Source organism: Saccharibacillus sp. CPCC 101409 (assembly GCF_030518235.1).
In the GTDB taxonomy this organism is placed as follows: Bacteria; Bacillota; Bacilli; order Paenibacillales; family Paenibacillaceae; genus Saccharibacillus.
Genome location: NZ_JAULSA010000012.1, coordinates 1 through 57671, shown reverse-complemented (window position 1 = coordinate 57671; position 57671 = coordinate 1). Strand labels below are relative to the sequence as shown.

Below are 57671 nucleotides of genomic sequence, written 5' to 3'. Positions count from 1 at the left end.
CAGCGCGCTGGCGCAGCCCGAGCCGTACGAGATCCAGGATTACGGCGGAACGCGTTACTTCACGGCGGGCAGCCGTTCGGCGTATGTGGGCTGGACGTATCTGAGCGTCATTCCGTTCGACGGCATCTTCGAGCGGATTTCCTGGATTCGCCGGGCGAGCACATTCAGTTTCCTCGCGATCCTGATCGTCGGGATCGGGCTCGGCGCCCGTCTGTCGCGCAGCATCACCGATCCGGTGCAGCGGCTGATCAGCCGGATGAAGCGGATCGAGTACGGCGACCTGGACCGGCTGGAAGAAGAAGCGCTCGGCAGCGTCTCGCCTTCCGACCAGAGCGAGGTGCGGCTGCTTCAGCGCACGTTCCGCCGCATGATCCGCCGCATTCGCGAGCTGATCGACGAGAACTATGCCAAGCAGCTGGTGATTCGCGAAACGGAGCTTAAAGCCCTGCAGGCGCAGATCAATCCGCACTTTCTCTACAATACGCTGGAATCGATCAACTGGAGCGCCAAGCTTGCGGGACAAACCCGCATCTCGGAGATGGTCGAAGCGCTCGGCCATCTGCTGCGCAGCTCGATCGGCGGCGCGCAGCCGCTGATTGCGCTGCGCGAAGAACTGGATATCGTGGGCAGTTATATCACGATCCAGCGGATGCGTTTCGAAGAACGGCTGGACTACCGGCAGGATGTGCCGGAGCAGTGGCTGGATACCCCGATTCCCAAGCTGACGCTCCAGCCGCTGATCGAGAATGCGATCCATTACGCGCTCGAACCGAAGCTCGAACCGTGCCGCATCTCGATTAGCGCCTCCTGTTCGGGCGGAGTGCTGGAGATTTCGGTCGAAGACGACGGTCCCGGCATGTCGCCCGGCTTTGTGGACCGGCTGCGCCGGGGAGAGATCGCCACGAGAGGCACCGGCATCGGACTGGGCAATATCGAAGAACGGCTGCGCCTGACGTTCGGCGAAGCGTTCGGGCTGGAGATCGGCGGCCCGCCCGGCGGAGGGACCCGCATTACGCTGCGGATTCCGCCCGCGCAGAAGATCGAAGCCGAGCCGGAAGTTTTGCAAAAGGAGGAATAAGACATGCGAAAAGTACTGCTTGTGGACGACGAGCGCATGATCGTCGAAGGCATCTCCAAGATCGTGGATTGGCAAAAAGCCGGCACGACGCTTATCGGCACCGCCCGCAGCGGTCTGGAGGCGTTCGAGCGGATCGTCCTGGATCCGCCCGATATCGTCATCAGCGATATCGCCATGCCGGTGATGGACGGATTGAAGCTGGTGGAGAAAACACACGAAGCTTACCCGTCCGTGCGCTTTATCCTGCTCTCGGGCTACAAAGATTTCGATTACGCCCGCAGGGCGATGCAGTACGGCGTGCGCCATTATCTCGTCAAGCCATGCAGCGAGCAGCAGATCGAAGCCGCGCTCGGCGAAGTGGCGCAGGAATGCGACGAAGAAGAAGCGCGGATTCGCAGCGCGGAGGAAACGGAGTCCGAACTGATCAAGGTGCTGCCGCAGGTCAAAGAGCAATTTTTCAAAGAACTCGTCACCAACCGTACATACGGCGGCAGCGAGCTTGCTTACTACGAGCGGTTGTTCGCCATCCCCCTGCTCGGCCGGACCGTCCGCCTGATCTGCTTCAAAGCGGAAGGCGAGCACCGGCACGAGCATTTGTTCGCGCTGCAAAATATCGCCCGGGACCTGCTCAAGCGGCTGCTGCTCGGCACCGTGATCGACGGCCGCCTGCTGCTGCTGACGGACGAAGACGATACGCAGCCCGCAAGCGATGCCGATCTGGAGCTTATCCGGCAGGTGCGGGAAACGTTCGCCCGCTTCTACAAGCTGCCGGTCACGACCGTGCTCAGCGATGCGGCGCCCATCCTGGAGATCCGCCGCCTGTACGAGCAGACGCGCGAAGCGCTGGAGCACCGGTTCTATCTGGGCGAAGGCAGCCTGATCGTGGCCGGGGCCGCCGGCGAATCCCGCGCGGCGGCCGATGCCGGACCGGACCTGCACGCGCCGCCTTGTCCGCCCGAAGGCTCCGAAGCGTTTGCCGCGCGGGTCGAAAGCGGCGAACGACAGCGCGTCGAAGAAGAGATCGCCGCGCTGCTGGATCATATTCTGCGCGAGCGGTTGTCCGTTTCCGAAGCGCGCACGCTGCTTGTCCTCCGCTACGAAGCGGTCTGCCGGCTGATTCCTTCCGAAGAACGCGCGCATTATCTCGACCTCCTGGGACGGTTTGCCGAGCCTCATACGCTGCCGGAACTGCGCCGGGTATTCGAAGAGCCCGTGCTGGAATTGACCGAACGCTTTGCCCGGCTCCAGCTCGAACGGCATTCGTCGGCGGTCAACCGCCTGCTCGAGATCGTGGCCGAGCGCTACCGCGATCCGGGGCTCAGCCTGAGCACGGCCGCGCGCGACCTGCTGTATATGAATCCGGATTATCTCGGCAAGACGTTCAAGAAAGTGACCGGAGAAAAATTCTCCGCCTACCTTAACCGCTATCGCATCGAACGCGCGGCCGAACATATCCGTCTGACCGGCAGCGTACGGATCTTCGAACTGGCGGCGGAAAACGGATTTGGCGACAACCCGCAGTATTTCAGCCAGGTCTTCAAAAAAACGCTGGGCGTCACTCCGACGGAATACCGTAAAAATTTGGGATGAATTCCGTTCTTTTCTCTGTTTTTTAAACAAAAAGCTCTGTTTTTTGTATTCATTCTCCTCCGATCTTCTGTAAAAATAGAGTTATGAAAGCGTTCACAAATCATTCGAAGGGGAGAATGAACATGAAGAAAGCGGCAGGTTTAATTACGTCGGCGGCCCTGGTGCTGTCGCTGCTGTCCGGCTGCGGCGGCAAGAACGACACGGCTTCGACCAATGCGGGCGGCGATAACAAGGCTTCGGGGGGCGATACGCCGGTCACGCTGCGCATGAGCTGGTGGGGCTCGGACGCCCGGAACGAATATACGCAGCAGGTTATCGATCTGTATGAAAAAGAACACACGAACGTCAAGATCGAAGTGGAATACGCCGCGTTCGACGACTACTGGAAAAAGCTCGCGCCGCAGGCCGCGGCCAACCAGCTCCCGGATATTATGCAGATGGATATCTCCTACATCAGCCAGTACGCCAACAACGGACAGCTGGAAGACCTGACTTCTTACGCGGGCAGCCAGATCAATACCGCCGATGTCGCCGAAAACGTGCTGAGCACCGGCAATGTAAACGACAAACTGTACGGCGTTCCGGTCGGCGTCAACGTACTCGGCTTCCAGTACGATCCGTCGATGATGGAGAAAGCCGGCATTTCCGAGATTCCGAAAGATTGGGACTGGGATACGTATCAGGAACTCGCGAAAAAAGCGGGCGCGGCGGGCATTTACTTCGACAGCTCGATGGCGCCGGATATCTTTTTCCACTACTATCTGCGCACCAAAGGCTTCTCGCTCTATAACGCGGAAGGCAATGCGCTCGGCTACGACGACGACAAGCTGTTCGAGGACTTCTTCGGCATGCTGGTCGAGATGATTAAAGCCAAAGCCGTGCCAACCCAGGATATCCTGACCCAGACCAAAGGCATCGTCGAAGAAAACGACATCGTCAAAGGAAAAGGCATCGGCATGTGGCAGTGGTCCAACCAGTACGTGGCGCTCCAGCAGGCCGTCAACCGTCCGATGGAACTCGCGCCGATGCCGGGTCCGGATATGGAAAAAGGCCTGTATATGCAGCCGAGCATGTATTTCAGCATCGCGTCGAGCTCCAAACAAAAAGAAGAAGCGGCCAAGTTTATCGACTTCTGGGTCAACGATGTGGAAGCCAACAAACTGATCATGGGCGAACGCGGCGTGCCGATCTCGTCCAAAGTCAAAGAAGCGCTGACGCCGGAGCTGTCCGAAACGGCCAAGCAGGTCTTCGACTTCGTCACCGAAATGGAACCGCTCAGCTCTCCGATGAGTCCGCCGGCCCCGGCCGGATCGTCCGAAGTGCGCGAAATGCTCGGCGATTACGCGGAACAGATGAACTTCGAGCAGATCACGCCGGCCGAAGCGGCCGCCAAGTTCAGAGGTGAAGCGAATGCGATACTCGCCAACAACCAGTAAGACCAAGAACGCGCCGCTTGCGCTGAACGCTTCCTATTCCCGCAAAAAGCGTCTGCGCGCCAACCTGACCGGCTACGCTTTTATCAGCCCGTTCGTGATCGGCTTCCTGGCTTTTACGTTTATCCCGATGCTCGTGTCGCTCTACCTGTCTTTTACCAAGTACAATCTGTTCGCCGACCCGGTCTGGATCGGAACGGACAATTACGTCAAGATGTTCACCGGCGACGCCAATTATCTCAACTCGGTCAAAGTCACGTTTATCTACGTCTTTGTCGGCGTTCCGCTGCGGCTCGCGTTCGCGCTGGCTGTGGCGATGATCCTCAATTCCAAGTCGCGCATGGTCGGCTTCTACCGGACGATCTACTACCTGCCCTCGATTATCGGGGGCAGCGTAGCCGTCTCGATCATGTGGCGCAACATTTTCAGCAACGAAGGGATCGTCAACAGCGCGCTCAACCTGCTCGGCATTCCCAACGTTTCCTGGTTCGGCAATCCGAACGCGTCGGTCTTCATGCTGGTTACGCTGTCCGTCTGGCAGTTCGGCTCGTCGATGCTGATCTTCCTGGCCGGCCTCAAAAACATCTCGCAGGAGATGTACGAAGCGGCGAGCGTGGACGGTGCGGGCGCCGTGCCGAAATTTTTCAAAATCACGCTGCCTCTGCTCAGTTCGGTCGTGCTGTTCAATATGATCATGCAGACGATCGGGGCGTTTATGACGTTCGTGCCGGCTTACATTATCTCCAAAGGCGAAGGCGGTCCGCTCGGCGGCACCATGCTGTACTCGCTGTACCTGTTCCGGCAGGCGTTCATGTTCTCGAATATGGGCTACGCGTCCGCGATGGCGTGGATCATGCTGCTGTTCGTAGGCGTGCTGACCGGCATCTTGTTCAAAACTTCGAAAGCCTGGGTATTCTACGAATCGGAAGGGGGACGCTGAGATGGCTTCGCACCGCGCAAAATGGACGCTCTACCACATCCTGGTCGGCGCGCTCGCCCTGGTCATGCTGTACCCGATTATCTGGATGCTGATGAGCTCATTCAAAGAAAGCCGGACGATCTTCGCGACGGCGAACCAGCTGTTTCCGCAGTCCTGGCATTTCGAGAACTATACGACCGGCTGGGCGGGCGTCGGCGGCTATTCGTTCGGCATGTATATCTTCAACTCGCTCAAGATCGTCGTGCTGTCCACGGTCGGCGTCGCCCTCTCGTCTTCGCTGATCGCGTTCGGCTTCGCAAGATTGAACTTTTTCGGCAAACCGTTCTGGTTCGCGGTCATGATGCTGACGCTGATGCTGCCGGCCGACGTCGTGCTGGTGCCTCAGTACATCATCTACGCCAAGCTCGAATGGCTGAACAGCATCAAGCCGATCGTCGTTCCGCAGTTTTTCGGCAGCGCGTTCTTTATCTTCCTGCTGATTCAGTTCATTCGCACGATTCCGGCCGAGCTGGACGACGCGGCGACGATCGACGGCTGCGGCAAGTTCCGGCTGTACTCGCATATTATTCTGCCGCTGATCAAGCCGGCTCTGGCTACGGTCGCGATCTTCTCGTTCTACTGGCGCTGGGAAGACCTGCTGGGGCCGGTGCTGTACCTGAACTCGCCGGATAAATACACCGTTTCGATGGGCCTCAAAATGTTCCTCGACAGCGAATCCGCTTCCAACTGGGGCGCCATGTTCGCCATGTCGATCGTCAGCCTCCTGCCCGTCATGGCCGTGTTCTTTATCTTCCAGAAGCAGATTGTGGAAGGGATCAGCACGACCGGGCTCAAAGGTTGAATATTGCGAGACGCACTGCGCGCGAGATATGAAAAGAACAGTAAAAAGGGATTCCCGCGGTATGCGGAAATCCCTTTTTGCCGTTAGTCCGACCTCTTCTCAGCGCGCTTCTTCCTGCTCCGCACCTTCGCCCGCTTCCCGGCAGCGGCGCGTTCTCCGTTCCGCCGCAGCATCCTGGACCGCGTGCTGGGCGCCGCTCCGGCCGAAGATCAGCTCCAGTTCCAGCAGGCGGTCCGCCATGCGCAGCGGAATCGCTTCTTTCAGTGCGGGCCAGGGCAGAAACTGTTCCGGGCGCAGCCGGTATTCGGTATATTCCAGAGTCGGCTTGAACGCGAACGAACGCAGGTAGCGTTTGACCCGGTCGCTTACTTCCCCGCTGTTGTCGCCGTAAGGCAGCAGTCCTCCGATAGCGGTCCCCGCATACAGGCCGTCTTCCCCGGCCCGCGGGCCCGAGGCCAGATGCAGATCGGGCAGCAGCTCGAACAGGTCGGGCAGCGGCGACAGCGCGTGCTTGCCCGGCTGGGAAAACAGCCTGACATGCGTCGCATCCGTCAGGTTGCTCCGGTTCTTGAGCAGTCCTTTGAGCACGCGGCCGTGGAAAGTCGCTTCGCAGTCGAGCACTTCCCCGTTCGGCCCTACGTAAATCCAGATTTGTTCCAGCTGGTGCAGGTGCCCGATCTCGTAATCCCACCAGACCGCATATTCCAAAATACAATCGGTGCGCGGGTCGGCGTCTTCGAACGATCTTGGAAACGAAGGCGATTCTTCGCCCCTCTCCAACCGCGTAAATCCCACGAGATCGGGCAAAAACGGCTCGCGCAGATCGAACATGAGGTAGGGCGCATAACATTCGCGGAGAACCCGCTCCGCATCTTCCGTTCGATCGGCCCATCCTTTTTGATCTTCCCGTTCGTACCGCGCTGCGTCGCTCATCTTTCCCACTCCTCTTTTTCCCTGTTTCCTTAGGGCATGTCTTCAAACCTACTGAAGTGCATCTTTAGCTGCCTTTTCGCCCGCTAATGAACCGTACCTAAAGCGTGTACGCTTCATTCAACGGCGTCGTCACGTTCCCTTGACGTGCCCCGGCACGCCTTCGGAAAAGTTCCTTGCATCGAACGAAAATTCAGCCAAATCTGCTTCCTTCGAGGTTTGAATACACGCCCTATTGTGACGGAAAAGTGTTCGAAGAGTATTAAGGCGGAGTGAAGAAAGCGTTAACTTTAACGGGAATACAGCAGCGCCCCGCCCGAGCCGAGGATCGCCAGATGCCGGCCGGAAGGCGAAAAGCCGCACAGCAGCGGACCGTCGAGCCGCCGGGTATCGAGCAGCGCCGCCCGTTCCAGATAGACGTAACCGGCTTCGAATACATTCTCCAGAATCACCGACGCGCGCGGCCACCACGGATAGAGGGTCTCCGCGCGCCAGCCGTCCTGCGTCAGGCGGCAGCCGCCGCCCGCTTCGAATCCGTACACGGCAATCGGACGGCCGCCGTGCGGCGGCGTAAACGCAAGCGAATCCGGCGAGAACGCCGCCATCGCCCGGACGGCGTCGCGGTCGCGCAGCAGACGCGCGCCGGTATCCGGACGATTCAGGCTGTAGCCCGATCCGCTGATCAGCAGAAAATTCTCTTCTTCGTCCCAGCCGCAGGCGATCGCTCCGGCCGCGGGGATATCGGCCGCCGAAGCGCGCCACGGAGCGGGCGGACGCGCGGGGCGCAGTTCCCGCGCCACGCGCAGCAGCCGAAGCTCGTACTCGCTGCGCGCGTCCGGCGAAGTGAACATGGCGCCGATCTCGGCGGAATGATCGGATTCGAACGATTTGAATGTCATCGGATTTGCTCCTTTTCGTAAGCTTGCATGCCGAAGCCCAGCGAGTCTTCGTCTCCGCCGTCCAGCCCGTACAGCGCTTCGCGCAGCGGAAAAACGCGGGCGTGGAAGCGAGCGCGTTCTTCCAGCGCGTCTCCGCCCGGATAGCGCTCAAGGCAGTTGAGGAAGAACGCTTCGCCGTACCCGGCCAGAATGCCCGCCAGATCTTCGGCCGGATCGCCGAAGCGGGCCGAACCGAAGCCGACGATACCGGAAATCCCCGGTTCCCCGCCGCTGTGCAGAATATGTACCGGCCCCATAGCGCCGTGAATCAGCGCCCGGGGCGGAAGCTGCTCGGCCGACCGGCGCAGAAAGCCGCCGAAGTCGCGCTCGGCCCGGTCGCGGATCGCTGCGCTCATCAGCGGAAACAATTCGGTTTGAATCCGCGCGTAAAGCCGCGGCACCGACAGCCTTACCGCTTCCCGGCCGTCCCCTCCGGCCGAGCTTGCCAAGCGTGCGCTTTGTCCTTCCGCGGCGAACCCGCTATCGCCATCGGCGAATTCCGGCGGCAGCGTCCGCGGCTCGATCGCGTGCAGCCCGTGCAGGAACTCCGCCAGATCCTCGGCGGCGCGGTCCGTATAGGCCGCCAAGTCCCCGGCGGACAGTTCTTCCGGCCACAGCGGCTCTCCCGCTATCCGCGGGTACCCCATAAAAGCGGCTCCCGCCTCCATGCGTTCGAACGCCGCGTACGCCGGCTGCGGAACCGGCAGCGCGACCGCCCGGCCGACCGCCGGCAGCAGAAATTCCGTTTCCCGCTTCAACGCGGCGGCGCCCGCATCGTCCCTCGCCACGCGGAACACCAGCGACTGATTGATCGTCAGGACAAAGTAATGCTGCGCCAGGCGTTCGGACTGCACATCCGCGATCGGCATCTCGGGATAGACTTCCTGGATGCGCCGGGCAAAAGGATGGCTCATGAACCGAACTCTTCCTTGAGCAGTTCGTTCAGATGATCGATCGTCGCCCGGTACTGCGCCAGCCCGATCTGAATGCTCATCTTCTGATAGCGCGTCAGCGCTTTGCCTTCTTCCAGCCGCTCCAGCTTGCGCTGAAGATCTTCGTACAATCCGCGTTTGGCTTCGATCTCGCCGAGCAGCAGATCCTTTACCGCTTCTTCGCCCGCCGTCTGTCCGAAGTAAAGGTGCATCAGAAAGTCGGAGCGCAGCACTTCTTTGGCGGCCGGAGCATGCAGATATCGTTCGAACCGCTGCCGCCCCGCCGGCGTGATCGTATAGACGTTTTTGTCCGGCTTGCCTTCCTGCCGCACCGCTTCTTTGGTAATCAGCTCCGCTTTCTCCATCTTGATCAGCGTCGGATAAATCGTTCCGTAGCTGGCGTCGAAAAAGAAAGAAAAAAATTGTTCGAAATGCCGTTTGATCTCGTATCCGGTCCGGGGCTGCTCGCTGAGCAGTCCCAGAATAACGTCCTGCGCGTTCATATCGACAGACGCTCCTTTCTGTCTTATTAACTTAACACAACAAAGAGCGGGCCTCAATGAAAGAGGCCCGCCGGAAAAGCGGGAATTACACCGCCGCGGAAGTCGGTTCGACGCGACGACCGGGCGCGCGGCGCAGCGCGGTGGCAAACAGGCTGAGCGCGATGCCGGCCGCTCCGATCAGCGCAAGCATTCCCGCGCTGCGCGCCAGACCGCTGCCGCCGATCACCAGGTCCATAATGCCGTTAACCGCGTGGTAAGCCGGGAAGAACCGGCCCACCGCATGATAGAACGGCGGCAGCACATCGCGCGGAATCGTGGCGCCGGAAGACAGCATCTGCAGCGACAGCAGCGCGATATTCAGCCAGGCGCCCATTTCGCCGAGCAGCAGCAGACCGAGCTGCGCGACGATCATGCAGGCAAGCAGGATCAGGAATTCGAACATCCAGAACGGCAGGAAAGAAGCCATGGGCAGCGCGCCCAGCGCCGTATTCATCGCGGTCCCGATCAGCGAAGCGATCAAAGCCGTGAAAGCCATCAGAACATAGCGCGCGCCGAGCAGCTTCCATTTTCCGGTCGAGAAAGCCAGGCCGGCAGCCGCTTTGTTCAGATTCATGGCCAGCAGCATGGCCCCGGTATAAGAAGCCGTTACGACCATCAGCGGAATCATCGTCTGCACGAAATTATCCACCGGATGGACGGTTTGCATCTCCGCGGTCACGCGGGTCTGCGCGCTTGTTTGCACCGCTTCGGCCTGGGCCTGCGGCAGCCGCAGCGCGCGGAGCGTTTGCGACACCGCTGTTCCCCGCGCCTGCTCGTTCAGCGCGGCCGTGATACGCTGCGCCGCCGTCTGCATCGCGCCGGTCGCCATCTGCGGATTCGACTGGTTGATCTCGTAGCGGACCGAAGCCGGCTGTCCGCCGCCGGCAAGCGCCGACGCGAAGCCTGCGGGCAGCGTCACGATCATCCGGACGTCGCGCTTCTCCAGCGCGTCTTCCGCTTGTTCGCGCGTCAAAGACGTCTCGGTTCGAAAGCTCAATGCGCTCGCGATCTTCGCGGCGATCTCCGCCGAAGCCGTCCCGTCTTCATTGACAATTGCAATCTTGAGCCGGTCTACCCGGTCGGACACATGATCGTAACCCGTAATCCAGATCAGACTAAAAAAAACCTGAAACAGCACGGCGGTAATCATCCCGATGATGACGAGCGGATTTCTGAAAAGTTTAAGCAGGATCGAATCGGACATTTCCTCACTCCTATATATCGTTTGTTTATATTAACAATTGAAATATATCATCCGATAATATAAAAAGCAATATAAATGCTGTCCGTTCGTTCTCGACCCTGCGATTTGCAAATTCGCGGACGCGCCAAAAAGCCGGCTCTTAAAACGGGCCGGCTTGCTTACTGCATATCCTTTTTTGAGAATCAATCTTCGTCCTCGTCCTCGTAATCCGGCGAGATCCAGTTCATTTCTTCGATGCCGACGATTTCTTTGAATTGTTCGACGATCTTCAAAACTTCTTTTTCCCATACCTGCGTCAAATGATCCGCATTCAACAGCCTGCCGATACGTTCGACCTGTTCCTCGGACAAATCGAACTCGCGAAAAGCATCGGCCGAAAACGGCGCCAGCCACTTTTCGATACGCTGCCGCAGAGGATAAACGGCTCGAAGTTTTCCCAGCATTTCCGCATAAATCTTCGAGCTGTTCTCGCTCATATACAGCAGCTCGGAAGGTTCTTCGCCGGGATAATCGCGTTCCGTCAGCTCAACCAAATCCTGATCTTCCGCCATATACGAAAGCTCGAATCGGGAAAGCACTTTGCCGCCGCGCGTAATCGCGAATCCCCAACCGTAATCTCCCGCATTTTCGAAACTCAGTATCGGAATATCCGACTCCGCTTTCAGCACTTCGGCCGTACGGTCGTCGCCGATGCGGGATTCCGGGGTAAAAAACACACTCCATTTATCATTCAACGTTTTTACTTTTACCGGCCGGAACGCTTCGACTTTATCAAGATCCCGGTTCAAAATCAGATGACCCCATGTAAATTCGCTCACGGAAACCGCCTCCTTTTGATCAGCTGCAATCGATTGTCCTCAATTCCCGGATAAGAAGCCGCCGCTCTCCAGTCTACTCAGCGCACCGAACAGCAGCTCGTAATAATCGGCGGTATTCGCAGTGAAATCGTCCAGCGAAACCAGGCGCTCCTCGCGTATCGGCCGCAGCCGATCGTCGTAAACGACGCCTTCGGCCCGCGCGCGGTCGCGTTCGCCGCGAACCAGCTCCCGAAAGTCCCGCGAGTCCAGCCAAAACAATCCGCTGACTTCGCTGCGCTGCACGCTGTACCGCTCAAGCGGCAGGTCGCAAACGGCCAGATGGACGTGGGTAAACTCCCGGTCCATATAATGCTCGGAGATCCGGTATTCCTCGCGGTGCAGACCGCAGTAAATCAGCTTTTCGTACGGAATAACCAGGCCCAGTTCTTCTTCCAGCTCGCGCACGCCGTCCTCCGGCGCTTCGCCCGCCAGCAGATGACCGGCGCTCGACGTATCCAGCTTGTCCGGAAACGTTTCTTTGTCCGGATGACGCAGCTGGAACAGAATATGCCGGCCCGACTCCGCCGAACCCGACACGATCCAGCAGTGAAACACCTGATGCCACAGCCCGCGTTCGTGGACTTCGCCGCGCGGCGCGGTACCGATCCGTTCGTGACGCTCGTTAAATATATCCAACACTTCGCTTACAGACATAAAACGTGTATCGCTCCTTTCTCCGCGCCGGAATACAGCGCACCCGCCCGTTTTTTTCACAGCAGGCCGCCCGTTCTACAGCGCGCAGCGGTCCTCGCTCCGCATCACAAGCCTGCGTCCCCGCTCGTTGTCCAGCAGATCCAGCGTAACCGACTCGACGAAACTCACCGCGTGCGGTTCGTAAGCGACTTCCAGCCCGTTCACGGTGCAAAGCCGGTCGTTCGTTTCGGCGGGACCGAGCTTGACGATGAATCCCGGACCGCAGCAGGAGCAGCTTCGTCCGCTGGAAAGCACTCTCAGCGTCGAGATGCCCGTCTTGTCCATTTCCGCCCGGATAAACGCGCCGGCTTCGTCCGTAATCACCATATCCGCTCACCCTCCTTTTATTCTTCGTCGTCTTTCGGATTCAGGATCGCCAGCAGCACATGATCGCGCCATCTGCCGTTGATCTTGACGTTTTTGCGCGAAATGCCTTCACGCTCGAACCCGGCTTTGGCCAGCACGCGCAGCGAAGGCTCGTTATGCGGCATCACGCCGGCTTCGATCCGGTGCAGCGCCAGCACTTCGAACGCATAGCGCACCGTATAACGGACCGCTTCGGTCATATAGCCTTTGCCGTTGCAGGACCGGTCCATAAAGTAGCCGATCCAGGCGCCTTGCAGCGATCCGCGCTGAATGCCGGTCAGATCGGTGACGCCGACCAGCCGGCCGGACTCCCGTTCGCGCACCGTGAACTGATAGCGTTCGTCGTGCCTGGCCGCTTCCGCCATCGTACGAATTCTTTTCTCCTGGGCTTCGCGCGTATAGAAAGAATCGTCGCGCACCGGAGAGAACCGGCTGAAAAACTCTTTGTTCCGCAGTTCCAGCTCCAGCATCTCGTCGATATCCGCTTCTTCGATCGGAACGATCTTGAGCCTTTCGGTGCCGTCGGGCAAAAAGATCAGCTCCGGCAGTTTGGGAGCGGCGTTTGCGGAAAGTGGATTTGCCGCTGCTCCGGTTGAGCCGCTTACGTCGTTTACGCTGTTTGCAGACCGGACTTCGCTTTGCGCGCTTCCGCTGTGCTCCCGCCATTCGAGCTTGCTTTCCTTCATGTCGTCCTCCTTGTCGTTCCGCCGCCCGCCGGTTCGCGAATGCTCCAGGAACCAGCGGTACAACCCTTCGTTCGCATATACGTTTTTCCAGCAGTCGTGACCGACGCCGGGATACAGCGTCAGCTCCACTTCCGCGCCGGCTTCCCGCATCGCTTCCGCCATTTTCAGCGATTCCGACGAACGGATGACCTCGTCCGCTTCGCCGTGGAAGATCCAGGCCGGCATATCGCTCAGCCGCTTGGAATGCGCGGGATCGCCGCCGCCTGACACGGGCGCAACCGCCGCGAAGCGCTGCGGATGACGGTCGGCCAGATTCCAGACGCCGTAAGCGCCCATGCTGAAGCCCGTAAGATACAGGCGGCTGTCGTCGATCCGCCACGCCCGCGAGAGATCGTCCAGCATCGCCAGCAGTTCGTCTTCCATCGTATTCCAGAACGAACCGAGCGGGCAGTGCGGAGCCGCAACGAAGAAAGGCAGGCCGGAACCCGATTCCACGCGCTGCGGCAGCCCTTCTTTTCTCAGCTGATCGCGATCGGGCCCGCTGCCTCCCGCTCCGTGCAGATACAAAATAAGCGGCCAGGAAGCCGATTCGTCCTGTTCGTACCCGGCCGGCACGTATAACTGATAGTCCAGCCGGACCGTCTTGACGATCTGTTTATCCATATGCACAGCCTGCCGTTTCATGCCCCGTCCTCCTTATAACCGGCAAAACGCGCGGCTTCGCCCGGAACGTATCGAATATCGGCGGACAGCCGCGCGGTCAAGCTTCCGTTAATCATTACTCGATTTGCGGCGCGTTCAATCAGACGGCGAATTCGATGCTTCAAGCGGTATTGCGCTTCTACTTAATCGCGCCCAGCACGTCCAGCAGCATCGACCTGAACAGCGGCCGGTCGATTCCTTCGCATACCCGCGCGTTCGGCCGCCGGCCGAGGCGTCCGTTCACGTCCACCACGCTGTAGCCGCGCGTCCATTGCCCTTTCGTTTCCACATCCACAAAATAATCGCTCGAGCGCGTCATGACCGCTTCGTTCGCCGCGACCGCCATCAGCAGCGTGTCGGGATGCGTCGTGCCGCCGAGGCGGTGCACCGTTTTGTTGAACTGCATCACGACCTTGTTCACGGCGGAGAAAAAGCGGGCGCCCGATGTGCCGAGACTTGCGATCTCCGCATGATCGTCGTCGTCCATCAGCGAGAAGCCGGTGCACATTTCCCAGCCCACCATCGTGGTCGGAATACCGGAATTCAGCACCAGGCTGGCCGCTTCCGGATCGGTATAGAAGTTGTATTCCGCCGCCGGCGTGATATTGCCGAGCGCGTTGTTGGTGCCGCCCATTACGTACAGATGCGCGATTTCCGGCACAATCGTCGGGTCTTTCTGGATCGCCATCGCGATATTGGTCAACGGCGCGATCGCGAGCAGCGTTACTTCGCCGGGATGGTTATGCACCGTTTCGATCAGGAAGTCGACGGCGTGGCCTTCGGCCGGACGCTGGATCGCCGGCGGGAAATTCGCTCCGCCCATCCCGTCGCTGCCGTGCACGTCTTCGACGGTGAGATGCTGCGGCGAATTCCACGGCGACAGCAGCGGACGCTCGCAGCCTTTGTACACGGGGATCCGCCCGTCCGGTCCGCCTTTGCCGGCGACCTGGATCGTGTACAGCGCATTTTCGACCTCCTGGTCGAACTGCACGTTGCCGCCCGTCATCATAATGCCCAGCACGTCGAAATGATGCAGCGCGGTCAGGATCGCGATCGTATCGTCTCCCGCCGTATCCGTATCGATAATGACTTTGCGCCGCGCGTTTGCGGAAGAATTCTCTTGATTGTTCATCATGCGTTTCTCAGCCCTTCTTTGTCCATAATCCGTTCAGCCCTGCGGCAACGGTGCGGCGGACGTCTGCCTGCCGTCTATGCTTTAAGCATACGTCCCAAGAAGCCAAGGTTCAATCCTTTCCTCCCGCACGGCCGCTTTTGACCCACAACCGGGACAGGTTCGGAAAGCCCAGCGCGTCCATGCGCAGCCCGTACAGATTCCGGTTGAAATAACCGCGATGATTGATGTGAGTTCCGTACAGCAGCCAATTTTCTTTTTCCAGCAAAGACTGGGCCCGTTCGAATACTTCGGCGCGCCCTTCTTTTTCTTTGCCCATGAATCCGTCGAACATTTCATGCAGCCGATTCAAGCGCGCATCGTCGAGCTTGCGGTTCAGATAAGTGCCTGTGTTCAAAAAGAAGTTCAGCAGTTCGAGCTCCCAATCGTCCTCCAGCATTTCCGTCGCCAGCGCCAGTTCACCGGAATCGTCTTCCGTTCTGGCCAGCGAAACCTCCTGCGGGCAGAGCTCCAGTTCAAGACCGATCAGACTCGCGCGATCCTTCAGCCACTGCGCTTCGAGTCTTTCCTGCTTGCGGTCCATAAACACGATTTGCAGCGTTTGTCCTTCGTAGCCGCTGCGTCCAAGCCGCTCCGCCGCTTCTTCGAGGGAGCAGGGCGGAATCGAGGAGCGTTTGCTGCGCGAAGGCAAAAATCCCGCGGCCGGTTCGATCAGGCTGCCGCCCAGCTCATTGACGATCGCCTGCCGGTCGTACAGAATACGAATCGCTTTTCGAAACTCGGATTGGTGCTGGATGCCCGGCTTGCGAAAATTGAAAATCAGGTATCGGCAGCCCATTCCGGGTTTGTTCAGCTCTTTGCTGTCTTCCACGTCGTCTTGATCCGACAGGTGGTAGGTCCTGCTTTCCTGCGCGATCCCGGGCAAAAACCAGACGTCCACACGATCGATCAGCGGACGATACCCGAAATAACCGTCGAAAGCGTTCAATGTCAGTTTGCTGGTCTCAAGCTTGCCGATGCGAAACGGCCCGCTGCCGATCGGCAGGCCTTCTTTCTCGTCGGCCGGAAGCACAGCCAGATACAAACAGCCGGCCAAGTGCAGAAAAAAAGCGTTGGGACGCGACAACCGGAACACGACGACGTAATCGCCGAAGGTCTCCGCGTCTTCCACGTCCTCGAACAGCTTGATCGCGGGCGAGTTTTTGCGGCGCAGGCGATGCAGCGTCGATCGAACGTCGCGCGACGTCAGCAGCCGACCGTCATGGAACCGAATCCCTTTTCGCAAATAAAAGGTCCAGCGCGTTCGGTCGGCGCTGCTTTCCCAGCGGTGGGCCAGTTTGGGCAAAAAACGTTCGGACGCCGTATCGTAATCGACAAGCGTATCGAACAGCTGGCCCAAGATATACACTTCGAAAACGGTGTGAGCGAAAGCCGGGTCCACGTTTTCCAACCGCTGGCCACGGATCATTTGCAGCACATCGCGGGTGGACGACTCTTCCGGTTCGCTGCGAAGTCCCAGATGCACATTTACCCGCATCCACAGCTTCCGTTTAAGCGTCTCGCCGACCTGGGCGTCCGCGATCAGATCGAGCGCTTCGCTCATACGGCCGTTTTCGAGCAGCTCGTCCACTTTCATCTCCAGCACTTCGCCGATTGGACGGAGAAAAGCGAGCACCGACCCGTTGCCCCTCCCGCGTCCCGGCGTCCAGCGTATCCAGCCTTTCTCTTCGAGACGCCGCAGCACAAATTTGACATTCCGCGGCGTGCAAAAAAGCAGTTCCGACAGCTTCGCGATCGTGACCGAAACGGTACCTTCTGCGTTTGTCTCTTCCCTCAGCCCCTTATAAATCTGCAGATAATGCAGCATTCCGCTGTCCATGGGCCTCACTCCTTTCGCGCAGCAACGACTTTATGCTCTTATTCGAACATATAAAAGGTGAAAAAAGCAAATCTTTTCTTACCCTTTTTCTTCTCCTTTTCTCCCGGTACAATGACGACAGTTGACGACAAGGAGTGTAAGGCCCGTGATTCCAAAAGCGTTCAAAAGTATTCACCCCATGGCCTGGACGATTATCGTCGGGACGATGTTCGGCCGGCTCGTGACTTCGATGAGCATTCCGTTTCTCGCGATCTATTTGACGGGCACGCTCGGCGTCTCGTCTGTGCAAACCGGCTTGATCGTGGCCGCAAGCTCGCTCGCGGGCGTCTCGATCAGCTTCTACGGCGGGTATATCTCCGACCGGATCGGGCGTAAAAAGGTGATGCTCGTCTCCGTTTTCTGCTGGGCGGCCGTGTTCTTCGGCTTCGCGGCGGCAAGCGAGATCTGGATGTTCTTCGTCGTCAATGTGCTGAACGGACTGTGCCGCTCGGTGTTCGAACCGGCTTCGCGCGCGCTGCTGTCGGATACGACGCCGCCGGAGCGCAAGCTGCTGGTGTTCAACCTGCGCTATGCGGCGATCAATATCGGCGTCGTATTCGGGCCGATTCTCGGGCTGCGGCTCGGTTCCGCGCAGTCGACGGCGCCGTTTGCCGTCGCGGGAGTCGTGTACATCCTGTACGGCCTGGTGCTGGTTGCCCAGTTCGCCGCGCATCGCAGCGTGCTGCAAACCGCGAAGAACGCCGCCGCGCCCAAAATTCGCGAAGCGTTTGCCGTCACGGGACGCGACCGCATTTTTCTGCCGGTGCTGATCGGGACGACTTTCTGCGTAATGGGCTACGGCCATTTCAGCTCGACGCTGGCCCAGTACCTGACGCTGACGCCGCGGATCGCGAACGGCCGCGAGCTGTTCTCGTACATGCTCGCCATGAACGCGGCCGTCGTCCTGATCGTGCAGTATCCGGTTGTGAAAACGGTCAGCCGCTTCCGTCCGGTGGTGCCGCTCATTCTGGGCTGCGCGCTCGTGTCCGTCTCGCTGCTGCTGTTCGGTCTGGCGCAGGGCATCGCGATGTTCCTGGTCGGCGTGTTTATCTTTACCGTCGGCGAAGTGCTGATGTTCACCATGATGGACGTGCTGATCGACCGCATCGCGCCGGAAGCCTGGAAAGGGACCTATTTCGGCACGATCGGGTTCAACAATCTCGGCAGCGTCGCCGCGCCGGTCGTCGGCGGCCTGCTGCTCGACCGGTTCGCGCTGCAAAGCGGCTTTGCCGTCTTCGCGCCGCTGGCGCTGATTACGCTTTGCGGGCTGCCGTTTCTGCTGGCCGCGCACCGCCGGCTTACGCATCGCGAACGCGCGGAAGGCGCCGCGGCCGTACAGGCGGCCAAAAACGTATTGTAGCTCGCGGCTCGGCCCGAACAAGCACACGCCGGAAAAGCCCGCCGGCACGTTCCTCGAAGGAGGCGTGCCGGCGGGCTTTTTGTATGTCGGAAAAGCAGGAGAAAGTGCAGGGCCGGTCAATCCCAGGCGGTCGCGATTTCCGCTTTGCGTTCTTCCAGCAGCTTTTCTTTGTCGTCGCGGTAGAACAGGTTGTACGTATCGAACGGAATGATCCGGCCGTCCGGGTGCGCGATATGCACGCAGGATTTCTTCACCGAGCGCACATCGAAGTTGTGCGCGTCGAGAAACTGCATAATGATAATGCGGAATACATTATCGTACGTGATCTGCTCCGGCACCGCGGCAAGCGGCAGGCAGCACAGCAGGCTTTTGAGCGACAGCGCCGAAGAAATCGGCGAATGTCCGGTAGACAGCAGCTCGAACAGCTTGCCGCGGATCACCGGGTCCTGTTCGAAGACAATCGTATTGCTGTCTCCTTCGAGCAGCACCTCCGGCTCGATCATTCTCGTCAGCGGAAGAACCTCGCTGCCCAGCTTCAGCGCATAACCCATCGCCAGACAGTCCGGATGGCACGGAACCGGCAGAATATCGTCGGGTTCGAATATGCCCGACTGGTCGATAATCATCTGCCGCACTTCGCTGACCGTCAGCCGGTCGGTCGCCGGGTCGTAGCCTTCGAGCCGGCCCGCCGCCTGGATCGGCTGAATCGTGACGCCGCGCACCGCGGGCTGTTCCAGCCCGTATTGAATGATCCTGCCGACTTCGGCGTCGTTCAGCCCTTTCTTGAGCGTCACGACGAGCGTGGTGGACAGGTTGAACTCGTTCAGATGCCGGATCGCGTCTTCGCGGATACGGCGCAGGTCCGCCCCGCGCAGCTCTTTGAGCACGTCGGCTTCGAAGCTGTCGAACTGCAAATAGATTTCGAAGCCCGGCATGTACGACGCCAGACGCTTCGTGAATTCCCGGTCCTGCGCGATGCGGATGCCGTTCGTGTTAACCATGATATGCTGGATCGGCTTGGTGCGGCACAGATCGAGAATGTCGAAGAACTGCGGATGCGTCGTCGGCTCGCCGCCGCTGATCTGGACGATATCCGCTTCCCCTTCGTTGGCGATAATCCGGTCCAGCATAAATTCGATCTGTTCCATCGAGCGGTACGACGTGCGGTGCGGCGAAGATTCCGCGAAGCAGATCGGGCATTTCAGGTTGCAGTGGTCGGTGATCTCCAGCAGCGTCAGGCAGCTGTGCTGCTCGTGATCGGGACACAGCCCGCAGTCGTACGGACAGCCATACTTGATCGGCGTGTTCCACTGCAGCGGCATTTCCGACGCTTTGATGAATTCGCGCGTTTTTTTATAGTAATCGACGTCGGTGGAAATCAGCACCTTTTCGGGTCCGTGCACCAGGCATCTTTTGACCATGTACATGCGCCCGTCTTCTTCGAGGATCTTGGCTTCCACTTTGCGGTAGCAGGTCGTGCAGATGCTGTTGGTCAGTTCGTGGTACAGATAAGGACGATTCGGCATGATTGCGACACTCCTTTGTTGGATGCTTGGCCGTCTTCGGCTGTGTCAACCCGCCGCTTCGGCGCCCGCCGGCAGCCGGCTTCCACCCGCGCCCCGCCGCAGCAGCAGCCAGGCGTAGTAGATCAGCCCCGCGATGCAGGCCAGCTGAATATTGTTGAGCCCCAGATACGGATGCGGGGTCGGTTTGATAAACTCGATAACAAAACGAAAAAGCAGATAGCCGCCCATAAACCACTGGAACATCCGGCCCGGCACGTAGCCCGCAGAGACTGCGGCAGCGTCCCGGCTTTTGCGGTACAGCGGGAACAGCAGCCCTCCGAGCAGCAGGAGCACGAAGATCTCGTACAGCTGCGCCGGATGGCGCATGACTCCGTCGCCGAAGTCCACGCCGGTGATCCAGGTCGTGGCGACTCCGTATGTATGGTCTTCGAGACCGGTCAGGAAGCAGCCGATCCGCCCCAGCACCATGCCGACGATCAGCGGATACACGAAGTCGTCGCCGGTGGAAGATTTCCAGCCGGCCAGTTTCTTGACCAGCTCCACGCCGATCAAGCCGCCGAGCAGTCGCCCACGATCGTTTTGCCGCCCCATAACAAATTCCCCTGCCGAAGCTGCTCCCAGGTCGCCGACGGATCTTCCAGCCAGTACAGCAGCTTGGCTCCCAGCGCGGCGCCCAGAATCGTCCCGGCCAGAATTTGCAGACTGGTCAGCTTCGGCATCGAACTGGGCCGCCGCGTCCACAAATACACGCGAAACCCGATAAAGTAAGACAGCGCCTCGAACAAGACATGCGGATGAATACTCCACGGACCGAGATGGATATAGACGGGGAATTGCACAGCCTGCCTCCTTTCTTTTCAATGGGATGATCGGGAAACCGGCTGCAAACCGGCCGGTATAAAGCCTTTCGTTCAAACGGCTCAATAGTTAAAAAAGATCATGCCGCCGCAGATCGCGACCAGCAGCAGAAACAGCCCGCCGATGACCGCAAGGATCGAAAGAGCGATCCGGCAGCCGGTGTTCATCGCATTGCCCTGACGATTCCCGTTGTACGGGTCCCGCGGATTTCGTTGCCCCCGGTCCGAGAAGCGCGGCGCCGAATGCGCGCCTTCTTCCGCGCACGCCCCGAATTTGCACACGTGCAGCTGCGGGTCGCAGCACTCGTCGCACAGCATCCGCCCGCAACGTCTGCATTGGTGCCGGGCCGGACGATCCCGGTGATACGCACAGCGAAGATCCTGCATACTCTCGCCTCCATATCCAAGATGGATTTCCGGTGATAGCTTCACTTTACCTTATTATGGGATGAGAACGCTACATCAAGAAAGTTAACGCCATCTTATCGGCCCCGCCGGAAAAATTCCAGTAAAAAACATCCAGCCGAGAAAACGAACACGGGCGCATAAAAAAAGAACCGTTCCGGACGGAACGGTTCTTCGGATTGTCGAGAAACGATTGGATATAAACCTAATTTAGGCGGGTTCGATTGGAAGGAAAGGTCGGGAAAGGGCTGGAGAAATAAAGCCAGCGGCAAGAAGAATCCAACTAGCTGCGTATAGGCCCTTATTCCGGCTTTCTTTTACGTTTTCGAGCAAATAACTGCACTCATACATCTATTTCGAGCTTTTACGCTTCGATTCGGCCTTTGGGCCCCGAATAGCTGCACCTGCGTCGCTATTTAGAGAAATCGAAGGATTTCGCCCCAAATAAGTGTACCTGTGCCGCTATTTTCCGTTTGGAACAATACCCGGCTTTCTCGATAGCCTGAAGAACCGTTCCGGTTGGAACGGTTCTTGGTTCTTTTTCCAGTTCGAAGCCGCCGTTAGTTCTGCGCCGCGGAAGGCGTCTGTTTGCCGGCGGGCAGCTTGGGTTCGGAGCGCAGCACGCGCATCGCGTTCAGCACCGCGATCACGGTTACGCCGACATCGGAGAAAACCGCTTCCCACATGGTCGCGATGCCGAAAGCTCCAAGGATCAGGAACACGGCTTTGACGCCGAGCGCGAACCAGATATTCTGCCACACGATGCGGCGCGTGCGCTTGGCGATCCCGATCGCCGTAACGAGCTTCGACGGCTCGTCGGTCATGATGACCACATCGGCCGCTTCGATCGCCGCGTCGGAACCGAGGCCGCCCATCGCGACGCCGATATCGGCGCGGGCCAGCACCGGCGTATCGTTGATGCCGTCGCCGACGAACAGAATTTTTTCTTTCGGCGCTTTATCTCGGTCCAACCGCTCGATCTGCTCGACCTTATGCTCCGGCAGCAGCCCGGCATGCACTTCGTCGAGTCCTAGCTGCCGGCCGACCGCTTCGCCGACGATCTGCGAGTCGCCGGTCAGCATGACCGTCCGGCGAATACCGAGCCGCTTCAGGGCGCGGATCGCTTCCGCCGAATCTTCTTTCACTTCGTCGGCGATTACGATCCGTCCGGCATAGCGTCCGTCTACCGCGATATGGACGACCGTGCCCACATCGCTTTCTTCGCCGAACGCGATGCCTTCGGCGGTCATCAGTTTGGCGTTGCCGGCCAGCACCGTCCGTCCGTCGATGCGGGCGCGAATGCCGTGACCGGAAATCTCTTCGTAATCGTTCACGCGCGGCTCGCTCAGCGCGACGCCGTAGGCTTCGCGGATCGAATCGGCGATCGGGTGGCCGGAGTGCAGTTCGGCGTAAGCCGCCGTTTCAAGCAGCTGCTCGCGGCCGAATCCTTCCGCCGGACGCACATCCGTGACTTTGAAGCTGCCTTTGGTCAGCGTGCCGGTCTTGTCGAAGACCACGATCTTGACGCCGTTCAGCGCTTCCAGATAATTGCCTCCCTTAACCAGCACGCCCTGCCTCGAAGCCGCGCCGATACCGCCGAAGAAACCGAGCGGGATCGAAACGACCAGCGCGCACGGACAGGAGATGACGAGGAAGATCAGCGCCCGGTAGATCCAGTCGGAGAACTGCGCTCCGTCGATCGCAAGCGGCGGCACGACCGCCAGCAGCAGCGCCGTAATGACCACTACCGGCGTATAACCGCGCGCAAACTTGCTGATAAAGTTCTCGGTCGGCGCTTTGCGGCCCGAAGCGTTCTCGACCAGTTCGAGAATCTTCGCGACGGACGATTCGCCGAACGCGCGCGTCACTTCGACGGTCAGGACGCCGTTTTTATTGATAAATCCGCCAAGCACTTCGTCGCCGGCTTTGACGCCGCGCGGTACCGATTCGCCGGTCAGCGCGGACGTGTCGACCATCGACGAGCCGTCCGTTACTTTGCCGTCCAACGGTACTTTTTCGCCCGGGCGCACCAGAATGGTCTGGCCGACTTCGACGGAATCCGGCTTCACCCGCCGCGTTTCTTCGCCGGATTTGAGATTCGCATAGTCCGGGCGGATATTGAGCAGCGAGGTGATCGATTTTCTCGACCGGTTGACCGCCAGGCTCTGGAACAGCTCGCCCACCTGATAGAACAGCATAACGGCGACGCCTTCCGGATACTGCCCGATTGCAAACGCGCCGATTGTCGCTGCCGACATCAGGAAGTATTCGTCGAATACCTGCCCGCGCGCGATATTCTTAGCCGCCTGCAACGCGACGTCGCCGCCGACCAGCAGATACGCGATCAGGAACAGCGCCAGCTCGGCCGGACCGTTCAGCGGGGCAAGCATTCCGGCCGCCGTCAGCACCGCTCCGACCGCGAGTCTGGCGATCAGTTTCTTGTCCAGACCGCCGCCGTGAGCGTGCGAATGACCGGCGTGATCGTGTCCCGCATGATCGTGACCGGCATGTCCGTGATCTTCGCGATCGCCGTGCTCGTGTGCATCCGAGGCGCGGGCATGATCCGCCTGGACGGCGGCCGAAACGACCACCCGACCCTCGGAATCGACCGCTTCGCGCGTTCCTTTGACCCGGATCTGCACATGCGGCTCCAGCTTCTTGATCGTGCCCGCCGCTTTGGAAGCCACTTCGTCTCCCTGCTCCGTATCGGCTTCGAAGGTAAGGGTTTTATTTACGAAATTCAGCGAACAGGCGGAGACGCCCTCCATCTTCTGCACGCTGTTTTCGATCTTGAGCGCGCAGTTGGCGCAGTCCAGCCCGTCCAGCACCCATTCCCGTTTCACGGTTCCCGCTGCGGTTCCCATTGCGATTCCTCCTTATCTTTCTCCAGACGCCTGGGCCGTATCCGGCCGCCGTTTTATTCGAAAAAGTTACGAATTATATATGAGCATATATTCATGTGTTAGTTCGATTATAGCCCTCCTTTTTCCGGAAGTCAAAGCTTTAAAGGTCGGTCTCCAATCTCGCAGCAAAAAATTGCCTATTCGTAACGCCAACGATTTTTGGTATAATGGAAGCACGACGGATACGGGAAGGTGATGAAGCGTGAAGCAGGAAGCGTTACGCGAAGAAACGATAGACGAATGCGGTCACGACGGCGCGGACAGCGCGGCTCCCCGGGAAACGCTGGTCCGTATCAAAGAAAATTTTGTGGACGATTCCACCGCTATCGATATGGCCGAACTGTTCAAAGCGCTCGGCGATCCCACGCGGGTCAGGCTGATCTATGCCCTGCTGCAAAAAGAACTGTGCGTCCACGACCTGTGCATCGTGCTCGATATGACTCAGTCGGCGGTCTCGCACCAATTGCGTTATCTGCGCAATACGCGCATCGTCAAACGCCGCAAAGTCGGCAAAACGGTATTCTATTCGCTCGACGACCGCCATGTGGAAGAAATCTTTGCGCAGACGCTCCAGCATCTGCGGCACGGCTGATCGGACGCGGGTGTTTCCATCGGCGCGGCAAAAACAAAGTCGGTTACAAAGAAGTTCCCTTTGCCGGGTGCTTCTTTTTTTGTTTGTACAGCCCTATCTTTCAATGAACGAAAAAACTGCGGCAGCTTTCTTCGCCGACCCGGCATTCTTCTCCGGGCGGGTCGAGCTGAATCGTAATATGCCCGATGCCGAACTCTTCGGTCAACAGCCGGCGCGCCTCGCGCATAACCCGCGGTCCCGATTCGGTCTGTTCGAGCGCGAGGTGTCCGCTCAGGAGCGGAACGTCCGAGGACAGCGACCAGATATGCAGATCGTGCACGCCGCGGACGCCTTCGATATCGGAAAGCTGCGCGCGAATCTCTTCCGCGTCGATTCCGGACGGCGTCCCTTCCATCAGGATATGCACCGAGTCCCGCGTGATCCGGTAAGCGCTGAGCAGCACCAGCACCGCGACGATCACGCTCGCGATCGGGTCGGCCAGATTCCAGCCGAACGCCATAATCAGCAGCGCCGCGGCGATCGCCCCGACGGAGCCGAGCAGATCGCCGATCACATGCAGAAAAGCGCTGCGGATATTCAGATTCTCCGACGTATCGCCTTTCATCAGGATCCAGGCGGCGGCTACGTTCACCAACAGGCCGATCACCGCGATTGTCAGCATGCCCGAACTCATGACGCCGGGCGGATCGGAGAAACGCCGAAACGCTTCATAGAAAATGTAAAGCGAGATCGCGAGCAGCGCGATTCCGTTCAGGAAAGCGGCCAGGACTTCAAATCGTTTATAGCCGTAAGTCTTGGCGCTACTGGCGCTGCGTTCGCCCCAGATCATCGCGAGCAGGCTGAATCCCAGCGCGGCCGCGTCGCTCAGCATATGACCCGCGTCCGACAGCAGCGCCAGGCTGTTCGTCATCAAGCCTCCGATCACTTCCACGATCATATAAGAAGCGATCAGGAAAAAGGACAGCTTGAGCGCTTTTTTGTTGGCGCCGTGCGTATGCGAGTGGTTATGGCCGTGACCGTGCCGATGGGTGTGTCCGCCCGATCCGCGGCTGTGCGAATGTTCGCGGTCGTGTTCATGACCGTGACGGCCGTTTTGTCCGGAAGAATGCCGGTGCGGTTCTTTCGAATTCATTCTTTATCCCTTCTTCCCATAAACATATGAGCAATTGTTCATATGTTTATTTTATTCTTTTCTTTTACCCGATACAAGCCTCTTTTCGCATTTTGCCAAAAGAAAAACGGCCGCCTTTCCGGGCAGCCGTTTTTGCGCTTTCTATGGGTTGTGCCGCGGCGCCGCATCTGCACTCGGCGGCTCATTCGCGGCTTTTTCCTTTTTCCGGGTATTCCGGACACGGCCGAAGCCGCGGACGGTTCGATCATCGCACGGCCGACGACAACCCGGGAAGCCGGATCGACGAGTTCGGCCCAGGCGTTGCCGGACTCCCGGACAACCGCGCTTTCTTTGAGCAGCCGGCCGTACCGCATATTTCAGCATCGCGATATCGACTGTACTGCCGGTGAGGATCATACCGATATCGCTTTGACAAGATCCGGCGTTGACAACGACCCTGCCGACCCGGTATGATTTGCGGTAAGTCCGGAGAGCCGGACGCCCGCGGAAGAGTCCGCATGCTTTACCGAGAGTATCGCCCCAAGCAGAAGAGCCTGAGCAGAGACTAGAGCAGAGCAAAGTTGAGCGGAGCCGAGTCCCCTTTTTCCAACGACATATCCATCACTTTCTTTCTCTTTTCTCTCCATTACCAAGGAGGAGAAAACGTGAAATTTCATGCTACCCTTTCGCCGCAGACGGCGCAGTATGCGACCCGAGGCCATCTTGACATCACCCGTCGCCTTACCCCTCTCGATCCGTCGGAGGCGGTCAATCCCATCCTTGCCGGAATCGACAATCGCAGAGGCGCCCTGTTTACGAGCGGCTACGAATTTCCAGGCCGTTATTCGAGATGGGACGTCGGTTTTCTGAACCCGCCGATCGAACTTCGTTCGTCGAGAGGGCGGTTCGAGATCCAGGCGCTGAACGAGCGCGGCCTGCCGCTGCTCGATTTTCTGTTCGGCCATTTGTCCGCCGATCCCGTGTTTGCGCTGCAGCGGACGACCGGCGGGCTGATTTCCGGTTCCGTGCTGCGCCGCGAAGACGAGGAAGAACTGCTGTCCGAAGAAGACCGTACGCGCCGGCCGTCGATCTTCACGCTGATTCGCAGTATCAAGGACGCGCTGGAATCGCCGGAAGATTCCCAGCTCGGCCTGTACGGCGGGTTCGGCTACGACCTGGTATTCCAGTTCGAGCCGATGCCGCTCAAGCACGAACGCACGCTGGAGCGTCCGGATATCGTGCTGTACCTGCCCGACGAGATTACCGTCGTCGACCGCCAGCTCGGCCAGGCCTACCGGCTGAGCTACGACTTTGCGTTCGAAGGCCGCTCCACCGAGGGACTGGATCGCGGCACGCCCGAGACGCTTAACGCCGCCTCCCTGCGCAGCCGCATTGCTTCCGCCGGCGAACTGCCGGCCTATGTGCCGGGCCGCTACGCGAAGCTGGTCGATACCGCGATCGAGCAGTTCAAGGTCGGCAACCTGTTCGAAGTCGTGCCGACGCAGACCCTGTACGAGCCGTGCCCGGACGCGCCGTCCGCCGTATTCCGGCGGCTGAGCGAGATCAATCCAAGCCCGTACGGCTTTATCGTCAATCTCGGCACCGAGCATCTGGTCGGTTCGTCGCCGGAGATGTATGTCCGCGTCGAAGGCAAGCGGATGGAAACCTGCCCGATCTCGGGCACGATCAAGCGGGGCGCCTCGCCGATCGAAGACGCGGAGCAGATCCGCAGGCTGCTCAATTCGCGCAAAGACGAAGCGGAATTGAATATGTGCACGGACGTGGACCGCAACGACAAATCGCGCGTTTGCGAACCGGGCTCGGTCAATGTGATCGGCCACCGGCAGATCGAAACGTATTCGCATCTGTTCCACACCGTCGACCATGTGGAAGGCACGCTGCGCGACGGCTACGACGCGCTCGACGCGTTTATGACGCATATGTGGGCCGTAACCGTAACCGGCGCGCCGAAAAAAGCGGCGATCCAGTGGATCGAGAACCACGAGGATTCGCCGCGCGACTGGTACGGCGGCGCGGTCGGCTATTACAGCTTCGACGGCTCGCTCAATACCGGTCTCACGCTGCGCACGATCCGCATCAAAGGCGGCGTCGCCGAGATCCGCGTCGGCGCGACCCTGCTCTACGATTCGGTTCCGGCCGAGGAAGAAGAAGAAACGCTGACCAAAGGCGCGGCGCTCGTCAAAGCGGTGCGCGGCGGCCAGGCTGCCGCGGCGGATGGCGGCGCATCCGATGCGGACGGCATAGACACGGACGCAAATGCCAAACCCGGCGCTGGCAAGCGCCTGCTGTTCGTCGATCACGAAGATTCGTTCGTGCATACGCTGGCCGGTTACTTCAAGGAGACGGGCGCGGACGTGCTCGTCCAGCGCACGCCGTCCGCGCTGCGGACGCTGCGCGGCGGCGAAGAATTCGACGGCGTCGTGCTGTCTCCGGGCCCGGGCCGGCCGGACGATTTCCGCATGCGCGAGGTGCTGGAACTCGCGCTGGGGCGCGAACTGCCCCTGTTCGGCGTCTGCCTCGGCCTGCAAGGGATCGTCGAGTACTACGGCGGCAGCCTGGGCATTCTCGACGTGCCGCAGCACGGCAAGCCGGCGACGGTCGAAACGTCCGCGGGCTGCCCGCTGTTCGCAGGCATCGACGAGCCTTTTAAAGTCGGCCGCTACCACTCGCTGTACGCCGAACATATGCCCGACTGCCTGGAAGTAACCGCCCGCTCCGAAGACGGCGTCGTGATGGGCGTCCGCCATCGCGAGCTGCCGGTCTACGCCGTGCAGTTCCACCCCGAATCGCTGCTGACCGCCGGCGGCCGGATCGGCCACCGCATTATCGATAACTTTATGCGGGCGGCAAGCCGGAGCGAAGCGTCGGCGCGTTAAGCGCCGGGTGATTCTCCGCTGGCTGCGGGAGCGGCTTTCGGTTATAATAGGCAGGAAGCAAGTTTAGCGCCAGTCGTCGGCAAAAAGCAAATTTGCCAACCGTATTTTTCAACTTAATCACGATCCGAGACGAAGCACGTCCCGCCCATTCTTCCGAATGCGGCCGGGGCGTTTTTTGGTTTTAGGCGAAATGAAAAGGAGAATTTAAAATGGAATTTATTCAAGCTCACGACGCTTTTATCGCTCGGCATCTCGCCGGACGAACGGGTGAACGCAGGGACAGATTGGCACGGGGACACCGGGAAGCGGAGCGGCTGTTCTGCATGAATGTCTGGTGGCCGCTTAGAGGAAATTTCGATCACCTGCACCCGGAGTACGAAGTGTTGGACTGGCGCGGGCTGCGTTACTTTTGCGATTTCGTTTGGATTGCCGCCGGCGCCAAGATTGTAATCGAGATCAAAGGCTTCGGTTCACACATTCAAGACATGGATCGCCGTAAATTCTGCACCGAACTAAACCGGGAAACGTTCTTGAGCGCTATGGGATTTCATGTTATTTCTTTCGCTTACGACGATGTCGCTCATCGGCCGGAGCTGTGCATCACCCTGCTGCGAATGGTAATGGCCCGATTTCAAAAAACGCTGCGGACAAACGAAACCGAATCTTCCAACGAACATATCGGCGAATTCTCGATTGTTCGTCTGGCCTGCACATTGGGACGGCCGATCCGCCCGACCGATCTGCGCAAACAATTCGGGTTGAACTATCGAGCCTCTGTCAAGATTATGCGCCTGCTGTGCGAACGCGGCTTGTTTGCTCCCGTTCGAGGCGCGGAAGGTAAATATACGGTCGGTTACACGCTTCAAAGCACGGCATTTACAACATTCTAGAAATCGGCGCCTATCTTATTTGTGCATATCCGCAACAAAATAAGCACTACGGATAACATATAGAGAGCATTGTTGCAAATCGGCATCAAAAAAGCGGCATGATCCGCCCCATACGCTTATTTGGACGACATACCGCAAAAAATAGTGCCGATATGCAGCATTGGCAGCAAAACCAAGAAAATCATCTAAATTTGTTGCGGATTTGCATCATTGCCCGGCTCGATAGACGTGCTTGCAGTCGGCAGGCGGTCAACAGCGAAGCAGCAACTTTGTCTATATTCCCTTTTCCGCCCCACATACACATAATCCGGTTCCCCCCGCTCCGGCTTTGCTCCCGCAATCTCCTCCGCTTGTCCGAACTTGCGCTCCAGCCGCAGCAGCAGTTCGGGCGAGCGCGATGCGCTCCAGAACGACAGCGCGCCGCCCGGCGCCAGCAGACGGTACAACGTATCCAGGCCGCCGTCCCCGTACAGCGCCGCGTTCGATTCGAACACCGTCCAGTCCGGGCCGTTGTCGATATCCAGGCAGATCGCATTGTACCGCTCGCCCGCTTCCTCGCTCTCCGATATCCACTCCAGCAGATCGGCGCAGATCACCCGGGCCCGCGGATGGAAGATCGCGTCATTCGAGTAAACGTGCAGAAACCGCCGGTTCCACTCGATGACTTTGTCCTCGATCTCGATAACGGTCGCCAGTCCGCAGCGGGGATGCCGCACCGCTTCCGCCAGCGAATAGCCGACGCCGAGTCCGCCGATCAGCACGTGCGCCGAATCGGTTCGGCAGACGTCCAGCGCGGCGCTGACGAGCAGTCTTTCCGACTCGCCGTTATACGTGGCCATCAAGAAAGAACCGCCGCTAATCAGTTCGTAATGTTCGCCGCGCCGCTGGAGCTTGAGTTCTCCCCGCTGCGTGACCGCCCGCTCGACTTCGACCGCTTCGCCTTCCACCTGCAAAAGTTTCGCTTCGCTCGCTTTTCCGATTCCCTGCCGGCTGCCCGTTTCCTCCGTATCGAATGGATTCGACTTGATCACGCTCATTGCCTATTCCCCCTTTTCCAAGCAAACTCGCTTTGATTACGGCCGGTCTTTTCACATTGAAATCCACTTCCATTATATCCCTATGCCGAAGAAAGGCCTGTGCGTCTTTTTACACAAATCTAGGCCGTGTACGCAAACTCAGCGACGTGCATCTTTAGCTGCCTTTTCGCCCTCCTCGGCGTCACGTTCCCTTGACGTGCCCCGGCACGCCTTCGGAAAAGTTCCTTGATGAGAACGAAAATTCAGCTCAATCTGCTTCCTTCGGAGTTTGCGTACACGCCCTAAACGAAAAAGCCCGCTCCGCAGGCAAAAGCCTGGCGAAAGCGGGCGGGACGAGTCTTCATTTATTCGAATATTCCGACAGCCGCCCGCTTGCGTCTGATCAAGCCTTCGCCGGTTTGACCGGTTTGGAAGGCTTCGTGTCCACGGGCGCGGCGTCCAGGGCCGGCGCTGCGGGGTACATTTTACGGAACAGCAGCGTTTGCGCCAGCAGGAACGTACCGCTCACCGTCCAGTACAGCGGCATGGCGGATGGAGCGCTAAACGAGAAGAACAGCATCATCAGCGGCGAAATGTAAGCCATGATCGCCATCTGCTTGCGCTGCTCCGGCGTCATGCTGTACTGCGACACTTTGGCCTGGACTAGATAAATGACCGCGACCAGAATCGCAAGTATCCAATCCGGCTGACCGAGCTTGAACCACAGGAACGAGTGCGTGGACAGCTCCGGCGTCAGGCGAATCGCGGTGTACAGCCCCGACAGAATCGGCAGCTGGATCAGCATGGGCAGGCAGCCGATATTCAGCGGGTTGAAATTATGCTCTTTGTAGAGCGCCATCATCTCCTGCTGCATCTTCTGCTGCTCGGCGGCGTCTTTCTTGTCTTCGTATTTCTTTTTCAAAGCGTCGAGATGCGGCTGCATCACGTTCATCTTGGCTTTCATCTGCTGCTGCGAGCGCGTCTGACGAAGCATCAGCGGGAACAGTACCAGCCGCACGATCAGCGTAATCAGGATAATCCCGATGCCGTAGCTGCCGCCGGTCCACTGGGCCAGATGCTGAATCAGATAAGAGATCGGGAATACGACGTAATGATTGAAAAAGCCCGGCGTGGAACTGGTGATTTCACCGTTCTGCACGCCGCATCCCGACAGCAGCGCCATCAGGCCCAGAATTGCCGTTAGAGCGAGAAACTTCCCTTTTGCCGATTTAAAAATGAATCCTTTTGCGTTTTCCATACTGCTCCTCCTCGTTGATCGTTGAAATAAACGTCGTCAAAGGAGGAGAAGCAGTCGCCGCCGTCATCGTCGGGCGCTTCGCGGCGCCGGACCAATCGGCTCAAATGCAGCGGAGAACCGCGGCGGCAGGAAGACGGGATCGGAAGAAAAAACAGGTTGGCATCGTAAAAGCCTTCTTCGAACCAAATAGGGCCGAGCTTACCGTATAAAAACAGCAGATACAAATAACGCAGAACGACCAGCAGGCTGATCGACAATAAATAAGGGAGTAAATCCTGCAGATCCAGCAAGAGGATTCACCTCCTTTCACCGTTCAAATTAGTAAATCTTCAATTGTGAATATTGTAACACGTTTCGGCGCGTTTTGTATATCTTCTCTTTGCGTTTGCAAACGGCTTCTTTCCAGCTGCGTCCGCTATTTCGCATTGCTTCAATCCCGCGGCTTTAAGGTAAACAACGAGTAGGATATGCGCTTTACAAATCGATCAAGAAAGCAGGAAAACTCATGATGAGTTACCGAAAAAAACAACTGCTCGGTTTCGGCATTATTTTGTTCGCGCTGATGATCCTGCTGTTTATCCTGGCGGCCATGCTCGACGGCGTCAGGCAAAATCTGGCGGAAATCACCGACGAACGCTACGACAAAGTGAGCCGCTCCGCGTCGTTTCGCAACAATTTCTCCTACCTCGACAGCGAACTGGGTTATCTGATTAACGAAAACGATCCGCAAAAGTCGATAAATCACGTGAATCAAATCCGCAGCCGGAGTCAAAACGCTTACAGTCATTTGTCTTATTTGCAGCTGCATATCGGCGGCGATACGAGCCAGAAGCTGCTGGATTCGATCCAGCAGGGGCTCGACCGCTATATGAGCGTGGTGGACGAAGTCAACAGCGCGCTCGATCGCGGAGACAACGACGCGGCGTCGGTGCTGTTCGTGGAAGAAGCGCAGGACATCCGGACCAATCTGCTGCGCAACCTCAGCGAATATACGGCGATGCAGGAAGAGAAAATGGAGCGGGCGCGCGAAGACGCGGATCTGCTGTTCAACCGGATGCTGACAATCAGCGCGGTCTCGGCCCTGGCGATCATCCTGATCGGCGTCGCCTGCGCGGTCTGGGTGATCCGGGGCACCGGCAGCAGCCTGCGGCGCGTTACGGACGTGATGGACCGCTTCGATCCGGGCGCGGTCGAAGAAATGCCCCGCCTCGACGTTCAGACGAACGACGAGATCGGCAACATCGCCCGCGGCTACAACCATATGATCGATGCGCTGGAGGACCACAACCGCCGGGTCAGCGAGTTCAACCAGAAGATCGAAGACAACAACTGGCTGCAGACGCAGCTCAGCGAACTCGCCCTGCTCTACCAGCAGGTAACGGGACAAGAAGCGCTTGCGCGGACCTTTCTTTCGGTGATCGCTCCCGCCGTGCGCGCCTCTTCCGCCCTGTTCTATATTCGTGAAAAATGCGACGGCGAAGAACGGTTCGTACGCATCGCGGCTTATGCCGGAGACGGCGCGCTGAATACGAAAGAAGCTTTTCGCATCGGCGAAGGCCTGATCGGACAGGCCGCGCTGGACGGCCGGGAGATCCTGATCGACGTGCCGGACGACACGCATTCCGAAGCGCAGCTGAGAGCGGGAATCGGCATCTACCGCCCGAAGCAAATCTGGGTCCTTCCGGTCGACGCGGAAGACCGGGTCGAAGCGGTCGTGGAATTGTCCGCGCTTCAACCGTTCGCCCCGCTGCACCGCCAGCTGCTGGAGCAGGTCCGCTCTACGCTCGGCATCGCGCTGCAAAGCGTCACCGGACGTATGGAAGTCGACCGGCTGCTCAAAGGCGCGCAGACGCTGACCGAAGAACTGCAAACCCAGCAGGAAGAACTGCGTTCCGTCAACGACCGGCTCAAACAGCAGTACTCCGAAGCCGAACGCAGCCGGCGCGAGCTGATGGAAGCCCAGCACGAGCTTGAACTGAACGCGGAAGAACTCCGCCGCTCCTCCCAGTACAAATCGGAATTCCTGGCGAATATGTCGCACGAACTGCGTACGCCGCTCAACAGCATCCTGATTCTGTCGCAGCTGATCGCCGAGAATCCGGAAGACGCCGAAACGGAAGGCCGGAGCTACGCCGAGATCATCCACCGTTCCGGTCAGGATCTGCTCGACATCGTCAACGACGTGCTCGATCTGTCCAAAGTCGAAGCCGGCATGCTCGAAGTAAGCCGCGAAGCGGTATCGCTGCACGATTTCCGGGAACTGGTCCATTACGGCTTCGACGCGATCGCCAAGCAGAAAAATCTCGATTTCGAAGTGCAGGTCGCCGAAAATGTGCCGGAATTCTTCTATACCGACGGCAAGCGGCTGCAGCAAATCGTCAAAAACCTGCTGTCCAACGCGTTTAAGTTCACCCAGCAGGGCAAAATCACCTGCTCGCTGAAAATCGTCGACGCCGCCGATATCCCCTGCTCGATTCCGGGAACGGCGTCGCAGGGAAAAGCGATCGCGGTCACGGTCCGCGATACGGGGATCGGAATTGCGGAAAACAAACGTGAGATCATCTTCGAAGCTTTCCGCCAGGCGGACGGCAGCACGGAGCGCATGTACGGGGGCACCGGCCTGGGTCTGTCCATCTGCCGGGAGTTTGCCAGGCTGCTCGGCGGCTGCCTGACGCTGGAGAGCGAGGAAGGAACGGGCAGCGTCTTTACGCTTTATCTGCCGCCGATCGCGGAATCGGACGGCCTGGCGGAACCCGAGAATACGGAGCTCCCGGAATCGGCGGTTCTGGAAGCCGGTACGCCGGCTTCCGATGCGCGGCAGTCCGGGCGGGAAATGCCTGCGGACGAAAAAGGATCGAAATTCGACGTTCTGCGCGGCCGGACGGTATTGATTGCGGACGACGATCAGCGCAGCGTATACGGACTCAAGCATTTGCTGGAAAAACGTGGGATGCTCGTACTTGAAGCCGAAAACGGCCGCGAAGCCGTCGAGCAGGTGCTCGGGCCCGAGGGAGAATCGATCGACCTTGTGCTGATGGATATTATGATGCCGGTCATGAACGGCTACGACGCGATGAGCGCGATCCGGGAAGAACCTTCCCGGCATGAACTGCCGATCATCGCGCTGACGGCGGGCGCGATGTCCGAGGAGCGCGAAGCGTCCCTGGCTTCCGGCGCTTCGGATTATCTGACCAAGCCGGCCGACTCGGAGCAGCTGATTTCTTTGCTGCGGGTGTGGTTGGAGGGGTAGGCAGGCAGCAGGCGTGTTTGGAGGGGCTCCGGGGAACTTCGTTACAGTCGCGTGTTGCAATCGGGAAGCTTTGATGATGTTAAGTAGGAGGCTTCCCGATTGCAAAGGCGAACGCTAACGCTCTTTCACGAAGTTCCCCTCCGCCCTGACGCCTGCCGTGTGTAGGAATGAATAAAAAAAAGCCCGTCCATAATCAGGACGGGCTTTTGCTGATGTTCAAGCACATTTAATCTTGTAAACCTATTGCTTATTATGCCGATGAAACTATGAAATTCTTTAGAGCACATTATTGACGCCCGAAATTCGAACCTTACTGCTGCATCTTGCGTTCGCCGTCGTAGGTGGCGAGGACGCCGTAGAGTTCGGGTCTGCGGTCGCGGAATACGCCCCATTCGATGCGGTCGATCTCGAGCTGGTCGAGGTCGAATTCGGCGGTCAGGATTTCTTCTCGGTCGCGGCTCGCTTCGGCGAGTTTGCTGCCGCGGGGGCCGGCGATAAACGACGAACCGTAGAAGTTGATCGACGAGTCTTCGTCGCTCTCCGCTCCGATGCGGTTCGAGGCGATAACCGGAATCAGGTTGGAGCCGGCGTGCCCCAGCATGCAGGCCTGCCAGTGATCTTTGGAATCGATCGAGCTGTCCTGCGGCTCGGAGCCGATGGCGGTCGGGTACAGCAGGATCTCGGCGCCCATCAGCGCCATGGCGCGGGCGGCTTCCGGGTACCACTGATCCCAGCAGATGCCGACGCCGATCTTGCCGTAGCGGGTATTCCAGACTTTGAAGCCGGTATCGCCCGGATTGAAATAAAACTTTTCTTCGTAACCCGGTCCGTCCGGGATATGGCTTTTGCGGTAGGTTCCCAGCACTTCGCCGTCGGCGTCGATCATGGCGAGCGCGTTGTAGCGGGCATAGTTTTTCTTTTCGTAAAAGCTGATCGGCAGTACGACTTCCAGTTCTTTGGCGATCTGTTTGAAATGATGGATCGCTTTATTCGTTTCGAGCTCGGTCGCGTACTGGTAGTACTCCGCTTTTTCTTTCTGGCAGAAATACGGGGTTTCGAACAGCTCCTGCAGCAGGATCACCTGCGCGCCTTCTCCCGCCGCTTTGCGTACCAGCGCTTCGGCTTTGCGGATATTGTCGTCGATGTCCCAGGTGCAGCTCATCTGCGTTGCGGCTACTTTGACTTTTCTCATGGGTTGAATCTCCAGCTCCTCTCCATACTCGCTGCTTTATGTTTACCCGTTAGGGACGTTTGCGGTTCGATCGGCTCAGCGGCCCGACGGAATCTGCTGCGTCGTGCAGTGCACATTGCCGCCTTCGCGGATTACGGCCATGCCGTCGATAGTACGGATGCGGCGGTCCGGGAACACGCGCTGCAGACTTTCTTCGGCCAGGCGGTCGGTCTCCGCCGCTTCCCCGCCGAATATCGGCAGGATGATTCCGCCGTTGACGAAATAGAAGTTCAGGTAGCTGAGCGTCAAGCGGCTGTCTTCGTACTGCGCGTGCGGCGGCTGCTGGATCGGGATAATCTCCAGTTTGCGTCCCTGCGCGTCCGCGGCTTCTTCCAGAATGCGCAGATTTTCCTGCGTAATTGCATAGTTGTCGTCCGCCGGATCGTCGCAGACCTGGATGATGACTTTGCCCGGAGCAGCGAAGCAGGCGGCGTTGTCGACGTGCCCGTCCGTTTCGTCGCCGGCCAGCCCCCGATTCAGCCAGATGATCTTGTCCACGTTGGTAAAATTCTTGACGTGCTCTTCGATCTCTTCGCGGCTCAACGAAGGATTGCGGTTCTCGTTCAGCAGGCATTCTTCCGTCGTCAGCAGCGTCCCTTCGCCGTCGACATGGATCGAGCCGCCTTCGAGTACGAGCGGAGCGTCGAATTGGCGCAGGTTCAAGTGCTTGAGCACGGCCGGCGCGACGGCGTCGTCCAGATCCCACGGGGAATATTTGCCGCCCCAGGCATTGAAGCCCCAGTTGATGCCGGCGCGTTCGCCCTGCCCGTTCACCACGATCGTCGGCCCGTTGTCTCTCAGCCAGGCGTCGTTGTGCGGGATCGGCAGCAGTTCGACCGGATGTCCTGCGAAGATCGGGCGCAGACTCTCTTCGTCTTCCGGATTCACGAGCAGCGTAACCGGTTCGAATTCGGCGATCGCTTTGACCAGTTCGGCGTAGCCGCCGCAGACTTCTTTGTAGTTATCCGGATAGACCATCGAAGACTGCACGGGCCAGGACAGCAGCGTGCGTTCGTGCTTCTCCCACTCGGCGGGCATTTTATAATGAAGTGTTTTCGGATTCATCGTCAGGGTTCCCCTTGCTAAATAGAGTTGCGATAGAGGCGTTTTCGTTATTCGCGAACACCATCATACAATAAGTTCACGCTTTATTCAAAGGTTCTTTATTCCCTTTCCGGCGGCCGGGCAGCACCAGCAGCATATAGGAAGTCAGGGCCAGCAGTTCGGCGATTCCGATCACGGTGCCCATCGGCGCCGCGGTCTCTCCGCTGCCCAGTCCGACCAGCGGGCTGGCGGCGGCTCCAAACAGCAGCGGCATCAGGCCGATCAGCGCCGAAGCGCTGCCCGCCGTGCGCGGCTCCTGGCTTTGCATCGCCAGCGAAGTGGTGGTGGACGCCACCATCCCGACGCTCGCCACGATCAGGAACAGCAGCGGAGCGATCGCTCCCAGTCCGCCTCCGAGCCAGGTGACGGCCGCAAGGCCCGCTCCCGCGCAAAAAGCAATCAGCAGGCCCGCGACGAGCAGCTTCGTTTCGCCGGCGCGATGGACCAGGCGTCCGGTAATCTGCGAGAACAATACGATCCCCAGGCCGTTGACGGCGAAGAACAAGCTGTAGCCCTGCGGCGAAACGCCGAAAATATCCTGGATCACGAACGGAGAGCCGGAAATATACGCGAACATACCCGCGGTGACGAAAGCCTGCGAAAACGCATAGCCCAGAAAGCTGCGATCCCGGATCAGCCGGCCGAACGTGCTCACCGTCTCGCCGAGTCCGCCGGAAGATCGGCGTTCGCGCGCCAGCGTTTCCGGCAGGCCGAGCATAACGGCGATCAGCATCAGCGTGCCGATTACGGACAGCACGGCGAACACGCCGCGCCAGGAGACGTAATTGAGGATCACACCGCCGAGGATCGGGGCGAGAATCGGCGCCAGGCCGTTGACCAGCATCAGCAGGGTGAAGAACTTGGTCAGTTCGGTGCCGGAATACAGATCGCGCACCACGGCGCGCGAGATCACGATTCCCGCCGCGCCCGCGGCTCCCTGCACCAGTCGAAGCGCGATCAGCATCCAGATCGAAGGCGCGAATACGCAGGCGAGCGAAGCCAGCATGTACAGCACAAGCGCCGCGATAAGCGGGATGCGCCGCCCCCGGATATCGCTGAGCGGTCCCGCGATCAGCTGGCCCAGCGCCAGGCCGAGCAGGCAGGCCGTCAGGCTGAGCTGCGCAAGCGACTGCGTGGTGCCGAGATTCTCGGCCAGCCTGGGCAAAGCGGGCAGGTACATGTCGATCGACAAAGGACCGAATGCGGACAGAGAGCCCAGGATCAATACGAATTTCAGCTTCTGTGAACCCGAGATCGCCGGTTGAGGCGAAGTGGAAAGATTGGACATGGATCGAGCCGCTTCCTTTCTTGGAGGGCATATACGCCCTAATGAATATTGTCTGAACAAGCACTAATTTACGATTATGGTGCTTTGGCGTTTATCCGTCAATGTTTAATCCGATTTTTTGCGGCGTTTCGACAAAAAAAGGCCGCCTCTCGGCCGCCTTTTCGATGATGTTTCGGGTGTATTGGATTTTCGTTTTTCATTTTTTCGTGCTTTGATTTTTATTTTATTATTATGAATTTTTCATATAATGTTTTTTTATTTTTCTATAAATTCGCTTTTTCCACAAGAGCGTCCCACGCTGGTGCGCTCAACCCGGTCTGCTGCTTCCACTCTTGAAATACAGCGTTCAAAGCGACAATCTCGTCCGGCGTCCCGTCCACCATTCGGGCCACGGACAAGCGGTGGAAGAAAGCGAGACCGGTTCGGGTGATCTTTTTGTGCCGCCTGATAAATCGGGCCTGCGCCGCCGGCGCCATCGGGTATCCCGCCGCTTCCAGCACGTCGAAACCTTCCCCCATCGCATCGACCACCTTTTTCATCAAAGGCTTGTCTTTGACGATCGCGTCGAAGTCTCTTCCGTGCGAAAAGATGGCGGCCGTCAGCGGCACGATCGGCACAATATGATTTTTCAGCCAGGCGTCGATCTCGTCGTGCACCGTCAGTTTGTAGCGGCCGTTCTCAAACGCTTGCCGCAGCAGAGGCAGAAACGGGATCGGTCCGTCCAGCGCGCCGACCACCATCTCCCCCGCTCCGAAACGGATCGATACGATGCGGCCGCTGTCTTCGCGCGTTCCCGCGCTGATCTGGAAGCCGAACGCCAACCGTTCCGGTTCGCCGCCGAGACGTTTCCATTCTTCCTGCAAAGCGTAAGCGTCGGGATTGTTGCCGATCAAGACGATATTCCGGCTTGCGTTGGCGGCCAGCGCCGGCAGTACCGGGCTGAAATGGAAATATTTCATCACGACGAAGATCAGATCGTATTCGCTGTCCGGCGCAAGCTCGCGAATAACTTTGGGGCGATCGACCGTCGTTTTACGCTGGATGTAATGCCGGATCACAAGCCCGTCCTGTTCCAGCTGCTCCGCCCGCCGCCCCCGCGCCAACAGCGTCACCCGGTGTCCGGTTTTTATTAACGTATGCGCCAGCGCACTGCCCAGTACGCCGGCGCCGTAAACCAAAATATTCATTTATTGTTTCTCTCCTTTTTTCTGAACACTCGTTGATTCATTGACAGTTGTTGAGTAATATAAACGTATCAGGCGAATCGAGCGGACACAATCGTTGATCCCGCCGGAATTGTCGTTTATTCAACAATCGTTATCGAAATGTTCAGAAAAGGAGAAGAAACCATTGGACAGACGCGTACGTAAAACGAGAGAGACCATTACCGAAGCTTTTATGGAGCTGTTGAAGGAGAAAGATTTCGAGCGGATCACGATCAACGAAATCGCCGAGCGCGCCGACGTCAACCGGGGAACGGTCTACCTGCATTACGAAGACAAGTTCGATCTGCTGACCCGCTGCATCGAAACGTATTTGCAGGAGCTGGACGACAGCTGCCGGCCGTACGATTTATCCGCGCCTCCCGAGGAGTCGCTGCTGCGTACATTCGAGTATCTGGAGCGCAACGCCGAAATTTTCTCCGTGCTGATCCGTCAGGAAAGCATCCCCGTGTTTCGCGCGCGGCTTGCCGCCATGCTGAAGCAGGGGATCGAGCGCCAGTTCGACTGCCTGGAACGCCGGGACCTGCTTAATCGCGAGATCGCGGTGCAGTTCCTGACAACGGCGGTGGTCGGTTTGCTGGAATGGTGGATCGTCCGCTCCATGCCGTATCCGGCGTCCGAGATGGTCAAGCAGCTGCTGCTCCTGCTGGAAGGACACGGAATCGATCGAAACGCGTTGAACGCGCAGATCTCTTCTTCGCCACTGTAACTTGCGTCGTTTTTGCTCATTTTGTATGCTTGAACACAGAACGTGTCCCGCCGCCCCGGGATAGATCAAGTCAAGAATGGAGAAGTGTCGAATGAATCAACCGCGAGCCTGGTCTGGCCGATTCCGAAGATTGTTTCTGAACAACAAATTCGTGCTGTTTCTGTTCATCGCGCTGCTGGTCGGCGTAAATGTGCTTATTTTTTCCAAAATCACATTTATCTTCAACCCGCTCCTGGTGCTGATCAAAACGATCGTGCTGCCGATCATTCTGACGGGAGTCGTCTATTACGTGCTTAACCCGATCGTGGATTACATGGAAAGAAAGAACGTCAAACGCGTACATACCATCTTGTTCCTGTATGTGCTGATCATCGGCATCCTGATGTCGATTATCATGCTGATCGTGCCGGTTATCCGCGAACAGCTGCTGGGCTTCTTCCAGAACTTCCCGGCGTACAGCCAGACGATCCAGACCGAATTCGAAAAATGGATCGGCAGCGACTTCGTCAACCAGTTCCAGGAAACGACGAATCTGAACGCGCAGGAAATCGCAAGCACGCTTTCGGAGCGCGCCACGACCATCCTGAACCATACCTGGACCGGGATCGGCGGCGTGCTCGGCGTAGTCAAGGAACTGGTGCTGGCGATCGTGACGCTGCCGTTCATCCTGTTCTATCTGCTCAAGGACGGCCGCAAGCTTCCGGGATATATCCTGAGCTTCGTCCCGAGCAAACTGCGTCCGGGCACGCTTACCGTTCTGCAGGAAACGAACCACCAGATCAGCTCGTATATCCGCGGCCAGATTATCGTCAGCATGTGTATCGGCTTCCTGCTGTATATCGGCTACCGGATTATCGGCCTGGAGTACTCGCTGGTGCTCGCGATCGTCGCCGCCTGCACCGCGATCGTGCCGTATCTGGGACCTGCGATCGCGATCACGCCGGCGATTATCGTCGCCGCGGTCACATCGCCGATCATGCTGCTCAAAATGGTCATCGTCTGGACGGTCGTACAGCTGGTCGAAGGCAAGTTCATCTCGCCGCAGATCATGGGCAAATCGCTCAAGATTCATCCGATCACGATCATCTTCGTAATCCTGACGGCCGGCAATCTGTTCGGCGTCGTCGGCATCCTGCTCGCCGTGCCGGGTTACGCCGTGCTGAAAGTGCTGGCGACCCATGTGTTCGACTGGTTCAAACTGCGTTCGCAGCTTTATTTGTAGCCCTGCCCCGCGCAGGCCGAGCCGGACACGGCAAAGCCCCGTTTTCGCCGAAGCGAAAGCGGGGCTTTTGTCATTATGCAAGTTGGGCCGAAGGATTAAACGAACGTCCTGAGTCCACGGATCGAAGAGACGTTTAGCCGCGTCCCGTCCAGTCCGCCGGCGCGACCGCTTTCCAGCGGTCCCGGATCTCCCGGTACTGCTCTTCCGGCAGCGGCCCGGCTTCGAGCAGCTTGGCGTTATCGTGCCAGCGCGTCGGCTTGGTCGTGCCGACGATGGCCGTGTGCACGCCCGGCGTCGACAATGTAAAACGCAGCGCCGTGCCGATCGAATCGTCCTGCGACAGGAACCCGTAGCTCAGATCGCGCAGCCGGTTCCAGTACGCATAAGCGTATTCGTCCGGGTTGACCGTATCGAACAGCCAGGCCGCGTTGGCGATCGGACGCTTGACGGTCACGCCCATATTGCGCTTGACGGCTTCCGGCAGCGCCAGATCGATAATCTCCTGATCGGCGATATTCAGCGAGGTTTCCAGGCTGTCGAACACATCGGTGCGAACCGCGTACAACGCATCGGTCGTATCGCCGCTGTAGCCGATAAAGCGCGTTTTACCGTCTTTTTTGGCCCGCTGCAGCACTTCGATCACCGCGCCCTGGCGCAGCACTTCCTCCGAGCAGCTGTGCAGGTGGATCATATCGACGTGGTCGACCTGGAGCCGTTTCAGGCTGCGGTCGATCGTCTCCGCCAGTGTGCGCGGGTCCCAATCGGGTCCGTCGACGCCCGCGGCGTGTCCGCATTTGGTAAACAGGTAGAAATCGTCCCGGCGATGCGAAATCGCTTTGCCGATCAGTTCTTCGCTGTCGCCGTAGCATTCCGCCGTATCGATAATATTGAGCCCCTCGTCGATCGCGCTGCCGAGCAGTTTGTCCACGTCCGACTGGGAAACGCCTCTGCCGATCTCCGAGCCGCCGAAGCCCAGTACGCTCACTTCCATTCCGGTGTTCCCGTACGTTCTTCTTTCCATTCTGTTTCCTCCTCGTCTGGGCGATAAAGTCGTTCAGTCCATTGCATCATTACCCCAACCGGATAGAAAAGAAAGCGTATTCGCAAACTTCTTTTCGTGAAAACGGTGTTTCATGGCGCGCAGAGAAGCCCAAAAAGGTCAGCTGTCGAAATACTGGCTCGGATGGCCTTGAAACGGATGCGTCCGTTCTTTGTAGCTTCCGGCCGTATACGTTCCGATCACATTGCGCCAGAAACGCTGCGCCGGTTCGTTGTTGCCGAGCTGCGTCACTTTCCAGCGCCCGCGGAACCGCTCGAACAGCCGGGTCGCCGCGCGGCTGCCCACGCCGCCGCGGCGGAACTTTTGCAGCACGAAGAATTCCACCATGTAGTACGAGGGCTTGCGTCCGTCGTCCGTGCGTTCGACCAGGGCGAAGCCGGCAATTTCCCCGTCAGCCCGGATCAGGAACGGAAACTTGCGCTCCGGCAGCGTCCAGAACTCGTGCAGGTCCGGGTAATCCGGGAAGCGCCCTTCCTCGTCGACGGCGATATTCAGATACAGCGTGAAATCGTACAAATAAAACTGGAGCAAACGCTCGATTACCGCTTTGCGGCTTTCCGGCACAAGCTCCAACTCCACATCCATGCTCATTGTTCTCGGCTCCTTTGACGACGGTTTGTCCGCATCTTCCGTTCCATCGTAACCGACCCGGCCTTTCTTCGGCAACTTCCGCGCGCGAACAGCCGTTTGTACGCGCAGGGCCCGGCTGTGTTAAAATAAAGCGTATCGACAACCGAACCATGCAGATTCAACCGTTACTTTTACATAAAGGGGGCAAGCCCATGAGCATTCAAAAAACGATCGACCGCGCGCGGCTGGGCGAAAAGCTGCCGGACATGCCGTGGTACGTGCAGCAGTTTATCGACTACAAGCTCCCCGACCTTTCCCCGTCCACGCTGCTGGAATATGTCAGGGATTACGAGTCTTTCTTCAACTGGCTGCGCGCCGAAGGATTGTCCGAAGCGGCTTCGCTGAGCGGCGTGACGCTGGAAGAACTGGAAGCGCTGCGGATGGAAAACGTAACCGGCTACCGGCTGCATTTGACCACGCGCACCGAAGGCACCAATTCCCGCACGACCGTCACCCGCAAGCTGTCGGCGCTGCGCTCGCTGTTCCATTATCTGAGCCAGATCGCCGAAGACGAACATTTCTATCCGCTGCTCAAGCGCAACGTGATGGCCAAGATCGAGATCAAGCGCACGAACAAGCCCAAGGACACCGCCGCCAAGCTCAAAGGCAAAATTCTCGAAGAAGAAGAGCTGGAGAACTTTATCGGCTATATCCGGGAAGGATACGCGGCGGACGTCGCGGACAACAAGCAGGCGCTGTACGCCCATGCCAAAAATAAAGAACGAGACGCCTCGATCGCCAGCCTGATCCTGAATTCCGGTCTGCGCGTATCGGAAGTCATCAACCTCAATCTGAGCGATCTCGATCTGGGCAACAAGCTGCTGCATGTGATGCGCAAAGGCAGCAACGACGAAACGTTCAAAACGCCCGTCTATTTCCGCGACCAGGCCCGGGCCGACCTGGAACGCTACCTGCCGCTGCGCGAAAGCGAGTATGCGGTGCCCAAACGCGAAAAAGCTCTTTTCCTGGCCGTTCCCAACGGACAAAAAGAAGGCAAGCGCATGACCAAGCGGGCGGTGCAGGCGATGATTATCAAGTACGCCAAACGCTTCGGCAAGCCTTCGCTGACCGTACACAAGCTTCGCCATTCGTTCGCGACCGATTACTATCTGCAAAACGATATCTATAAAACGAAAGAACAGCTCGGCCACGCCTCCACCGAAACGACCGAGATCTACGCGCATCTGACGGATAAAACGATGTCCGAAGCGATCGAGCGCCGCGGCGGCGAGGAGCAAGCGGAATAAACGGTATGCAAAAAGGGACGGCGGAAGCCGTCCCTTTTGTCGCTCAAAGCTTCAGATCTCAGATCGACTGCGCCGCCACAATAATCAGCGCCCCGACAACGTGCAGCGTGCCGGCGAACAGCCCGTGCGCGACGTTGCCGCGTTCCGTGCCCTCGTCGAGATTGAGTCCGCCCCACTTTTTCAGCACGAATTCAAACGCGCTTTCCAGCAGCAGCAGGATCACGAACGACACGAACGACACGATCCAGGCATTCACAATACTCGGCGAGCGTTCCAGCACCTGGGTCAGGATAAAACCCTGCGCGAAAATCTTCATGACCAGGCGCACCGTAACGGCCAGATTGCCTTTTTTCAATTCCTGAAAGTCTTTGTACTTCGTAAACAGCGAGTCGATAAACATCAGCAGTGTAAGCAGTACAGCGCCGGAAAGCGTCCATACTACGAGCCGTGCCAAATCCGAAAATTCCACTTTCCGCCCTCCTTCGTACGCACCGTATGTATTTAACCATGAAAAAGCGAAGGGAGCCGCCGCGTACACGCGTTCCCCTTCGCCAGGCTGCCGCTTGCCGCGATACCGGCGCGCTCAGCCCTTATTCTTTTTTCTCGTACTGTTTCATCAGTTCGGCAAGTTCGCTTTCCACCGCCGTGTTTTTGCCCATTTCCGCGAATTCGTCGTCGAGCGATTTGCCTTTGGAAGACATTTCGTTGCTCGCTTCGGCCTGCGCTTCCATATTGAGCATCTTTTCTTCCATCCGTTTCAGGCCGGAAGTCGCGCTATCGGAATTGAAGCCGGACATCGTTTTGTTGATTTCCGTTTGCGCTTTGGCCGCGCTGTAGCGGGCGACCAGCGTATCGCGCTTGTTCTTCATCTCGCCGAGCTGCTTGCGCATTTCTTCGAGCTTGCTTCTCAGATTGTCGGCGGCGGCCTTGTTCTGGTCGAAGCTGTTCTTGTACTCGTTCATCTTCTGCTCGGCGGCGTTCTTCTCTTCGAGCGCGCGGCGGGCGAGATCGACGTTCTGGGCTTTGGCGGCCATATGCGCCTGTTCGGTGCGGCGGTTCACAAGCTCCTGTTGTTCTTCGTAGAGCTGCTTGAACTTCTTCTCGATCGCGATCTGCGCCGCAACCGCCTTCTCCGCGTCGGCCAGGTCTTCCTGCATGTCGCGAATGTATTGATCCGTCAGCTTGACCGGATCTTCCGCCTTCTCGATCAAAGCGTAAACGTTGGATAAAGTGAGATCTCTCAGTCGTTTAAAAACGGACATCCTTTTTGCCTCCTCAATCGTATTCTTGATGATTCTTCAATCGCTGCCAGAACCATTACCCTTTCTATTACGGGAACGAACAGAATCGGTTTCATCGTTGCAAAAAAAGTTTTTAAATTATTTTTTCCGCCTGCCGCTCCGCATTCGAACGATCCGACAGCGCCTCTTCCAGCCGCCGCATCGCGACGCTCGAAGTCTCCGCGATCTCTTCGGCCGAGATTGCGTCGTAGTGAATCCCCATCACTACGGTGACGGTCCGATTCAGCATGTCGGCGGCGCGGCGCGCGGCCGGTTCGCTCAGCAGATGCTCTTTGTGTCCCGGAACCGTCGTCGTGCGGACCTCGATGCCGCTCTCCGTCCAATAAGCGGTCGAAACCGCGCCGATATGGGCGGCTCCGCCGGTGACGGTAATGAGCGTGTCGCGCCCCACCTCCGTCCGCTGCGCGCGAATATCGTCCGGATTGAACGCCGTCTCTTCTTTTGCCGCTTGATTGCTGTGCATCCGCCCCGCTCCTCTCTACAGAATGCCGCGAATCTCGCTCAGGCTGCGGATGCCTTCTTCGCGCATAAAGCGCTCCACGCCGTCCACCAGATCCGGTCCCGCCTGCCAGTTGACGAAGTTATAGGTCCCGACCTGCACCGCTTCGGCGCCGGCCATAATAAACTCGATCAGGTCTTCGGCGCCGCTTACTCCGCCCATGCCGATGACCGGGATGTTCACGCGTTTGCACACCTGGTGCACCATGCGCAGCGCGATCGGTTTGATCGCCGGGCCGGACAACCCCGCATACAGGTTCTCAAACACGCTGCGCCGCCTGCGCGCGTCGATCTTCATTCCCGAAAGGGTGTTGATCAGCGATACCGCTTCCGCGCCTTCTTCTTCGCACATCGCCGCCATATCGGCGATATCTTCCGCGTTCGGCGACAGCTTGACCATCAGCGGCAGCTTCGTCGCGGCGCGCACTTCCCGGACCACCTCGCGGGCGATGCACGTCTTGACGCCGTAAGCCATGCCGCCTTCTTTGACGTTCGGGCAGGAGATATTCAGCTCGATCATATCGACCGCTTTGCGTCCCGAGGCGGCGCGCGCCTGCGCGTCCTCGTCGATCATCCGCGCGCCTTCCGCGTAATCGCGCACCGTTCCGCCGCCCAGATTGACAATGCGCACGGTGTCGAGTTTTTCCCAGTCCGCGCATTCTTCTTCCAAAAAAGCGCGGATGCCCGGATTCTCCAGCCCCACGCTGTTCAGCATGCCCGACGGCGTCTCGTACACGCGGATGCCGGCGTTGCCCGGTCTCGGCAGCAGGGTTACGCCTTTGCCCGAAATGCCGCCCAGACGCGACACATCGTACAGCCTGCCGTATTCGCGGCCGAAGCCGAACGTCCCGGAAGCCATCACGACGGGATTTTTAAACGAAACGCCGGCGACGGAACATACGGTGTCCAGGTTCGTCCGCGTTGAATCGGTCGTATGCGTCATGCCAGCACCACCTCCTCCGCGCGAAAAACAGGTCCGTCGCTGCACGCTTTTTTGCGTCCGTTCTCGCAGCCCACGCTGCATACGAGGCACGCGCCGATGCCGCAGGCCATCCGGTTCTCCAGCGAAACGTATACGGCGGCGCGTCCGGAGGACATCACGCTTTTCATCTGGGCGGCGCGCAGCATGGGCTCCGGTCCGCAGACGAAGATCGTATCGTAATCGTCGAAGTTCACACGGTCCAGCACGATGCCGCCGCAGTCGATCTCCAACCGGTGGCCGAGCGAACGGAATTCTTGTTCTTCGTATACTTCCTCGCTGAAGCCCAGGTACAGATCGGCCTGCTCCATGTGTTTGGCGGCATAAAAAAGAGGCGCGATCCCGATCCCGCCTCCCACGAGCGCCGTGCGCCCCCGCGCTTCGGGAAAGCCGCTGCCGAGCGGACCGAGCAGCGTAACGGAATCGCCCGCGCTCATCCGCGACAGCATCTGCGTGCCTTCTCCCGCGACTTTATATAGAAACTTGACGCCGTACTCGTCCTGGTCGTATACGCTGAGCGGACGCGCCAGCAGCGGATAACCTTCCCAGCCCCGCACCATAAAAAATTGTCCCCGTTTCGCTTCGAAACGCCCTTCCGCGTGCATCACGTAAATCCCTTTTGCCACCCGCCGGTTGGAAATGATTGTGGACATATAAACCTCCCCCTGATCCTTCAGCTTGCGCATATCTTGTCTATGATGCCCGCCCGGGCACAGACACGCTATGATATGCGTCACTGCCGCGCGGAAAGGAATGCCGCGGACAGGCAAAAACCCCGCCGTCCCGGCCGAAAGCCGCGCCGCGGGGCGGGGGAGGTTACTTCGATGCGCGATAGCCGCGCCGGTACGGCTCCGGCACTTCGAGCACGCCGCTCAGCGCGCGCGACGCATGCACGGCCCAGTACGGATCGCGCAGCATGCCGCGTCCGATCGCGACCAGCTCCGCGCGTCCTTCGGTCACGACGCGCTGGGCGTCCACGAATTCGTCCAGCATGCCGACCGCAATCACCGGCACGCCGAGCGCTTCGCGCACTTTTTCCGCCAGAACGACCTGATAGCCCGGTCCTGCGCCCGGCGCGCCGCCGGCTCCGATCGGACCTTCGCCGCCGGACGAGATATGGAAGATCTCCGCGCCGGCGTCGCGGTAGCGGCGGCAGGTCTCGATAATCTCGTCCACGCCGTAGCCTCCGTCCACATATTCGGCCGCGGATACCCGCATCAGCACCGGCATATCCGCCGGCACTTCCGCCCGCACGGCGCGCGTCACTTCTTCGCCGAACAGCGCCAGATCGCGCCCGTATTCGTCATCGCGCTTATTGGTCAGCGGCGAATGGAACTGATGGATCAGGTAGCCGTGCGCCCCGTGAATCTCCACGGTATCGAAACCCGCTTCGATCGCCCGGCGGGCGGCGTCGGCGTACAGCCGGACCGTCTCGCGCACTTCTTCGGTCGTCAGCGCCCGCGGCGTCCGGTACGTATCGTCGAACGCGATTGCCGACGGGGCGACCGGAGGCTGCGCGTCTTCCGCTTTGCGGCCCGCATGGCCGAGCTGGATCGCCGCTTTGGCGCCGTAACGATGGATACCGTCCACAATCTTGCGCCAGGCCGGAATCATCTCGTCGCTCCATATACCCGTATCGCGGTTCGTAATCCGTCCGTCCGGATGAATGCCCGACATTTCCGCGATAATGAATCCGGTCCCGCCGACCGCGCGGCTGATATAATGCACATCGTGCCATTCGCTTGGAATCCCGTCTTCTTTCTCCACCGAATACTGGCACATCGGCGGCATGACGATCCGGTTCGGCAGCTTCAATCCTTTATATTCAAAACTCGAAAACAAATCGGTCATAGCTTTACTCCCCTTCCGTTTCCCAACATTCTATATTTAAGTAACCATCAACGAGTTCCATTATACACGTCGCCCGCCTTTTTCCAAAACGATCGGCTCGCCGGCAAATCTGCGCAGCAAAAAAGGATCGAAGCGTTGAAGGCATTTTTATCGAATGCCCGCTTCCATCCTTTATTGGCGATACCCGGCTCGGCGCCGATCAATCCCGGCCGGAACCCCGATTCGATTCGCCGAAACCAAATCCGCGGAATCCGCGGAAAGGATCGCAGCCGTGACCGCCGCGGCCGCCCCGCTCGTCGTCGAAGCGGAATTTGGCTCCGCCTCCGCCGGGTCCGAATCCTCTGCCCGGACCGAAACGTCCGCGTCCGCCCGGTCCGAACGGAGGCCCCTGCTCGCCGCCCTGCGCCCAGAATGCCCGCGGATCGCGGCCGGTAAATCCCTGCTCCGCCAGTTTCTTCTCCAATTCTTCGATCAGACGCTTCAAGTATCCGCCCAGTTCGGCCTGCTCTTCGTCGGTAAAAAAGTCGAACAGCCGGTCGTTGTCCTGCTGCTGTTCTTCGGCCCGGTTGGCCGCTTCCAGCCCTGCTTCCGTCAGCTTCACGTTCATTACCCGGCGGTCGCTTTCCGACGGCGTACGCTCGATAAACCCGCTGCGCTCCAGCTTGACCAGCAGCTCGCCGAGCGATTGATTGCGCATATTGAGCAGATAAGTCAGTTCTTTTTGCGTAATCTCCGGCTTCAACTTGAGCAGCGCCAGCACTCTTCCCTGCCCCCGATGCGGATCGCCCCGATGTTCCCGGTCCCTCCGGCTGATATGGTGATATCGATGCATCAAAGCCATTGTATGAAAAAACTGCCGCGCCAGACTTTCGTCTTGATCCATTTGCTCGCCGCCGTTTTGATTATCCGAACCTTCCCGCCCTTCGCTGTTCTCGCGTTCGTCCAGAGGCTCGAAGTTATCGTTCATTTTAATCCCTCCTTTTTATTCAGGTACCTTCAATTCAGGTGCCTTGATATAATATTAAGGGTACCTGATTAAATTTGCAAGTGCTTTTTTAAAATTTTAAATCAAAACGCAAAAAAGCCCGGACAAAAAGTGTCCGGGCTTCAGAGTGTCAAGAAACGATTGGATGTCAACCTAAATAGGTAGATTCGATTGGAATGAAAGATCGGGAAAAGAGCTGGAGAACCAAAGCGATTGGCAAGGCGAATCTAAAATAGATGCGTATATACCCTTATTCCGGCTTAATCTTACGTTTTCGAGAAAATAACTGCGCTCATACACTTATTTCGTGCTTTTCCGCCTCGATTCGGCTTTTGGCTCCCGAATAGTTGCACCTACGTCGCTATTTGAAGAAATCGAAGAGTTTCGCCCCAAATAAGTGTACCTGTGCCGCTATTTTCCGTTTGGTACCCTACCCGGCTTTCTCGACGCGCTGAAGCCCGGACAAAAAGTGTCCGAGCTTAATTTTGTGTTTCTTGACCTTAATCTTTTATCTTGATCTTAATCCCTGCCCCGCCCGGCGAGCTCATTCTAATTCGAAACGACCTTTGGCTTTCCGAAGGAAAACAACCCGAGTGCCGAATTAGAATGAGCGAGCCTCACAAAACCTTACTCAAAAAATCCTGCGTCCGCCCGTTCTTCGGCGCGCCGAACACTTCGTCCGGCGTGCCTTCCTCGACGATCACGCCGCCGTCCATAAACAGGATACGGTCGCCGACTTCGCGGGCGAAGCCCATCTCGTGCGTGACGATGACCATCGTCATGCCGTCTTCGGCCAGCTTCTTCATGACGTCGAGCACCTCGCCGACCATTTCCGGGTCGAGCGCCGAGGTCGGCTCGTCGAACAGCATGACGTGCGGCTGCATCGCCAGCGCCCGCACGATCGCGATGCGCTGCTTTTGTCCGCCGGACAGCTGCGCCGGATAAGCGCTTTTTTTGTCGGCCAACCCGACCGATTGCAGCAGAACTTCCGCGCGCTTGTCGGCTTCCGCTTTGGAGATGCCTTGAAGCTTGATCGGCGCAAGCGTAATATTTTCCAACACGGTCTTGTGCGGGAACAGGTTGAACTGCTGGAACACCATGCCCATTTTTTCGCGCGTTTTGTCGATATTGTTTTTCTTGTCCGTGATCGGTTTGTTCTCGAACAGGATCTCGCCGCCGCCGGCTTCTTCCAGACGGTTCAGACAGCGCAAAAACGTACTTTTGCCCGAGCCGCTCGGTCCGATTACGACGACCACTTCGCCTTTTTGGATATTCGCATCGATCCCGCGCAGAACAACGTTTTTACCGAAAGATTTTTGCAGATTTTTAACGGTTATCACCGGCGCTCAACCTCCGTTCGAATACATTAAGCAGTTTGGACAGAATCAGGGTCATGACCAGATAGATCGCGGCCGCGATTACAAGCGGGTACAGACCGGAATAAGTCAGCGTGCGCACCGCGTTGGCCTGGAACATCAGGTCGGCGACGCCGATAAACGATACGATCGACGATTCTTTGATAATGACGACGAATTCGTTGCCGATCGCCGGCAGAACGCTTTTGATCGCCTGCGGAATCACGATCGTTCTCATCGCCATGCCGTACGGCATACCGAGCGAGCGTGCCGCTTCCATCTGCCCTTTGTCGACGCCCTGAATGCCCGCGCGGAAGATCTCCGCCAGATAAGCCGAGCTGTTGATCGACAGGGTGATAATACCCGATTGCAGCACCGTAAACTTGATATCGAACGCCGTCGCGAAGCCGAAGTGGATAATCAGCAGCTGCACCAGCATCGGGGTGCCGCGCAGCACTTCGGTGTAGACGACCGCGATCCATTTCAGGATCTTGACGCCCGACAAGCGCAGCAGCGCGATCAGCAGGCCGATCAGGAAGCCGAACAGCACGCCCAGCGCGGACAGCAGCAGCGTATACTTTACGCCGTCGCCGTAGAATCCGCGGTATTTCCAGAAGAACGAGAAGATATTGCCCGGAGCCGTTTCGCCGGTGTTCATTTCGTTCGCCTGGCGGATATATTCGTCGACGGCGTTTTCGCTGTTCAACCGCTCCAGCGTGGAGTTGATCTGCGTCAGCAATCCGGTATTGCCTTTCTCGACCGCAATCGCCATCGGCGTATCGCTGTCTTCCGGCACCGCTTCGGCGATGCCCAGTCCCGCGCGGTTCTTGACCTGCGATTCCGCTACCGGTCCTTCGAACACGGCGGCGTCGACGCGGTCAGACAGCAGCAGGCTGACGACGTCGGAAATACTTTTGACGGCCGTAACCTGCGCGTCCGGAATACCGTTTGCGATTTCTTCCTGAATCGAACCGGTTTGCACGCCGATCGGCTTGCCTGCCAATTCGTCCATCGTTTTGTACTTGTCGACGTCGCCGGCGCGCGTCAGAATAACCTGTCTCGACACATAGTACAGGTCGGAGAAGTCGACGTTCTGTCTGCGCTCGTCGGTCGGCGTCATGCCGGAGATGACCATATCGATGCGGCCGCTTTGCAGCGCCGGCAGCAGGCTGTCGAACGGCATATTCTCAAGCTGGAGCTCCGCGCCCATGTCAGACGCGATCTGCTCGGCGATCATGACGTCGGAACCGACGATCTTGCTGTTGCCGTCGACGGTCATAATAAACTCGTACGGCGCAAAGTCGGCGCTCAGCCCGACTTTGATCGTTTTTTTCTCCGGTGTATCGGATGCGCTCGCATTCTGCGCTTCGGCGTGTGCGTAGCCGGGATAAACCGCCAGCACCGTCAGCAGCAGGGCCAGCATCAAATGGGTAATCTTTTTCAGTCTCACAATGCGCTCTCCCCAATTCTCTAATTAAAATGACAAGTCATTATAAAATGATATTCATATTTATACAATAGAATCGATCGAAAGTCGCGTGATTTTTTTGTGTCCCCATCCTTGTTTACGCTCTCACAAACCCGCGCCGCCGTTGAAAACACTGATTCCGCATGATAAGATTTAAGTTCAAGTCCAACCGACAAGGAGCGTTTTTCCAGTATGAATACGATGAATAACAAACAGCAAATATCCGCACTCATCGACGCCCACGCGGCGGAACTGAAAGAGATTGCGGTCTATATCGCGCAGAATCCCGAGCTCGGCAACGAAGAATTCAAAGCGTCCGCCCGGCTCAAACAATCGCTGACTGCGCACGGCTTCGAAGTCGAAGCGCCGGTGCTGGATATCGAAACGGCGTTTATCGGGACGTACCGCTCGCCGAAGCCCGGTCCGGTCGCCGCGCTGCTGCTCGAATACGACGCGCTCCCTGAGATCGGCCACGCCTGCGGTCACCATCTGATCTGCACGATGGGACTCGGCGCGGCGATCGGGCTCAAAGACCTGTTCGAACAAATGGGCGGCACCCTGCGCGTCTACGGCACGCCGGCCGAAGAAACGCGCGGCGCCAAAGTGACGATGGCCGACGCGGGATTGTTCGAAGACTGCGACTTCGCGCTGATGGCGCATCCGTACCACTCCTACCGCAAATCGGGCAGTTCGCTTGCGATGGACGCGATCCAGTACGAATTTTTCGGCAAAGCTTCGCATGCGGCCGCAAGTCCCGAAGCCGGCATCAACGCGCTCGACGCGGTGCTCCAGACCTTTAACGCGATCAACGCGCTGCGCCAGCAGACCCGCACCGACGCCCGCATCCACGGCATCATCAATCATGGCGGCGTGGCGGCGAATATCATCCCGGATTACGCATCGGCGCAGTTCTATATCCGCTCCGCGGACCGGCCGTATACAAACGAGCTGATCGACAAAGTGCGGCGGATCGCCGAAGGCGCGGCGCTGCAAACGGGCTGCGAACTGAAAGTGTCCAACTACGAATACTCGTACGACGAGCTGATTACGAACGAAACGCTGTCGAACGCTTTTACCCGCAATCTGCTCGGCGCCGGCATCCGTTCGGAAGTTATTCTGGAGCCGGAGAACGGCGGTTCGGCCGATGTCGGCAACGTCTCCACCCGCTGTCCGGCGATCCATCCGTATATCAAAGTCGTCGACGCAAAGCACGAGCTGCACAGCATCGGCTTCCGCGACCTGGCGCAGCAAAGCGGAGCATACGACGCGATGATTTTCGGCGCCAAAATGCTCGCTTGCACCGTATTCGACACGCTGACCGTACCCGGCATGCTGGAACAAATCCGCGCGGAATTCCTTCAGCGGGCGGCGCGTCCGGTTTCCCCGGCGCAGACGCTGTAAACTTCGTTCGCAAAGAAGCGCCCGCTTCTGCGTTTGTCCGGCTCGACCGTTTATTTTTACCCGTCCGTCCGGCGCGATAACGCGCCGGACGGACGGGTATTTGTGTCTTTTGCGCCGCCTGCTTCGCAGGGTTTTCCGCCCGTTCGCTTCCGTTTCATCGCTTGCTTGTTTCGGGTAATAACCTCCATCTTTCCATTTTCTACATAAGTTTTCTTTTGCAGCGAATACCGTTTGGTCGATTCCGGTATTTTCCGCCGCTCGCAGACTCTCCATTTTATGCCGAAAAGGAGCGATTACCCTATGTTTCGGGAAGCGATGTACCACGTTCCGCGCGACAAGTGGGCTTACGCCTACGATCCGTACACCATCCATCTTCGTTTTCGCACCAAAAAGAACGACGTCGACCGGGTAACCGCCATGACCGGGGATAAATACGATTGGAACCGCACTTATTTCGAGGTCGAATTGGACAAAGCGGCTACCGACGAATATTTCGATTACTGGGAGGGCGCGGTGCGTCCGAAGTTTAAGCGTCTCGCTTATGTCTTCCGGCTGATCTCCGGCGAAGAAACCCGCTACAAAGCCGACAACGAGTTCCACAACGGCTTTCCGCAGCCTACAGGCAGTTTTTACGAGTTCCCCTATATCCACGCCATCGACGTATTCACTGCGCCCGAGTGGGCCAAAGAAGCGATTTTTTACCAGATCATGCCGGACCGGTTCGCCAACGGCGATCCGTCGAACGATCCGCCGGGCACACTGCCCTGGGGCGGTCAGCCGACGCTGACCGATCATTTCGGCGGCGATCTGCAGGGCGTGCTGGATCATGTCGACTATCTGGACGAGCTGGGGATCAATGCGGTTTATTTTACGCCTTTGTTTACCGCCAGCTCCTACCACAAATACGACACCATCGATTACAAAACGGTCGATCCGTATCTCGGCGACAGCGCCCTGCTCAAACGCCTTGTCGAAACTTGTCATAGCAAGGGCATACGCGTGATTCTCGACGCCGTGTTCAATCACTGCAGCGAGCAGTTTCCGCCTTTTCAGGATGTGCTGGCCAAGGGATCGTATTCGCCTTACGCGGATTGGTTTCACGTCAGCGAATTTCCGCTCGGGGTCAAAGACGGCATCCCCACTTACGACACATTCGGTTTCTATCCCAATATGCCCAAGTTCAACACCGCCAACGAAGAAGTGCGCAAATATCTGCTCGGCGTCGCCAAGTACTGGATCAAGGAGATCGGCGTGGACGGCTGGAGACTGGATGTGGCTGACGAGGTCGATCACCACTTCTGGCGGGAATTCCGCGATACGGTCAAAGCGGTCAAGCCGGACGCTTATCTGGTCGGGGAAGTATGGAGCGACTCGCTGTCCTGGCTGCTGGGCGATCAGTTCGATTCGGTGATGAATTACCCGTTTGCCGGAAAAGTGCTGTCGTTCTTCGGCGGCGGGATGGACGGGTACCAGTTCGCCAGCCATATGGGCACGCTGCTGATGCGCTATCCCCAGCAGACCAACGAAGTCGTGTTCAATATGCTGTGCAGTCACGACACGCCGCGCCTGCTGACCCGCCTTGGCGGCGACAAGCGCAAGCTGAAGCTTGCGATCGTGTTCCTGTTTACGTATATGGGCACGCCCTGTATTTTCTACGGCGACGAGATCGGGCTGCAGGGCGGACAAGATCCGGACTGCCGCAAGTGCATGGAATGGACGCCGTCGCGCCAGGATCGGGAGCTGTACGAGTTCTACCGGCTGATGATCGCGCTGCGCAAAAACAATCCGGCGCTGCGCGGCGGCCGCTTCCGCTTCCTGATGGCCAACGCCGGCGATCCCTGCATCGTGTACGAGCGGATCGACGACAGTATTCATTTTACGGTGTGGATGAACAATACGGACCGCCCTGCCACGCTGTCCCATCCGATGGAAACGGACGACTGGCGCGACGCGCTGACGGGCGAAGACGTTCCGACGGAAAACGGACAGCTGGCGATTCCGCTCGATCCTTACGGATACCGGATATTGTACCGGAATCTCGCTTAGAGGTTCGGCGGCCGGACGGAGATCGAACTCCTTCGGTGAAAGCGTTTAAATATCGGGAATCCGGTTAATTTTCCTTATCCATGGATTTGAAATAATTGGAAAAGTCAGGAGGGGCCCCGATGTTCTTCGTACTCTCGATGGCGGCGATCGTAATCTCTTTGTTGGCCCTGTTTAAACGCTTTGACGACGGCATCGGTACGGGCGTGAAAGCGGTTTTGTTTATGTTGTTTTATTATTTCAGTCCGTTTTGAGTGTTTGGGGAGGAGTGTGGGCCGGGGGCGCTGCGGGGTGGAGGGGCCTTACGATCGCTTGTTGAAATCCGATTTCCTTATTTGGTAAGCTCGTTACAAGGTGGAAATCGGATTTCAAAGGCGAACGCTCCACTTCTTCAGGCTCCCTCCACCCCTCCGCTGGGCCCACACGGTGCTCGCAGCGTACTGAAATCGGGGATGGTTTGAAAAATCCCGCCGCTCTGAATCCGAGCGGCGGGATTTTTGGAATGCGCGAAAAGCGCTGCGCTGTTTCGCGCGGGATGACAGCGCGGAATGCGCTTCGCTCTTTATTCTGCGCGGGGGAGGAGCGTGGAATGCGCTTCGCTGTTCCCGGAGGGATGGGCCGGCCGGCTTTCCTGCTTTCCAACTTCAGCTCTAATCTAACGAAAGCAACCCGGCTAACGGAACGAGATGACGCTTAGAGCGGGGATTAGACGGTTTGAAAATTCTAACGGAACGGGGCGACGCTTAGAGCAAAAACATAGGGATTTGAAGGGCATCTTGGCTAGATTACATCGGCTAACAGCGGTGAGATCCGTTAGAACTCCTGCAGGGTATTCAAAGAACGTTTAAAGGATATGCAATCCGTTACAACCGTCCACGGTCTGGTCTGGTCTGGTCTGGTCTGGTCTGGTCTGGTCTGGTCTGGTCTGGTCTGGTCTGGTCTGCATCCACTCCAACGCAATCCATTCCCTATCGAACAGCCGCCGAATCGAGGCGGCGCTTTCGATCCCCTCCGGTCTATCCGCTTGCCGCTAGGGCGTGTATTCAAACCTCGAAGGAAGCAGATTTGGCTGAATTTTCGTTCGATGCAAGGAACTTTTCCGAAGGCGTGCCGGGGCACGTCAAGGGAACGTGACGACGCCGTTGAATGAAGCGTACACGCTTTAAGTACGGTTCATTCGTTGAATGAAGCGTACACGCTTTAGGTACGGTTCATTCGTTGAATGAAGC

Annotated in this window: 52 protein-coding genes (1 of these 52 running past the window's edge); 17 read left to right on the top strand and 35 right to left on the bottom strand. The window is 58.3% G+C overall.

Annotated elements, in window-relative coordinates; all coding sequences use genetic code 11:
* The 5 genes from QWJ34_RS20740 to QWJ34_RS20720 all read left to right on the top strand — a co-directional run.
* On the top strand, positions 1-1078 hold the 3' portion of the coding sequence (locus tag QWJ34_RS20740; RefSeq protein ID WP_302730815.1) for a cache domain-containing sensor histidine kinase. The gene continues 752 nt to the left of window position 1, outside the view; 1078 of the gene's 1830 nt are visible here — the last part of the coding sequence; the start codon falls outside the window, past its left edge; it ends in the stop codon at positions 1076-1078.
* Positions 1079-1081: 3 nt separating this feature from the next.
* The gene (locus QWJ34_RS20735; RefSeq protein ID WP_302730814.1) at positions 1082-2668 is read left to right on the top strand and encodes a response regulator; all 1587 of its coding nucleotides are present in this window, start codon (positions 1082-1084) and stop codon (positions 2666-2668) included.
* Positions 2669-2790: 122 nt separating this feature from the next.
* Complete coding sequence (locus QWJ34_RS20730; protein ID WP_302730812.1) at positions 2791-4104, top strand: ABC transporter substrate-binding protein; 1314 nt, start codon at positions 2791-2793, stop codon at positions 4102-4104.
* Positions 4079-5041, top strand: coding sequence for a carbohydrate ABC transporter permease (locus tag QWJ34_RS20725; RefSeq protein WP_302730810.1), 963 nt, complete (start codon positions 4079-4081; stop codon positions 5039-5041). Before QWJ34_RS20730 ends, QWJ34_RS20725 begins: the two co-directional genes overlap by 26 nt.
* Before the next feature lies 1 nt (position 5042).
* Positions 5043-5882, top strand: a complete 840-nt coding sequence (locus tag QWJ34_RS20720) for a carbohydrate ABC transporter permease (RefSeq protein ID WP_302730808.1) — start codon at positions 5043-5045, stop codon at positions 5880-5882.
* A gap of 99 nt (positions 5883-5981) precedes the next feature.
* Here QWJ34_RS20720 and QWJ34_RS20715 read toward each other — a convergent pair whose 3' ends face one another.
* From QWJ34_RS20715 to QWJ34_RS20665, 11 genes are all read right to left on the bottom strand, one after another.
* The gene (locus QWJ34_RS20715) at positions 5982-6815 is read right to left on the bottom strand and encodes a hypothetical protein (protein WP_302730807.1); all 834 of its coding nucleotides are present in this window, start codon (positions 6813-6815) and stop codon (positions 5982-5984) included.
* A 287-nt stretch (positions 6816-7102) separates the two neighbouring features.
* On the bottom strand, positions 7103-7711 hold the full coding sequence (locus QWJ34_RS20710) for a hypothetical protein (protein ID WP_302730806.1): 609 nt from the start codon (positions 7709-7711) through the stop codon (positions 7103-7105).
* On the bottom strand, positions 7708-8664 hold the full coding sequence (locus QWJ34_RS20705; protein WP_302730804.1) for a phosphotransferase family protein: 957 nt from the start codon (positions 8662-8664) through the stop codon (positions 7708-7710). Before QWJ34_RS20705 ends, QWJ34_RS20710 begins: the two co-directional genes overlap by 4 nt.
* Entirely contained in the window at positions 8661-9185 is a 525-nt protein-coding gene (locus tag QWJ34_RS20700; RefSeq protein WP_302730802.1) for a PadR family transcriptional regulator, read from the bottom strand. The genes QWJ34_RS20705 and QWJ34_RS20700 overlap by 4 nt, the downstream gene beginning before the upstream one ends.
* An 85-nt stretch (positions 9186-9270) precedes the next feature.
* Positions 9271-10428 (bottom strand): YhgE/Pip domain-containing protein, encoded by a 1158-nt coding sequence (locus QWJ34_RS20695; RefSeq protein WP_302730800.1) that lies wholly within the window; start codon positions 10426-10428, stop codon positions 9271-9273.
* A 182-nt stretch (positions 10429-10610) separates the two neighbouring features.
* Positions 10611-11246 (bottom strand): hypothetical protein, encoded by a 636-nt coding sequence (locus tag QWJ34_RS20690; RefSeq protein ID WP_302730799.1) that lies wholly within the window; start codon positions 11244-11246, stop codon positions 10611-10613.
* Between the two features lie 39 nt (positions 11247-11285).
* Positions 11286-11939, bottom strand: a complete 654-nt coding sequence (locus QWJ34_RS20685; protein WP_302730798.1) for an NUDIX hydrolase — start codon at positions 11937-11939, stop codon at positions 11286-11288.
* A gap of 75 nt (positions 11940-12014) precedes the next feature.
* Positions 12015-12305: an adhesin gene (locus QWJ34_RS20680; RefSeq protein ID WP_302730796.1), complete on the bottom strand. Its 291-nt coding sequence runs from the start codon at positions 12303-12305 to the stop codon at positions 12015-12017.
* A gap of 17 nt (positions 12306-12322) precedes the next feature.
* Positions 12323-13714: a GNAT family N-acetyltransferase gene (locus QWJ34_RS20675; RefSeq protein ID WP_302730794.1), complete on the bottom strand. Its 1392-nt coding sequence runs from the start codon at positions 13712-13714 to the stop codon at positions 12323-12325.
* Positions 13715-13871: 157 nt separating this feature from the next.
* Positions 13872-14867: a nucleoside hydrolase gene (locus QWJ34_RS20670; protein ID WP_302730793.1), complete on the bottom strand. Its 996-nt coding sequence runs from the start codon at positions 14865-14867 to the stop codon at positions 13872-13874.
* Positions 14868-14976: 109 nt separating this feature from the next.
* Positions 14977-16743 carry an ABC transporter substrate-binding protein gene (locus QWJ34_RS20665; protein WP_302730792.1) on the bottom strand — a complete coding sequence of 589 codons (1767 nt, stop codon included), beginning with the start codon at positions 16741-16743 and terminating at the stop codon, positions 14977-14979.
* Positions 16744-16891: 148 nt separating this feature from the next.
* Here QWJ34_RS20665 and QWJ34_RS20660 point away from each other — a divergent pair, with 148 nt between their 5' ends.
* A complete protein-coding gene (locus tag QWJ34_RS20660; protein WP_483314295.1) occupies positions 16892-18142 on the top strand; it encodes an MDR family MFS transporter in 1251 nt (416 codons plus the stop codon).
* A 116-nt stretch (positions 18143-18258) separates the two neighbouring features.
* Here the strand turns inward: QWJ34_RS20660 and QWJ34_RS20655 are convergent, their stop codons facing one another.
* The 5 genes from QWJ34_RS20655 to QWJ34_RS20635 form a co-directional block, all read right to left on the bottom strand.
* Positions 18259-19668, bottom strand: coding sequence for a radical SAM protein (locus tag QWJ34_RS20655; RefSeq protein ID WP_302730791.1), 1410 nt, complete (start codon positions 19666-19668; stop codon positions 18259-18261).
* A 45-nt stretch (positions 19669-19713) separates the two neighbouring features.
* The gene (locus QWJ34_RS20650) at positions 19714-20259 is read right to left on the bottom strand and encodes a prolipoprotein diacylglyceryl transferase (protein ID WP_302730790.1); all 546 of its coding nucleotides are present in this window, start codon (positions 20257-20259) and stop codon (positions 19714-19716) included.
* A complete protein-coding gene (locus QWJ34_RS20645; RefSeq protein ID WP_302730788.1) occupies positions 20217-20507 on the bottom strand; it encodes a hypothetical protein in 291 nt (96 codons plus the stop codon). Before QWJ34_RS20645 ends, QWJ34_RS20650 begins: the two co-directional genes overlap by 43 nt.
* Before the next feature lie 81 nt (positions 20508-20588).
* Complete coding sequence (locus tag QWJ34_RS20640) at positions 20589-20912, bottom strand: FYVE zinc finger domain-containing protein (protein ID WP_302730786.1); 324 nt, start codon at positions 20910-20912, stop codon at positions 20589-20591.
* Between the two features lie 578 nt (positions 20913-21490).
* Positions 21491-23794 carry a heavy metal translocating P-type ATPase gene (locus tag QWJ34_RS20635; protein WP_302730784.1) on the bottom strand — a complete coding sequence of 768 codons (2304 nt, stop codon included), beginning with the start codon at positions 23792-23794 and terminating at the stop codon, positions 21491-21493.
* 322 nt (positions 23795-24116) lie between these two features.
* On the opposite strand from QWJ34_RS20635, the gene QWJ34_RS20630 reads away from it, so the two are divergent.
* Positions 24117-24425: an ArsR/SmtB family transcription factor gene (locus QWJ34_RS20630; protein ID WP_302730953.1), complete on the top strand. Its 309-nt coding sequence runs from the start codon at positions 24117-24119 to the stop codon at positions 24423-24425.
* Between the two features lie 100 nt (positions 24426-24525).
* Here the strand turns inward: QWJ34_RS20630 and QWJ34_RS20625 are convergent, their stop codons facing one another.
* Positions 24526-25557, bottom strand: a complete 1032-nt coding sequence (locus QWJ34_RS20625; RefSeq protein WP_302730782.1) for a cation diffusion facilitator family transporter — start codon at positions 25555-25557, stop codon at positions 24526-24528.
* Positions 25558-25599: 42 nt separating this feature from the next.
* On the opposite strand from QWJ34_RS20625, the gene QWJ34_RS20620 reads away from it, so the two are divergent.
* From QWJ34_RS20620 to QWJ34_RS20610, 3 genes are all read left to right on the top strand, one after another.
* Positions 25600-26010, top strand: a complete 411-nt coding sequence (locus QWJ34_RS20620) for a hypothetical protein (RefSeq protein WP_302730781.1) — start codon at positions 25600-25602, stop codon at positions 26008-26010.
* A 191-nt stretch (positions 26011-26201) separates the two neighbouring features.
* Complete coding sequence (locus QWJ34_RS20615) at positions 26202-28433, top strand: anthranilate synthase component I (RefSeq protein ID WP_302730779.1); 2232 nt, start codon at positions 26202-26204, stop codon at positions 28431-28433.
* A 209-nt stretch (positions 28434-28642) separates the two neighbouring features.
* Positions 28643-29323: a DUF559 domain-containing protein gene (locus tag QWJ34_RS20610; protein WP_302730777.1), complete on the top strand. Its 681-nt coding sequence runs from the start codon at positions 28643-28645 to the stop codon at positions 29321-29323.
* A gap of 185 nt (positions 29324-29508) precedes the next feature.
* On the opposite strand, the gene QWJ34_RS20605 is transcribed toward QWJ34_RS20610, so the two are convergent.
* The 3 genes from QWJ34_RS20605 to QWJ34_RS20595 form a co-directional block, all read right to left on the bottom strand.
* Complete coding sequence (locus QWJ34_RS20605) at positions 29509-30360, bottom strand: spermidine synthase (RefSeq protein WP_302730776.1); 852 nt, start codon at positions 30358-30360, stop codon at positions 29509-29511.
* Between the two features lie 382 nt (positions 30361-30742).
* A complete protein-coding gene (gene yidC / locus QWJ34_RS20600; protein WP_302730775.1) occupies positions 30743-31597 on the bottom strand; it encodes a membrane protein insertase YidC in 855 nt (284 codons plus the stop codon).
* Positions 31540-31887 (bottom strand): hypothetical protein, encoded by a 348-nt coding sequence (locus QWJ34_RS20595; RefSeq protein ID WP_302730773.1) that lies wholly within the window; start codon positions 31885-31887, stop codon positions 31540-31542. Before QWJ34_RS20595 ends, yidC begins: the two co-directional genes overlap by 58 nt.
* Positions 31888-32105: 218 nt before the next feature.
* On the opposite strand from QWJ34_RS20595, the gene QWJ34_RS20590 reads away from it, so the two are divergent.
* The gene (locus QWJ34_RS20590) at positions 32106-34847 is read left to right on the top strand and encodes an ATP-binding protein (RefSeq protein ID WP_302730771.1); all 2742 of its coding nucleotides are present in this window, start codon (positions 32106-32108) and stop codon (positions 34845-34847) included.
* Between the two features lie 310 nt (positions 34848-35157).
* On the opposite strand, the gene aguB is transcribed toward QWJ34_RS20590, so the two are convergent.
* From aguB to QWJ34_RS20570, 4 genes are all read right to left on the bottom strand, one after another.
* A complete protein-coding gene (aguB, locus tag QWJ34_RS20585) occupies positions 35158-36039 on the bottom strand; it encodes an N-carbamoylputrescine amidase (protein ID WP_302730769.1) in 882 nt (293 codons plus the stop codon).
* A gap of 75 nt (positions 36040-36114) precedes the next feature.
* The gene (locus QWJ34_RS20580; protein WP_302730767.1) at positions 36115-37143 is read right to left on the bottom strand and encodes an agmatine deiminase family protein; all 1029 of its coding nucleotides are present in this window, start codon (positions 37141-37143) and stop codon (positions 36115-36117) included.
* A 76-nt stretch (positions 37144-37219) separates the two neighbouring features.
* Positions 37220-38470, bottom strand: coding sequence for a multidrug effflux MFS transporter (locus QWJ34_RS20575; protein ID WP_302730765.1), 1251 nt, complete (start codon positions 38468-38470; stop codon positions 37220-37222).
* 263 nt (positions 38471-38733) lie between these two features.
* Entirely contained in the window at positions 38734-39657 is a 924-nt protein-coding gene (locus QWJ34_RS20570; RefSeq protein WP_302730763.1) for a ketopantoate reductase family protein, read from the bottom strand.
* Positions 39658-39820: 163 nt separating this feature from the next.
* Here QWJ34_RS20570 and QWJ34_RS20565 point away from each other — a divergent pair, with 163 nt between their 5' ends.
* Both QWJ34_RS20565 and QWJ34_RS20560 read left to right on the top strand, forming a co-directional pair.
* Positions 39821-40402 (top strand): TetR/AcrR family transcriptional regulator, encoded by a 582-nt coding sequence (locus tag QWJ34_RS20565; protein WP_302730761.1) that lies wholly within the window; start codon positions 39821-39823, stop codon positions 40400-40402.
* Positions 40403-40493: 91 nt separating this feature from the next.
* Positions 40494-41624, top strand: a complete 1131-nt coding sequence (locus QWJ34_RS20560; protein WP_302730760.1) for an AI-2E family transporter — start codon at positions 40494-40496, stop codon at positions 41622-41624.
* A gap of 133 nt (positions 41625-41757) precedes the next feature.
* Here the strand turns inward: QWJ34_RS20560 and QWJ34_RS20555 are convergent, their stop codons facing one another.
* Positions 41758-42645 carry an aldo/keto reductase gene (locus tag QWJ34_RS20555; RefSeq protein WP_302730759.1) on the bottom strand — a complete coding sequence of 296 codons (888 nt, stop codon included), beginning with the start codon at positions 42643-42645 and terminating at the stop codon, positions 41758-41760.
* Between the two features lie 138 nt (positions 42646-42783).
* A complete protein-coding gene (locus QWJ34_RS20550) occupies positions 42784-43275 on the bottom strand; it encodes a GNAT family N-acetyltransferase (protein ID WP_302730757.1) in 492 nt (163 codons plus the stop codon).
* A gap of 191 nt (positions 43276-43466) precedes the next feature.
* Here QWJ34_RS20550 and xerS point away from each other — a divergent pair, with 191 nt between their 5' ends.
* Positions 43467-44561, top strand: coding sequence for a tyrosine recombinase XerS (gene xerS, locus QWJ34_RS20545; RefSeq protein ID WP_302730755.1), 1095 nt, complete (start codon positions 43467-43469; stop codon positions 44559-44561).
* Between the two features lie 58 nt (positions 44562-44619).
* On the opposite strand, the gene QWJ34_RS20540 is transcribed toward xerS, so the two are convergent.
* From QWJ34_RS20540 to QWJ34_RS20500, 9 genes are all read right to left on the bottom strand, one after another.
* On the bottom strand, positions 44620-45030 hold the full coding sequence (locus QWJ34_RS20540) for a DUF350 domain-containing protein (RefSeq protein WP_302730754.1): 411 nt from the start codon (positions 45028-45030) through the stop codon (positions 44620-44622).
* Positions 45031-45151: 121 nt separating this feature from the next.
* The gene (locus QWJ34_RS20535) at positions 45152-45823 is read right to left on the bottom strand and encodes a PspA/IM30 family protein (protein ID WP_302730753.1); all 672 of its coding nucleotides are present in this window, start codon (positions 45821-45823) and stop codon (positions 45152-45154) included.
* Between the two features lie 112 nt (positions 45824-45935).
* The gene (gene lpdD / locus QWJ34_RS20530; protein WP_302730752.1) at positions 45936-46325 is read right to left on the bottom strand and encodes a prenylated flavin chaperone LpdD; all 390 of its coding nucleotides are present in this window, start codon (positions 46323-46325) and stop codon (positions 45936-45938) included.
* Positions 46326-46340: 15 nt separating this feature from the next.
* On the bottom strand, positions 46341-47303 hold the full coding sequence (locus tag QWJ34_RS20525; RefSeq protein WP_302730751.1) for a dihydroorotate dehydrogenase: 963 nt from the start codon (positions 47301-47303) through the stop codon (positions 46341-46343).
* Positions 47300-47992, bottom strand: a complete 693-nt coding sequence (locus QWJ34_RS20520) for a dihydroorotate dehydrogenase electron transfer subunit (protein WP_302730750.1) — start codon at positions 47990-47992, stop codon at positions 47300-47302. The genes QWJ34_RS20525 and QWJ34_RS20520 overlap by 4 nt, the downstream gene beginning before the upstream one ends.
* Positions 47993-48155: 163 nt before the next feature.
* Positions 48156-49190, bottom strand: a complete 1035-nt coding sequence (locus tag QWJ34_RS20515) for an oxidoreductase (protein ID WP_302730749.1) — start codon at positions 49188-49190, stop codon at positions 48156-48158.
* Between the two features lie 199 nt (positions 49191-49389).
* Positions 49390-50157, bottom strand: coding sequence for a MarR family winged helix-turn-helix transcriptional regulator (locus QWJ34_RS20510; protein WP_302730747.1), 768 nt, complete (start codon positions 50155-50157; stop codon positions 49390-49392).
* 635 nt (positions 50158-50792) lie between these two features.
* Complete coding sequence (locus QWJ34_RS20505) at positions 50793-51515, bottom strand: amino acid ABC transporter ATP-binding protein (RefSeq protein ID WP_302730745.1); 723 nt, start codon at positions 51513-51515, stop codon at positions 50793-50795.
* On the bottom strand, positions 51502-52983 hold the full coding sequence (locus QWJ34_RS20500) for an ABC transporter substrate-binding protein/permease (protein ID WP_483314294.1): 1482 nt from the start codon (positions 52981-52983) through the stop codon (positions 51502-51504). The genes QWJ34_RS20505 and QWJ34_RS20500 overlap by 14 nt, the downstream gene beginning before the upstream one ends.
* Positions 52984-53199: 216 nt before the next feature.
* Here QWJ34_RS20500 and QWJ34_RS20495 point away from each other — a divergent pair, with 216 nt between their 5' ends.
* The 3 genes from QWJ34_RS20495 to QWJ34_RS20485 all read left to right on the top strand — a co-directional run bounded on the left by QWJ34_RS20495 (position 53200) and on the right by QWJ34_RS20485 (position 56696).
* Entirely contained in the window at positions 53200-54399 is a 1200-nt protein-coding gene (locus tag QWJ34_RS20495; protein ID WP_302730951.1) for a M20 family metallopeptidase, read from the top strand.
* Positions 54400-54699: 300 nt separating this feature from the next.
* Entirely contained in the window at positions 54700-56445 is a 1746-nt protein-coding gene (locus QWJ34_RS20490; RefSeq protein ID WP_302730742.1) for an alpha-glycosidase, read from the top strand.
* A gap of 119 nt (positions 56446-56564) precedes the next feature.
* Positions 56565-56696: a hypothetical protein gene (locus QWJ34_RS20485; protein WP_302730741.1), complete on the top strand. Its 132-nt coding sequence runs from the start codon at positions 56565-56567 to the stop codon at positions 56694-56696.
* Positions 56697-57671: the final 975 nt, after the last annotated feature.

Excerpts from the sequence above, each read along its gene's own strand:
- QWJ34_RS20735 (WP_302730814.1), top strand. The coding sequence starts at position 1,082 with ATGCGAAAAGTACTGCTTGTGGACGACGAGCGCATGATCGTCGAAGGC.
- QWJ34_RS20730 (WP_302730812.1), top strand. The coding sequence starts at position 2,791 with ATGAAGAAAGCGGCAGGTTTAATTACGTCGGCGGCCCTGGTGCTGTCG.
- QWJ34_RS20725 (WP_302730810.1), top strand. The coding sequence starts at position 4,079 with ATGCGATACTCGCCAACAACCAGTAAGACCAAGAACGCGCCGCTTGCG.
- QWJ34_RS20720 (WP_302730808.1), top strand. The coding sequence starts at position 5,043 with ATGGCTTCGCACCGCGCAAAATGGACGCTCTACCACATCCTGGTCGGC.
- QWJ34_RS20715 (WP_302730807.1), bottom strand. The coding sequence starts at position 6,815 with ATGAGCGACGCAGCGCGGTACGAACGGGAAGATCAAAAAGGATGGGCC.
- QWJ34_RS20710 (WP_302730806.1), bottom strand. The coding sequence starts at position 7,711 with ATGACATTCAAATCGTTCGAATCCGATCATTCCGCCGAGATCGGCGCC.
- QWJ34_RS20705 (WP_302730804.1), bottom strand. The coding sequence starts at position 8,664 with ATGAGCCATCCTTTTGCCCGGCGCATCCAGGAAGTCTATCCCGAGATG.
- QWJ34_RS20700 (WP_302730802.1), bottom strand. The coding sequence starts at position 9,185 with ATGAACGCGCAGGACGTTATTCTGGGACTGCTCAGCGAGCAGCCCCGG.
- QWJ34_RS20695 (WP_302730800.1), bottom strand. The coding sequence starts at position 10,428 with ATGTCCGATTCGATCCTGCTTAAACTTTTCAGAAATCCGCTCGTCATC.
- QWJ34_RS20685 (WP_302730798.1), bottom strand. The coding sequence starts at position 11,939 with ATGTCTGTAAGCGAAGTGTTGGATATATTTAACGAGCGTCACGAACGG.
- QWJ34_RS20680 (WP_302730796.1), bottom strand. The coding sequence starts at position 12,305 with ATGGTGATTACGGACGAAGCCGGCGCGTTTATCCGGGCGGAAATGGAC.
- QWJ34_RS20675 (WP_302730794.1), bottom strand. The coding sequence starts at position 13,714 with ATGAAACGGCAGGCTGTGCATATGGATAAACAGATCGTCAAGACGGTC.
- QWJ34_RS20670 (WP_302730793.1), bottom strand. The coding sequence starts at position 14,867 with ATGATGAACAATCAAGAGAATTCTTCCGCAAACGCGCGGCGCAAAGTC.
- QWJ34_RS20665 (WP_302730792.1), bottom strand. The coding sequence starts at position 16,743 with ATGGACAGCGGAATGCTGCATTATCTGCAGATTTATAAGGGGCTGAGG.
- QWJ34_RS20655 (WP_302730791.1), bottom strand. The coding sequence starts at position 19,668 with ATGCCGAATCGTCCTTATCTGTACCACGAACTGACCAACAGCATCTGC.
- QWJ34_RS20650 (WP_302730790.1), bottom strand. The coding sequence starts at position 20,259 with ATGGGGCGGCAAAACGATCGTGGGCGACTGCTCGGCGGCTTGATCGGC.
- QWJ34_RS20640 (WP_302730786.1), bottom strand. The coding sequence starts at position 20,912 with ATGCAGGATCTTCGCTGTGCGTATCACCGGGATCGTCCGGCCCGGCAC.
- QWJ34_RS20635 (WP_302730784.1), bottom strand. The coding sequence starts at position 23,794 with ATGGGAACCGCAGCGGGAACCGTGAAACGGGAATGGGTGCTGGACGGG.
- QWJ34_RS20625 (WP_302730782.1), bottom strand. The coding sequence starts at position 25,557 with ATGAATTCGAAAGAACCGCACCGGCATTCTTCCGGACAAAACGGCCGT.
- QWJ34_RS20620 (WP_302730781.1), top strand. The coding sequence starts at position 25,600 with ATGTTTATTTTATTCTTTTCTTTTACCCGATACAAGCCTCTTTTCGCA.
- QWJ34_RS20610 (WP_302730777.1), top strand. The coding sequence starts at position 28,643 with ATGGAATTTATTCAAGCTCACGACGCTTTTATCGCTCGGCATCTCGCC.
- QWJ34_RS20605 (WP_302730776.1), bottom strand. The coding sequence starts at position 30,360 with ATGAGCGTGATCAAGTCGAATCCATTCGATACGGAGGAAACGGGCAGC.
- yidC (WP_302730775.1), bottom strand. The coding sequence starts at position 31,597 with ATGGAAAACGCAAAAGGATTCATTTTTAAATCGGCAAAAGGGAAGTTT.
- QWJ34_RS20590 (WP_302730771.1), top strand. The coding sequence starts at position 32,106 with ATGAGTTACCGAAAAAAACAACTGCTCGGTTTCGGCATTATTTTGTTC.
- aguB (WP_302730769.1), bottom strand. The coding sequence starts at position 36,039 with ATGAGAAAAGTCAAAGTAGCCGCAACGCAGATGAGCTGCACCTGGGAC.
- QWJ34_RS20580 (WP_302730767.1), bottom strand. The coding sequence starts at position 37,143 with ATGAATCCGAAAACACTTCATTATAAAATGCCCGCCGAGTGGGAGAAG.
- QWJ34_RS20575 (WP_302730765.1), bottom strand. The coding sequence starts at position 38,470 with ATGTCCAATCTTTCCACTTCGCCTCAACCGGCGATCTCGGGTTCACAG.
- QWJ34_RS20570 (WP_302730763.1), bottom strand. The coding sequence starts at position 39,657 with ATGAATATTTTGGTTTACGGCGCCGGCGTACTGGGCAGTGCGCTGGCG.
- QWJ34_RS20560 (WP_302730760.1), top strand. The coding sequence starts at position 40,494 with ATGAATCAACCGCGAGCCTGGTCTGGCCGATTCCGAAGATTGTTTCTG.
- QWJ34_RS20555 (WP_302730759.1), bottom strand. The coding sequence starts at position 42,645 with ATGGAAAGAAGAACGTACGGGAACACCGGAATGGAAGTGAGCGTACTG.
- QWJ34_RS20550 (WP_302730757.1), bottom strand. The coding sequence starts at position 43,275 with ATGAGCATGGATGTGGAGTTGGAGCTTGTGCCGGAAAGCCGCAAAGCG.
- xerS (WP_302730755.1), top strand. The coding sequence starts at position 43,467 with ATGAGCATTCAAAAAACGATCGACCGCGCGCGGCTGGGCGAAAAGCTG.
- QWJ34_RS20535 (WP_302730753.1), bottom strand. The coding sequence starts at position 45,823 with ATGTCCGTTTTTAAACGACTGAGAGATCTCACTTTATCCAACGTTTAC.
- lpdD (WP_302730752.1), bottom strand. The coding sequence starts at position 46,325 with ATGCACAGCAATCAAGCGGCAAAAGAAGAGACGGCGTTCAATCCGGAC.
- QWJ34_RS20525 (WP_302730751.1), bottom strand. The coding sequence starts at position 47,303 with ATGACGCATACGACCGATTCAACGCGGACGAACCTGGACACCGTATGT.
- QWJ34_RS20520 (WP_302730750.1), bottom strand. The coding sequence starts at position 47,992 with ATGTCCACAATCATTTCCAACCGGCGGGTGGCAAAAGGGATTTACGTG.
- QWJ34_RS20515 (WP_302730749.1), bottom strand. The coding sequence starts at position 49,190 with ATGACCGATTTGTTTTCGAGTTTTGAATATAAAGGATTGAAGCTGCCG.
- QWJ34_RS20510 (WP_302730747.1), bottom strand. The coding sequence starts at position 50,157 with ATGAACGATAACTTCGAGCCTCTGGACGAACGCGAGAACAGCGAAGGG.
- QWJ34_RS20495 (WP_302730951.1), top strand. The coding sequence starts at position 53,200 with ATGAATAACAAACAGCAAATATCCGCACTCATCGACGCCCACGCGGCG.
- QWJ34_RS20490 (WP_302730742.1), top strand. The coding sequence starts at position 54,700 with ATGTTTCGGGAAGCGATGTACCACGTTCCGCGCGACAAGTGGGCTTAC.
- QWJ34_RS20485 (WP_302730741.1), top strand. The coding sequence starts at position 56,565 with ATGTTCTTCGTACTCTCGATGGCGGCGATCGTAATCTCTTTGTTGGCC.